At 71.0% G+C, this 57,037-nt stretch carries 50 protein-coding genes (2 of these 50 cut by a window edge); 25 read left to right on the top strand and 25 right to left on the bottom strand.

Features of this window, described 5'->3' with window-relative positions; all coding sequences use genetic code 11:
* The 4 genes in view from ACWD5F_RS02565 to ACWD5F_RS02550 are tightly spaced (at most 27 nt apart) and all read left to right on the top strand, a layout consistent with a single transcriptional unit that may run on beyond the window.
* A protein-coding gene (locus tag ACWD5F_RS02565) for an ROK family protein (RefSeq protein ID WP_451250332.1) crosses the window boundary here: on the top strand, positions 1-625 show its 3' portion. Its footprint begins 563 nt before the window's first position; the window shows 625 of its 1,188 coding nt (coding positions 564-1,188); the start codon falls outside the window, past its left edge; its stop codon occupies positions 623-625.
* Positions 626-652: 27 nt separating this feature from the next.
* Complete coding sequence (locus tag ACWD5F_RS02560) at positions 653-2,476, top strand: alpha-galactosidase D (protein ID WP_451250330.1); 1,824 nt, start codon at positions 653-655, stop codon at positions 2,474-2,476.
* Between the two features lie 20 nt (positions 2,477-2,496).
* On the top strand, positions 2,497-4,875 hold the full coding sequence (locus ACWD5F_RS02555) for a glycosyl hydrolase family 95 catalytic domain-containing protein (RefSeq protein ID WP_451250328.1): 2,379 nt from the start codon (positions 2,497-2,499) through the stop codon (positions 4,873-4,875).
* On the top strand, positions 4,872-6,101 hold the full coding sequence (locus ACWD5F_RS02550; RefSeq protein WP_451250326.1) for an SGNH/GDSL hydrolase family protein: 1,230 nt from the start codon (positions 4,872-4,874) through the stop codon (positions 6,099-6,101). Before ACWD5F_RS02555 ends, ACWD5F_RS02550 begins: the two co-directional genes overlap by 4 nt.
* Here ACWD5F_RS02550 and ACWD5F_RS02545 read toward each other — a convergent pair.
* The 5 genes from ACWD5F_RS02545 to ACWD5F_RS02525 form a co-directional block, all read right to left on the bottom strand.
* The gene (locus ACWD5F_RS02545) at positions 6,082-9,027 is read right to left on the bottom strand and encodes a helix-turn-helix transcriptional regulator (protein WP_451250324.1); all 2,946 of its coding nucleotides are present in this window, start codon (positions 9,025-9,027) and stop codon (positions 6,082-6,084) included. The genes ACWD5F_RS02550 and ACWD5F_RS02545 overlap by 20 nt on opposite strands.
* A 73-nt stretch (positions 9,028-9,100) precedes the next feature.
* Entirely contained in the window at positions 9,101-9,451 is a 351-nt protein-coding gene (locus tag ACWD5F_RS02540) for a UBP-type zinc finger domain-containing protein (RefSeq protein ID WP_401723780.1), read from the bottom strand.
* Positions 9,448-10,905, bottom strand: coding sequence for an ATP-binding protein (locus tag ACWD5F_RS02535; RefSeq protein ID WP_451250322.1), 1,458 nt, complete (start codon positions 10,903-10,905; stop codon positions 9,448-9,450). Before ACWD5F_RS02535 ends, ACWD5F_RS02540 begins: the two co-directional genes overlap by 4 nt.
* Positions 10,902-12,578, bottom strand: a complete 1,677-nt coding sequence (locus tag ACWD5F_RS02530) for an FAD-dependent oxidoreductase (protein ID WP_401723784.1) — start codon at positions 12,576-12,578, stop codon at positions 10,902-10,904. The genes ACWD5F_RS02535 and ACWD5F_RS02530 overlap by 4 nt, the downstream gene beginning before the upstream one ends.
* Before the next feature lie 132 nt (positions 12,579-12,710).
* Positions 12,711-13,064 (bottom strand): VOC family protein, encoded by a 354-nt coding sequence (locus ACWD5F_RS02525; protein WP_401723787.1) that lies wholly within the window; start codon positions 13,062-13,064, stop codon positions 12,711-12,713.
* A gap of 60 nt (positions 13,065-13,124) precedes the next feature.
* Here ACWD5F_RS02525 and ACWD5F_RS02520 point away from each other — a divergent pair, with 60 nt between their 5' ends.
* On the top strand, positions 13,125-13,997 hold the full coding sequence (locus ACWD5F_RS02520) for a universal stress protein (protein WP_451250319.1): 873 nt from the start codon (positions 13,125-13,127) through the stop codon (positions 13,995-13,997).
* Between the two features lie 34 nt (positions 13,998-14,031).
* On the opposite strand, the gene ACWD5F_RS02515 is transcribed toward ACWD5F_RS02520, so the two are convergent.
* The 3 genes from ACWD5F_RS02515 to ACWD5F_RS02505 all read right to left on the bottom strand — a co-directional run bounded on the left by ACWD5F_RS02515 (position 14,032) and on the right by ACWD5F_RS02505 (position 16,854).
* On the bottom strand, positions 14,032-15,267 hold the full coding sequence (locus ACWD5F_RS02515) for a DUF4032 domain-containing protein (protein WP_451250318.1): 1,236 nt from the start codon (positions 15,265-15,267) through the stop codon (positions 14,032-14,034).
* Positions 15,268-15,308: 41 nt separating this feature from the next.
* Positions 15,309-16,055 (bottom strand): MBL fold metallo-hydrolase, encoded by a 747-nt coding sequence (locus ACWD5F_RS02510; RefSeq protein WP_451250316.1) that lies wholly within the window; start codon positions 16,053-16,055, stop codon positions 15,309-15,311.
* Positions 16,056-16,227: 172 nt separating this feature from the next.
* On the bottom strand, positions 16,228-16,854 hold the full coding sequence (locus tag ACWD5F_RS02505; protein WP_451250314.1) for an alpha-ketoglutarate-dependent dioxygenase AlkB: 627 nt from the start codon (positions 16,852-16,854) through the stop codon (positions 16,228-16,230).
* A 172-nt stretch (positions 16,855-17,026) separates the two neighbouring features.
* On the opposite strand from ACWD5F_RS02505, the gene ACWD5F_RS02500 reads away from it, so the two are divergent.
* Both ACWD5F_RS02500 and ACWD5F_RS02495 read left to right on the top strand, forming a co-directional pair.
* Positions 17,027-17,653: a TetR/AcrR family transcriptional regulator gene (locus ACWD5F_RS02500; RefSeq protein WP_401723798.1), complete on the top strand. Its 627-nt coding sequence runs from the start codon at positions 17,027-17,029 to the stop codon at positions 17,651-17,653.
* Between the two features lie 86 nt (positions 17,654-17,739).
* Positions 17,740-19,413: an FAD-binding dehydrogenase gene (locus ACWD5F_RS02495; protein ID WP_451250312.1), complete on the top strand. Its 1,674-nt coding sequence runs from the start codon at positions 17,740-17,742 to the stop codon at positions 19,411-19,413.
* Positions 19,414-19,449: 36 nt separating this feature from the next.
* On the opposite strand, the gene ACWD5F_RS02490 is transcribed toward ACWD5F_RS02495, so the two are convergent.
* On the bottom strand, positions 19,450-19,800 hold the full coding sequence (locus ACWD5F_RS02490; RefSeq protein ID WP_451250310.1) for a DUF488 domain-containing protein: 351 nt from the start codon (positions 19,798-19,800) through the stop codon (positions 19,450-19,452).
* Positions 19,801-19,957: 157 nt separating this feature from the next.
* On the opposite strand from ACWD5F_RS02490, the gene ACWD5F_RS02485 reads away from it, so the two are divergent.
* Genes ACWD5F_RS02485 through ACWD5F_RS02470 form a run of 4 tightly spaced genes read left to right on the top strand, consistent with a single transcriptional unit; the run spans position 19,958 to position 24,741 of the window.
* A complete protein-coding gene (locus ACWD5F_RS02485) occupies positions 19,958-21,379 on the top strand; it encodes a M1 family metallopeptidase (protein WP_451250308.1) in 1,422 nt (473 codons plus the stop codon).
* 41 nt (positions 21,380-21,420) lie between these two features.
* Positions 21,421-22,188 (top strand): L,D-transpeptidase family protein, encoded by a 768-nt coding sequence (locus ACWD5F_RS02480; protein WP_451250306.1) that lies wholly within the window; start codon positions 21,421-21,423, stop codon positions 22,186-22,188.
* Positions 22,189-22,207: 19 nt separating this feature from the next.
* Positions 22,208-22,906 carry a response regulator transcription factor gene (locus tag ACWD5F_RS02475; RefSeq protein ID WP_451250304.1) on the top strand — a complete coding sequence of 233 codons (699 nt, stop codon included), beginning with the start codon at positions 22,208-22,210 and terminating at the stop codon, positions 22,904-22,906.
* Positions 22,903-24,741: a sensor histidine kinase gene (locus tag ACWD5F_RS02470; protein ID WP_451250302.1), complete on the top strand. Its 1,839-nt coding sequence runs from the start codon at positions 22,903-22,905 to the stop codon at positions 24,739-24,741. Before ACWD5F_RS02475 ends, ACWD5F_RS02470 begins: the two co-directional genes overlap by 4 nt.
* A gap of 7 nt (positions 24,742-24,748) precedes the next feature.
* On the opposite strand, the gene ACWD5F_RS02465 is transcribed toward ACWD5F_RS02470, so the two are convergent.
* Entirely contained in the window at positions 24,749-25,018 is a 270-nt protein-coding gene (locus tag ACWD5F_RS02465) for a WhiB family transcriptional regulator (RefSeq protein ID WP_401723817.1), read from the bottom strand.
* Between the two features lie 107 nt (positions 25,019-25,125).
* Entirely contained in the window at positions 25,126-26,346 is a 1,221-nt protein-coding gene (locus tag ACWD5F_RS02460) for a saccharopine dehydrogenase family protein (RefSeq protein WP_451250300.1), read from the bottom strand.
* 108 nt (positions 26,347-26,454) lie between these two features.
* On the opposite strand from ACWD5F_RS02460, the gene ACWD5F_RS02455 reads away from it, so the two are divergent.
* Both ACWD5F_RS02455 and ACWD5F_RS02450 read left to right on the top strand, forming a co-directional pair.
* Positions 26,455-27,159, top strand: coding sequence for a TetR/AcrR family transcriptional regulator (locus ACWD5F_RS02455; protein ID WP_451250298.1), 705 nt, complete (start codon positions 26,455-26,457; stop codon positions 27,157-27,159).
* 113 nt (positions 27,160-27,272) lie between these two features.
* Positions 27,273-28,589: an MFS transporter gene (locus ACWD5F_RS02450; protein WP_451250296.1), complete on the top strand. Its 1,317-nt coding sequence runs from the start codon at positions 27,273-27,275 to the stop codon at positions 28,587-28,589.
* A gap of 9 nt (positions 28,590-28,598) precedes the next feature.
* Here ACWD5F_RS02450 and ACWD5F_RS02445 read toward each other — a convergent pair whose 3' ends face one another.
* Positions 28,599-29,048, bottom strand: a complete 450-nt coding sequence (locus ACWD5F_RS02445; RefSeq protein WP_451250295.1) for a cyclic nucleotide-binding domain-containing protein — start codon at positions 29,046-29,048, stop codon at positions 28,599-28,601.
* A gap of 272 nt (positions 29,049-29,320) precedes the next feature.
* On the bottom strand, positions 29,321-29,551 hold the full coding sequence (locus ACWD5F_RS02440; RefSeq protein WP_401723835.1) for a hypothetical protein: 231 nt from the start codon (positions 29,549-29,551) through the stop codon (positions 29,321-29,323).
* Between the two features lie 349 nt (positions 29,552-29,900).
* Here ACWD5F_RS02440 and ACWD5F_RS02435 point away from each other — a divergent pair, with 349 nt between their 5' ends.
* The 3 genes from ACWD5F_RS02435 to ACWD5F_RS02425 all read left to right on the top strand — a co-directional run bounded on the left by ACWD5F_RS02435 (position 29,901) and on the right by ACWD5F_RS02425 (position 31,766).
* The gene (locus ACWD5F_RS02435) at positions 29,901-30,290 is read left to right on the top strand and encodes an ATP-binding protein (protein WP_401723837.1); all 390 of its coding nucleotides are present in this window, start codon (positions 29,901-29,903) and stop codon (positions 30,288-30,290) included.
* 126 nt (positions 30,291-30,416) lie between these two features.
* A complete protein-coding gene (locus ACWD5F_RS02430) occupies positions 30,417-31,283 on the top strand; it encodes an ANTAR domain-containing protein (RefSeq protein ID WP_451250293.1) in 867 nt (288 codons plus the stop codon).
* Between the two features lie 51 nt (positions 31,284-31,334).
* Complete coding sequence (locus ACWD5F_RS02425) at positions 31,335-31,766, top strand: hypothetical protein (RefSeq protein ID WP_451250291.1); 432 nt, start codon at positions 31,335-31,337, stop codon at positions 31,764-31,766.
* Between the two features lie 84 nt (positions 31,767-31,850).
* On the opposite strand, the gene ACWD5F_RS02420 is transcribed toward ACWD5F_RS02425, so the two are convergent.
* Both ACWD5F_RS02420 and ACWD5F_RS02415 read right to left on the bottom strand, forming a co-directional pair.
* Positions 31,851-34,100 (bottom strand): FUSC family protein, encoded by a 2,250-nt coding sequence (locus ACWD5F_RS02420; RefSeq protein WP_451250289.1) that lies wholly within the window; start codon positions 34,098-34,100, stop codon positions 31,851-31,853.
* Positions 34,101-34,192: 92 nt separating this feature from the next.
* Positions 34,193-35,569, bottom strand: a complete 1,377-nt coding sequence (locus ACWD5F_RS02415; protein WP_451250287.1) for an NAD(P)/FAD-dependent oxidoreductase — start codon at positions 35,567-35,569, stop codon at positions 34,193-34,195.
* A gap of 324 nt (positions 35,570-35,893) precedes the next feature.
* Between ACWD5F_RS02415 and ACWD5F_RS02410 the strand changes: the two genes are divergently transcribed.
* Both ACWD5F_RS02410 and ACWD5F_RS02405 read left to right on the top strand, forming a co-directional pair.
* Positions 35,894-36,496, top strand: a complete 603-nt coding sequence (locus ACWD5F_RS02410; RefSeq protein WP_401723849.1) for a hypothetical protein — start codon at positions 35,894-35,896, stop codon at positions 36,494-36,496.
* 43 nt (positions 36,497-36,539) lie between these two features.
* Positions 36,540-37,208 (top strand): fibronectin type III domain-containing protein, encoded by a 669-nt coding sequence (locus ACWD5F_RS02405; RefSeq protein ID WP_451250285.1) that lies wholly within the window; start codon positions 36,540-36,542, stop codon positions 37,206-37,208.
* A 29-nt stretch (positions 37,209-37,237) separates the two neighbouring features.
* On the opposite strand, the gene ACWD5F_RS02400 is transcribed toward ACWD5F_RS02405, so the two are convergent.
* The 7 genes from ACWD5F_RS02400 to ACWD5F_RS02370 form a co-directional block, all read right to left on the bottom strand.
* Positions 37,238-39,142: an AMP-dependent synthetase/ligase gene (locus tag ACWD5F_RS02400; RefSeq protein ID WP_401723854.1), complete on the bottom strand. Its 1,905-nt coding sequence runs from the start codon at positions 39,140-39,142 to the stop codon at positions 37,238-37,240.
* 144 nt (positions 39,143-39,286) lie between these two features.
* Entirely contained in the window at positions 39,287-40,369 is a 1,083-nt protein-coding gene (locus ACWD5F_RS02395; protein ID WP_451250283.1) for a glutamate--cysteine ligase 2, read from the bottom strand.
* A 72-nt stretch (positions 40,370-40,441) separates the two neighbouring features.
* A complete protein-coding gene (gene glgB, locus ACWD5F_RS02390; protein WP_451250281.1) occupies positions 40,442-42,649 on the bottom strand; it encodes a 1,4-alpha-glucan branching protein GlgB in 2,208 nt (735 codons plus the stop codon).
* A gap of 4 nt (positions 42,650-42,653) precedes the next feature.
* Positions 42,654-44,015: a maltokinase N-terminal cap-like domain-containing protein gene (locus ACWD5F_RS02385; protein ID WP_451250279.1), complete on the bottom strand. Its 1,362-nt coding sequence runs from the start codon at positions 44,013-44,015 to the stop codon at positions 42,654-42,656.
* Between the two features lie 51 nt (positions 44,016-44,066).
* Positions 44,067-45,785, bottom strand: coding sequence for a maltose alpha-D-glucosyltransferase (treS, locus tag ACWD5F_RS02380; RefSeq protein WP_451250277.1), 1,719 nt, complete (start codon positions 45,783-45,785; stop codon positions 44,067-44,069).
* Between the two features lie 26 nt (positions 45,786-45,811).
* Complete coding sequence (locus ACWD5F_RS02375; RefSeq protein ID WP_451250275.1) at positions 45,812-47,779, bottom strand: alpha-1,4-glucan--maltose-1-phosphate maltosyltransferase; 1,968 nt, start codon at positions 47,777-47,779, stop codon at positions 45,812-45,814.
* Positions 47,780-47,849: 70 nt separating this feature from the next.
* Positions 47,850-48,143, bottom strand: a complete 294-nt coding sequence (locus ACWD5F_RS02370) for a DUF5133 domain-containing protein (RefSeq protein ID WP_451250273.1) — start codon at positions 48,141-48,143, stop codon at positions 47,850-47,852.
* Between the two features lie 330 nt (positions 48,144-48,473).
* Between ACWD5F_RS02370 and ACWD5F_RS02365 the strand changes: the two genes are divergently transcribed.
* Positions 48,474-48,977 (top strand): pep a2, encoded by a 504-nt coding sequence (locus ACWD5F_RS02365; RefSeq protein WP_401724804.1) that lies wholly within the window; start codon positions 48,474-48,476, stop codon positions 48,975-48,977.
* On the top strand, positions 48,974-51,121 hold the full coding sequence (gene glgX / locus ACWD5F_RS02360; RefSeq protein ID WP_451250271.1) for a glycogen debranching protein GlgX: 2,148 nt from the start codon (positions 48,974-48,976) through the stop codon (positions 51,119-51,121). Before ACWD5F_RS02365 ends, glgX begins: the two co-directional genes overlap by 4 nt.
* 3 nt (positions 51,122-51,124) lie before the next feature.
* On the opposite strand, the gene ACWD5F_RS02355 is transcribed toward glgX, so the two are convergent.
* A complete protein-coding gene (locus tag ACWD5F_RS02355; protein WP_451250269.1) occupies positions 51,125-51,928 on the bottom strand; it encodes a VOC family protein in 804 nt (267 codons plus the stop codon).
* A 197-nt stretch (positions 51,929-52,125) separates the two neighbouring features.
* Between ACWD5F_RS02355 and ACWD5F_RS02350 the strand changes: the two genes are divergently transcribed.
* Positions 52,126-52,446, top strand: a complete 321-nt coding sequence (locus tag ACWD5F_RS02350) for an ANTAR domain-containing protein (protein WP_451250267.1) — start codon at positions 52,126-52,128, stop codon at positions 52,444-52,446.
* Between the two features lie 24 nt (positions 52,447-52,470).
* On the opposite strand, the gene ACWD5F_RS02345 is transcribed toward ACWD5F_RS02350, so the two are convergent.
* The gene (locus tag ACWD5F_RS02345) at positions 52,471-53,265 is read right to left on the bottom strand and encodes an RNA polymerase sigma factor SigF (protein WP_451250265.1); all 795 of its coding nucleotides are present in this window, start codon (positions 53,263-53,265) and stop codon (positions 52,471-52,473) included.
* A 275-nt stretch (positions 53,266-53,540) separates the two neighbouring features.
* Here ACWD5F_RS02345 and ACWD5F_RS02340 point away from each other — a divergent pair, with 275 nt between their 5' ends.
* The 4 genes from ACWD5F_RS02340 (at position 53,541) to ACWD5F_RS02325 (ending at position 56,383) form a co-directional block, all read left to right on the top strand.
* Entirely contained in the window at positions 53,541-53,993 is a 453-nt protein-coding gene (locus tag ACWD5F_RS02340; RefSeq protein ID WP_401724832.1) for a MarR family winged helix-turn-helix transcriptional regulator, read from the top strand.
* Entirely contained in the window at positions 53,990-54,850 is an 861-nt protein-coding gene (locus tag ACWD5F_RS02335; protein WP_451250263.1) for an ABC transporter ATP-binding protein, read from the top strand. The genes ACWD5F_RS02340 and ACWD5F_RS02335 overlap by 4 nt, the downstream gene beginning before the upstream one ends.
* Positions 54,810-55,670 (top strand): ABC transporter permease, encoded by an 861-nt coding sequence (locus ACWD5F_RS02330; RefSeq protein WP_451250261.1) that lies wholly within the window; start codon positions 54,810-54,812, stop codon positions 55,668-55,670. The genes ACWD5F_RS02335 and ACWD5F_RS02330 overlap by 41 nt, the downstream gene beginning before the upstream one ends.
* 191 nt (positions 55,671-55,861) lie before the next feature.
* Positions 55,862-56,383, top strand: coding sequence for a hypothetical protein (locus ACWD5F_RS02325; RefSeq protein ID WP_451250259.1), 522 nt, complete (start codon positions 55,862-55,864; stop codon positions 56,381-56,383).
* A 68-nt stretch (positions 56,384-56,451) separates the two neighbouring features.
* Here ACWD5F_RS02325 and hemC read toward each other — a convergent pair whose 3' ends face one another.
* A protein-coding gene (gene hemC / locus ACWD5F_RS02320) for a hydroxymethylbilane synthase (RefSeq protein WP_451250258.1) crosses the window boundary here: on the bottom strand, positions 56,452-57,037 show its 3' portion. 350 nt of this gene lie beyond the right edge of the window; the window shows 586 of its 936 coding nt (coding positions 351-936); its start codon lies off the right edge, out of view; it ends in the stop codon at positions 56,452-56,454.

Below are 57,037 nucleotides of genomic sequence, written 5' to 3'. Positions count from 1 at the left end.
GGTCACCGTGGACAACGATGTCCGTGCCCTGACCGTCGCCGAGCAGTGGTTCGGCGCCGGGGCCGGACTGTCCGACTTCGCCCTGGTGACCGTGGGCGCGGGCATCGGCTGCGGGATCGTGGTGCACGGCCGGGTGATCTCCGGCGCGTACGGCGTGGCCGGCGAGATCGGCCATGTGACCGTCGACCCGGCCGGACCGCCCTGCCACTGCGGCAACCGCGGCTGCGTCGAGGCGATCGCGGGGGACGCCGCGATCATCCGGCGGATCCGCGAGACCACGGGCCTCGATGTCGCCGACACCGCCGCGGCCGCGGCGCTGGCCCACCAGGGCGACGAGGGGGCCCGTGAGGCGTTCGCCAGGGCGGGGGAGGCGATCGGCCGGGGCATCGCCACCGTGGCCAACCTCCTCGGCCCCGAACGCGTGATCATCTCCGGCGAGGGACTCGCCGCCTACGACCTGTTCGCCGCGCAGATCCGCGAGGCGTTCACCGCCGCAGCGTTCGGCTCCGCCGCACAGTGCGACGTACAGACCCGCCCGCTCCCGTTCGAGGAGTGGGCACGAGGGGCAGCCGCCACCGCGATCCAGTCCTTCATCACCCCGCACGACCCCCGACAGAGCCGCTGATCCACCATCACCCTGGAGGTACGACCCATGCGGTCATCCTCGTACTCCTTCCTGCCCGCACGCGTCCTGAGAGCCGCGGTGGTCCTGGCCGTGGCCGCAGGAGCCGTCTCCGCCGCGCCCTCGGTCAGTGCCGGGACCACCGCGCCCGCGGCTCCGGCCGCGACCACCGCGACGTCCCTCGCCGCCAAGCCCTACATGGGCTGGACGAGTTGGAGCATGCAGTCGTCGAAGTACCCGGGTCTCAACCCGGACGGCGACTACAGCTACCTCACCGAGGCGAACGTCACCAAGCAGACCGACGCCATGGCGAGCAAGCTGAAGAAGTTCGGCTACGAGTACATCAACATCGACGCCGGCTGGTGGATGGACAAGACCTGGAAGTCCGGATACGACCAGTACGGACGCCAGAAGGCCGACCCGGTCCGCTTCCCCAGCGGCATGAAGGCCGTCGCCGACCGCATCCACTCCAAGGGCCTCAAGGCCGGCATCTACCTGCCCGCCGGCCTGGAGAAGGGCGCCTACGGCGACGGAAAGACGCCGATCTGGAACGCCGACGGCTGCACCACCGGCGACATCGTCTACAGCGACCTGCGCACCACCAACGGCTGGGACAGCGCGTACAAGATTGACTTCTCCAAGCCCTGCGCCCAGAAGTACATAGACTCCCAGGCGCAGTTGATCGCCGGCTGGGGCTACGACTTCCTCAAGCTCGACGGCGTGGGCCCCGGCTCCGGCAAGAGCGGTGACCAGTACAACAACGTCGCCGACGTGGCCGCCTGGAACAAGGCGATCGCCGACACCGGCCGTCCCATCCACCTCGAACTGTCCTGGTCCCTGGACATCGGGCACGCCGCCGACTGGAAGAAGAACTCCCAGGGCTGGCGCATCGACACGGACGTCGAGTGCTACTGCAACACGCTCGTCACCTGGGAGAACTCCGTCGACGACCGCTGGGACGACGCTCCCGGCTGGACCGACAAGGCGGGCCCCGGCGGCTGGAACGACCTCGACGCCCTGGACGTCGGCAACGGCGAGATGGACGGCCTGACCAAGGCCGAGCGACAGAGCTACGCCACCCTGTGGACCATCGCCAAGTCCCCGATCTACACCGGCGACGACCTCACCAAGCTCGACTCCTACGGTCTGTCCCTGCTGACCAACAAGGAAGTCATCGCCCTCAACCAGGGCAGCACCCCGCCGGCCCGCCCGATCACCCCGTCCGACCCGCAGCAGGTGTGGGCCGCGAAGAACGCCGACGGCAGCTACACCGTCGCGCTGTTCAACCTCGCCGACAAGCCCGCGTCCGTCTCCGTGAACTGGGCCTCCCTCGGCTTCACCGGCAAGGCCGCCGTCCGTGACCTGTGGAACCACGAGAACCTCGGCAGCTACAAGGACAAGGTCACCCAGGCCCTGCCCGCCCACGGTTCCCGCCTGTTCACCGTCACCCCGAACGGCAGCACGCTCGCCTACACCGGCTACGAGGCCGAGGCCGCGGCGAACACCCTGTCCGGCAACGCGGTCGTCGCCGACTGCTCCGCCTGCTCCGGTGGCAAGAAGGTCGGCAACCTCTACGTCGGCGGCAAGCTCACGGTCAACAACGTCGTCGTCGCCAAGGCCGGCACCTACCAGGTGAAGGTCGCCTACGTCAGCGGTGACGCCCGCTCGGTCAAGGTCTCCGCCAACACCGGCGGTGCCGTCAGCCACAAGTTCCCGTCGACCGGTGACTGGGGAACCGTCGGGACGGTCTACGTGCCGGTGACCCTCAAGGCCGGCTCCAACACGATCGTCTTCGACAGCGGCGACAGCTACGCGCCGGACATCGACCGCATCGACGTCCCCAAGTCGTCCTGACCGAGCCACCAGGAGCCGCAATGAACCCCGAACCCTCCCACCTGCTGCCCAGACGCGACCTGCTCGCCATCGCCGCCGCGACCGGCGCCCTGGCCGCCCTCCCCACCTTCACCGCCTCGGCCGCGCCGCAGCGGCCCGAGGCCTCGGCCGACGACAACTCGGCCTACGGCGCGAGCGGTTCGCTCAACACGCTGTGGTGGCAGGCCCCGGCCGGCGACACCTCGATGATCGAGCAGGGTCTGCCGGTCGGCAACGGCCGCCTCGGCGCCCTCGCGAGCAACGACCCGGGCCGTGAACTCCTTCTCGTCACCGACGCCACGATGTGGACCGGCGGCCTGAACGACACCCTCGACTCCGACGGCCAGTTCCCTTACGGCCGTGCGGACTTCGGGTCCCTGACCCTGCTCGCCCGGCTCACCGTCGACATCCCCGACCACGACCTGGGCGCCGTCTCCGGCTACCGCCGCACCCTCGACCTCGACCGGGGCGTGGTGGGCGCCTCCTACGTCCGCTCTGGCGTGACGTACAAGCGGGAGATCTTCTCCAGCCGTCCCGACGACGCGATCGTCCTCCACTTCAGCCAGAACGGCGGCGGTCGCTACACCGGCACGGTCACGCTGGAGGGGACGCACGGTGAGGCCGCGGCGACCTCCTTCGGCGGCAAGTTCGCCAACGGCCTGAAGTACGGCGCCGCCGTCACCGCCTACGGCAGCGGCGGCCGGGTCACCGTGACCGGGTCGCACGTCGAGTTCTCCGGGTGCAAGGACCTGACCGTCGTGGTCAGCGGCGGCAGCAACTACGCGCCGGACTCCGCGCACGGCTACCGCGACCCCAAGGTCGACCCGCAGAAGCTCGCCCGCACCAAGGTCAACGCCGCCGCCAAGCACTCGGCCGACACCCTGCTGCGCACCCATGTCGCCGACTACCGCGCGGTGTTCGGGAAGTTCGCCATCTCGCTGGGCACCTCGACCGCCGACCAGCGCGCGCTCGACACCTGGGAGCGGATCCAGCAGCGCTTCACGAGCGACGAGCCCGACCCCGAACTCGAAGCCGCCTACGTGCAGTTCGGCCGCTACCTCATGGTCGCCGGTTCGCGCGGCAGTCTGCCGATGGGTCTCCAGGGCTTGTGGCTGGACGGCAACGACCCGGACTGGATGGGCGACTACCACACCGACATCAACATCCAGATGAACTACTGGATGGCCGACCGCGCGGGCCTGTCCTCGTGCTTCGACGCGTTCACCGACTATTGCGTCGCCCAGCTGCCCGACTGGACCGACCTGACCCGCCGGCTCTTCAACGACCCGCGCAACCGCTACCGCAACTCCAGCGGCAAGAACGCCGGTTGGACCGTGGCCATCTCCACCAACCCCTACGGCGGAGGCGGTTGGTGGTGGCACCCGGCGGGCAACGCCTGGCTGTGCACCACCCTCTACGAGCACTACGAGTTCACCGGCTCGCGCTCCCACCTGGAGAAGATCTACCCGCTCCTCAAGGGCGCCTGCGAGTTCTGGGAGGCGCGGCTGCTGACCACGACCCTGCCGGGCAGCTCGAAGGAGGTGCTGATCGCCGACAGCGACTGGTCCCCCGAGCAGGGTCCGCTCGACGCCAAGGGGATCACCTACGCCCAGGAGCTGGTGTGGGCGCTGTTCGGCAACTACGCCGCCGCGTCGGCGGAGTTGAAGCGGGACAGCGGTTACGCGGGTAAGATCTCGGCCCTGCGCAGGAAGCTGTACCTGCCCGTGGTGAGCCCGAAGACGGGCTGGCTGGAGGAGTGGATGTCCCCGGACAACCTCGGTGAGACCACCCACCGCCACCTCTCCCCGCTCGTCGGCCTCTTCCCCGGCGACCGCATCCGCCCCGACGGCTCCACCCCCAAGGACATCGTCGACGGCGCCACCGCCCTGCTCACCGCGCGCGGCATGAACAGCTTCGGCTGGGCCAACGCCTGGCGCAGCCTGTGCTGGGCCCGCCTGAAGAACGCCGACAAGGCCTACCAGCTGGTCGTCAACAACCTCCGCCCGTCGGAGAACGGCACCAACGGAACAGCGTTCAACCTCTTCGACATCTACGAGGTGGAACAGGGCCGCGGCATCTTCCAGATCGAGGCCAACTTCGGTACCCCGTCGGCCGTGACCGAGATGCTCCTGTACTCCCGGCCGGGCCATCTGGAGCTGCTGCCGGCCCTGCCGGACGCGTGGGCCGAGTCAGGCTCGATCACCGGAGCCGGCGCCCGCGGCGGCTTCGTCGTGGACCTGCGCTGGAAGAACGGCAAGCCCACCGAGGCGAAGATCCGCAGTGTCGGCGGCCGCACGACGACCGTCGCCTACGGCGGCAAGACCCGCACGGTGACCGTCAAGCCGGGAGGATCCGTGACACTGAAGGACTTCGCGCGGTGATCGCCCGCACCGCGAGAGCCGGCCGGCTCGCCGCGCTCCTGCTGCTGGCCGGCGCCGTCCAGGCGGTGCCGGTGCAGCAGGCGTCCGCCGACCAGCCCGCGTTCTCCGCCGTGGGCGCTCCCGCCGACCGGCGGGACGTCGTCACCTGGGGCGCCAGCGCCGACCGGCTGGGCGACGGTGTCGCCGACCGGGCCTACCGGCTCGTCGTGCACACCAGCGTCGGGGGCAACGGCGCGCGGATCCGGCTCTCCAACGCCTTCGGGGACCGGCCGCTCACCTTCGACAGCGTCTACGCCGGCACCCAGAAGACCGGCGCCGAACTGGTCGCCGGCAGCAACCGGCCGGTGACCTTCGAGGGCGCGCGCTCGGTGACGGTCCCGGCCGGGGCCGTCGTCCTCAGCGACCCGCTGTCCGGCCGGCTCCCCGCCGCGACGAACCTCGTCGTCAGCATCCACAGCCCGGACGCGGCGGGGCCCGCGACCGGGCACGGGATGGCCATGCAGAACTCCTACGTCACCACCGGCGACCACACGGCGGAGACGGGCGCCGCCAACTGGACCGTGACGACCGGCTCCTGGTACTACCTCGACTCCGTCTCCGTACGACCGTCCTGGGGCACCTCGGCCGTCGTCACGCTCGGCGACTCCATCACCGACGGCTGGCAGTCCACCACCGACCTCAACCGCCGGTGGCCGGACTATCTGGCCCGGCGCCTGCAGAAGGCGGGCAGCAGGATCCAGGGGGTCGCCAACGAGGGCATCTCCGGCAACAAGGTGATCGCGGACGGCGCCGGGCAGAGCGCCCTGAACCGGCTGGAGCGCGATGTCCTGTCCCAGCCGGGCGTCCGCACGGTGTTCCTCTTCGAGGGCGTCAACGACATCAAGTCCCACTCGGGCGTCACCGCCCAGGACATGATCGCCGGCTACCAGGAGATCGCACGGCGCGCGCACGCCGCCGGGAAGTGCGTCGTCGGCGCGACGGTCGCCCCCTTCAAGGGCTGGCCGGAATGGGACCAGGCTGCGGAGGCGGTCCGTCAGGAGGTCAACGCCTACATCCGCGACAACTCCGACTTCGACAGTTACGTCGACTTCGACCACATCCTGCGCAGTCCCTACGACCAGGAGCGGATGCTGCCGTTCCTCGACGGCGGCGACCACATCCACCCCAACGACAAGGGGATGGCGGCGATGGCCGACGCGGTCGACCTCAAGGCGCTGGGCTGTTGATGAGGCCTTCGCGATAGGCGATCGCCACCGCCTCCGTGCGGCTCGCGGCGCTCAGTTTGGCGAGGATGTTGGACACGTGCACGCTGGCGGTCTTGCCGGTGATGAACAACTCCTCGCCGATCTGGCGGTTGCTGCGGCCGCGAGCGAGGAGCCGCAGGACGTCCTGCTCACGGGCGGTCAGCGGTGAGGTGCGGCCGCGGTCGGCCGGGGTCTCCCCGAGCCGGCCGCGCCGGACCAGGGCGTCGATCCGCTCCAACAGGGGCCGCGCGCCCAGCCGTTCGGCCACCACTCTCGCCTCGCGGGCCTGCACGGCCGCCTCGTCCCGCCGGTCCGCCGCGAGCAGCGCCTCGGCGAACCGCGCCTGACAGCGCGCCCGTTCGTACACGTCACCGAAGTCGAACGCGGTGACCGCCTTCTCCCACGCGGCCGCGTCGGGCCCGGACACCGCACGCGTCCACTCAGCCTCGGCACGGGCCAGCCACGCCAGGCCCTCGGGACCCTGCGGGGAGCCGTCCTCGCTGCGCAGGGCCATCGTGCGGGCCAGCTCGACCAGTTCGTCCGCGGTCTCCTTCCACCGCTGCGAGGCGTCACCGGACGACCGCAGCTCCACCGCCGCGTCGGCGACCGCGGTCAGCGCGAGGGTGGCGAACCGGACCGTGGCGTCGGGCAGGTTGCCCGCGCCGTCGCTGAGCGCGGCGACCGTCACCCGCATCCGCTCCACGGCCCCCTCCGCATCGCCGCGCAGCACGGCGGCCTCGGTCAGCGCGACGCCCGCGACCAGCGTGGCCATCCAGTCGAAGTGCCCCTCCAACAGCGCCTGGGCACGATCGGCGGCGCTCAGGTCACCCCGGGCCAGCGCCACGTACAGCGCGGGTCCGCCCGCGTACCCGCCGGCCATCGGCAGCACCTCGGCGTCCGCCTTCGCGGCCCGGGCGCACTCGTCCCAGTGCCCCAGCGTGTACAGCACGAGCAGATGCAGATACCGCATCTCCAGCGGATACGGCGACGACAGCAACCCTGCCCGCCGGGCCCGGTCCAGGCCCTCGGTCACCCAAGGCAGCGAGCCCTCCAGATCACCGGACTCGAAGGCGCCCACGGCGAGATTGAACAGGGCGCGCATCTCCACCGGCATGTTCCCCGCGCGCCGCGCCAGCTCCCGGGCCTCCTTGAGCCGCGCCCGGCCCTCCGGGGTACGCCGGCCACCGGCCTCAAGAACGGCCAGCGAGACGAGGAGGTCGGCCTGCGCGTCCGGCACCTGCAACTCCTCGGCCACGCTCAGGGCTTGGCGGGCCACCTTCAGCGCCGTCTCGTTCTCCCCGACCTGCCGGGCCGTCATCACATGCGTGGCCGCCGCCCACACCCAGGTCCGGGTCGGCGGATCGGCGGGGATCATGGCGAGCGCCTCGCTGCTGTAGCCGAACGCGGCCGTCAGGCTGTCGACGCCCAGCAGATTGCCGGCCAGCGTGTACCGCACCCGGGCGGCGAGTTCGGCTTCCGCGTCCTGGCCGATGCCCGCGAGCGCGGACCGGGTGAGGGACACCGCGCGGTGCGCCTGCCCGGCGTGCGCGGCCGCCGCCGAGGCACGCAGCGTGAGCGTGACCCGGTCGACGCCGTCGCCCGCGGGCCGGGCCGTGGGATCCACCACCGCCCACAGGTCGAGGGCGGTTTCGAGATGCCGTAGCACCTCCGCGGGCGCGCCCACCCGCTGGGCGTGGTCGGCGGCCTCCAGCGAGGCGGCCAGCGCCTCCGCCAGGTCGTGGCTCTCGCGGTAGTGGTGGGCGCGCTCCGCCGCGCTCTCGGCGGGGTGGCCCCGGCCGGCCAGCAGCCGGGCGAACGCGCCGTGCAGCCGCGACCGTTCGCCCGGCAGCAGATCGGCGTAGACCGCCTCCCGGGCGAGCGCGTGCCGGAAGGCGTACGTGTCCTCGGCGCCGGAGACCAGGAGCTGACGGCCGATCGCCTCGCGCAGCGCCGACTCCAGCTCGTCCTCCGGGAGCCCGACCGCGTCGCGCAGCAGGTCGTGCTCGACGCGCCGACCGGCGACGGCGGCGGTGCGCAGCACCTGCTGGGCGGTGTCGGAGAGCTGCTCGAAGCGGATGAGGAGGACGTCGGCCAGGCCGCTGGGCACTCCGTCCGCCGCCGTGTCCGTGGCCGCGACCAGCTCCTCCGCGTAGAAGGCGTTGCCCTCGGCGCGCTCGACGATCCCGCGGACCGTGGCCTCCGGCAGCGGGCGGTCCTCCAGCGCGTGCACCAGCCGGGCCACCTCCGCGTCGGCCATGGGCCGCAGTTCGAGGCGCTCGACCGCGGGCAGCCGCACCAACTCGGCCAGGAGCGGGCGCAGGGGATGACGGCGGTGCAGGTCGTCCGCGCGGTACGACGCGAACACCGCGAGCCGATGCGTGGGCGTACCGCCCGCCGAGCGTTGCAGGATCCCGCGGCTGAGCAGGAACCGCAGCAGGTCACGGGAGGACTGGTCGGCCCAGTGCAGGTCCTCCAGGACCAGCAGCAGCGGAGCGACGTCCGAGAGGTCGGCGAGGAGCCCCGCCATGCCCTCGAAGAGCTGGAGCCGGCTTCCCACGTCGCGCGCCGCGTCCGTCCCCGCGCCCAGCAGCCGGTCGACCACCGGATGCGCGGTCAGGACGCCCGCGAACCGCTCGTCGGCCGCGAGCACCCCGAGCACCTCGGTGAACGGCAGATAGGGCAGACCGACGTCACCGAGATCGACGCAGTGCCCGGTCAGCACCGTCATCCCGGCCCCGGCGGCCCGTACGGCGAGCTCGTCCAGCACGCGCGTCTTGCCCACACCGGCGTCCCCGGCGAGCAGCACGGCCTGGGCCTGGCCGCCGCGGGCTCGCTCGAGTACGCCGGCGAGTCGGGCGACCTCGTCGTCCCGGCCGATCAGGGGTGTGGTGAATACGGTCTGCGGCACGGATCCATCCTGGCACGCGCCACTGACAACGCGGCCGGTGAGCAGGGACGACGAGGGTGCGGGGCCCGTTGGGTCAACGCAGCGTCTGCGCCCAGTTCTCCGGCACCCGGCCCGCCGGACCCGGCGTCGGCTGGTCGATCGGATGGCTGACCGGGGGCGCCAGTTCGGGCCCGGACTCGTACAGTTCGGAACTCTCGAAGTCCCAGAACCAGACCTCGCCCGGCTCGAAGCTGCGGATCACCGGATGACCGGTCTCCCGGTAGTGCGCGGTGGCGTGCTTGGCGGGGGAGTCGTCGCAGCAGCCGATGTGGCCGCACTGTGCGCAGCGCCGCAGATGGAACCACCAGCCGCCGGCCGCGTCGCACTCGACACAGCCGTTGCCGCTCGGCGGGACGCTGGGGTCGATTCTGTTGTCGCTGCTCATGCGGGCTCCTCGGGCGTCTCGTCGTCCGCCGCGGTGAGCGGCAGGAAGACCTGGAAGCGGGTGTCGCCGGGCTCGGACTCGACCTGAAGGGTGCCGTGGTGCTTGTTCACGACGATCCGCCAGGAGATGTCCAGGCCGAGCCCCGTGCCCTCGCCCACCGGCTTGGTGGTGAAGAACGGGTCGAAGATACGGCCCTTGATCTCCTGCGGCACACCGGGTCCCGTGTCGCGGAACTCCACCAGCGCCCGGTCGTTAACCCGCGCCGTGCGCACCGTCAACGTGCCTTCCCCGCCGGCGCCGTTGATGGCCTGGACCGCGTTGTCGATCAGGTTGGTCCACACCTGGTTGAGCTCCGCCGGGTACGACGGGATCTTCGGCAGCGAACGGTCGTAGTCCTTGACGACCTTGATCTGCGGGCCGATCTTGCCGGACAGCATCAGCAGCGTGCTGTCCAGGAGTTCGTGCACGTCCGCGTCCTGGTAGGGGGCGCGGTCGAGCTGCGAGTACTGCTTGGCCGCGTTCACCAGGTTCGAGACACGGGTCGTGGAGTCCTCGATCTCGTCCATCAACAGCTCGGTCTCGACCGTGTAGTTGAGCCAGCCGATCGCCGCGGGCAGGATCTGCTCGTCGACCTCCGAGGCGACCTGGTCCAGCCAGTCGACGTCCAGACCGGCCTGCACGAAGGTCGGCGCGAGCCGCCAGCCGTCCGGGATGCCGTGGTCGTCCAGCCAGTCGCTGACGGTGTCCTCGCGGTCCGAGGCCTCCAGCGGGCTGAGCGTGGGCGCCTTGGCGACCAACTCGGCGGTGCGCTCCTGGACTTCGATGAGTCCGGCCAGGTCCTCGCGCGGATACGGGCCCGCCGAGATGACGCCGAGCTTGTGCCGCATCTTCGCGACCCGCTCCCGCAGGGTCGCGGTGGCGCGGACGGCCGCCGCCGCGGGGTTGTTCAGCTCGTGCGTGAGCCCCGCCGACAACGAGCCCAGCGCCAGCAGCCGTTCACGTTGCCCGATGGCCCGCTGCGCGCTCTTCGAACCGAAGAACAGTCCCTCCAGCAGATGCACCGCCATCGGGAACCATTCCTGCATGATGTTCGAGAACGTCTCCGCGGGCAGCACGAAGAACCGGGTCGGTTCCGTGACGTGCATGGAGTTCTGGTACACGTGCTGCACCCGGTCGCCGAGGTAGGCCTGCATGGCGCCGGCGTACACCCCGCGCTGCGAGGTGCGGCTGACCTCCACGTCGTCGCCGCCGACCCGGCTGTAGAGCACCACCGTGCCCTCGACCATCACGTAGAAGCAGGTGGCCGGGTCGCCCTGGACGTACACGGGCCCCGGCTCGAACAGCTCCACCCGCCCCTCGCTGCACAGCCGTCCGAGCTGTTCCGGGCTGAGCTTCTCGAACAGGAACAGGGTCCCTATCTCCTGCGGACTGCAGGGCACCAGTTTGCCGCTCACGACTGCTCCAGATACCGGTGGACGAGCATGACTGCCATGGCTCCCTCTCCGACGGCGGACGCGACACGCTTGGCGGACTCGGCGCGGGCGTCGCCCGCCACGAACACGCCGGGAACGTTGGTCTCCAGGTGGTACGGCGGCCGGTCCAGCTCCCAGTCGGCCGGCGGACGGCCGTCGGCGGTGAGGTCGGGGCCGGACAGGATGAACCCGTGCTCGTCGCGCAGCACCGTGCCGTCCAGCCAGTCGGTCAGCGGAGCAGCGCCGATGAACACGAACATCCACTGCGCGTCGACGAGTTCCGTGTGCCCGGTGTCGACGTCGCGCAGCGTGAGCTGCTCCAGGTGGTCGGTGCCGTGCGCCGACTCGACGACGGTACGCGCGCGTACCGAGATGTTCGGTGCCTCGTTGATCTGCTGGATCAGGTAGTACGACATCGACGCGGACAGGTCCTGCCCGCGCACCAGCAGGGTGACCGACTTGGCGCCCTTGGCGAGGTACATCGCCGCCTGCCCGGCCGAGTTGGCGCCGCCGACGATGTACACGTCGTGGCCCTGGCAGGAGGCCGCCTCGGTCAGCGCCGAGCCGTAGAACACCCCGCACCCGGTCAGGTCGTGGCAGCCCGGAGCCTGCAACTGCCGGTAGGACACCCCGGTCGCCAGGATCACGCTGTGCGCGGCGACCGCCGAGCCGTCGGAGAACCGGACCGTCCGCGCGGCGCCGTTGGCCTCCAGACCCGAGACCTCGCGCGCGGTGAGGATCTCCGCGCCGAACTTGCCCGCCTGCCGACGGGCCCGGTCGGTGAGCTGCGCCCCCGACACGCCGTCCGGGAAGCCCAGATAGTTCTCGATCCGGGAGCTCTGCCCGGCCTGTCCGCCGGTCGCTGACCGCTCCACCAGCACGGTCCGCAGCCCCTCCGAGGCCCCGTACACCGCCGCGCCGAGCCCGGCGGGCCCGCCGCCGATGACGACGAGGTCGTAGAAGTCGGCCGCCGGAGTCGTCGCCAGACCCACCTGCGCGGCCAGTTCGGGCGCCTCCGGCTCGATCAGGGGCGTGCCGTCCGGAGTGATGACCAGCGGCAGCCGCTGCCCGTCCTGCCCGGCCGCCTTCAGCAGCCGCTGCCCCTCGGGCTCGTCGGCGGAGTACCAGCGGTAGGGCACCTGGTTGCGGGCCAGGAACTCCCGCACGTCCGAGGAGCGCGCCGACCAGCGGTGGCCGACCACCTTGGTGCTGGGCACCGGCCGGAAGTCACTGCACCGCCACGACTCCAGCAGGTCGTCCAGGACCGGATAGAGCTTCTCCTCCGGCGGGTCCCACGGCTTGAGCAGATAGTGGTCGAGATCGACGACGTTGATCGCGTCGATCGCCGCGCTCGTGTCCGCGTACGCGGTCAGCAGCACCCGGCGCGCCCCCGGATACACGTCCAGGGCCTGTTCCAGGAACTCGATGCCGTTCATCTGCGGCATGCGGTAGTCGGCCAGGATCACGGCGACGAGATCCCCGCGCAGCTTCAGCTCGCGCAGGGCGTCCAGCGCGGACTCGCCGGACTCCGCGCGCACGATCCGGTACGACTCGCCGTAGCGCCGCCGCAGATCCCTGGCGACGGCTCGGGAGACCCCCGGGTCGTCGTCCACGGTCATGATGACGGTCCGCGCTGCGTCGGACGCCTGTGCCATACGTCTCCACCCCGAGTGGTCGGATCTGCGGCACGGCGAGCCCCGTCGTAGGAACAGTCACCGCACCGGCTCCCGCCCATCGTAAGTTCGATCGTCCCGCTTCGCTCCGGTATACCGACAGGCGGGACGTACTCAGCCCCTGCGCGAGGAGAGCACGCAGAACTCGTTGCCCTCCGGATCCGCCAGCACCACCCACGACTCCTCGCCCTGGCCGACGTCCGCGTGCCGCGCGCCGAGCGCCAGGAGACGGGCGACCTCGGCGTCCTGGTCGTCGGGGCGGAAGTCCAGATGGAGGCGGTTCTTGATCGTCTTGCGCTCCGGCACGGTGCCGAAGAGCAGTCCGGGCAGCCGGTCCTTCTCGGGCCGGATCTCGTACTCGCCGGGCTCCTCGCCCACCACGACCCAGCCCAGCGCCTCGGCCCACCAGCGGCCCAGGGCCACGGGGTCGACCGAGTCCACGATCACTTGTTCCCATTCCAGAGCCATATGGCCAGCGTAGTGAAGACTGGCCCCGACCGACTTGGCCACGACACAGGAGGCATCCCCATGACGCGCCCGATCACCGCAGGCGTCGACGGAACCGAGGAGAGCCTCGCGGCGCTGGCCTGGGCGGCCCGGGAGGCGGTCCGCCGGGGGCTGCCGCTGCGAGTGGTGCAGGCCTGGCGGTTCCAGCCGTACGAGGCGATCGACGCGGCGGACCAGGACACGCAGGCCGGCTGGGTGCGGGACGGGCTGGCCGAGGCCGTGCGGACCGTCACCTCGCGCCACGCCGATCTGGTGGTGAGCACCGACGTCCTGGAGGGGGACCCGGTCGACACGCTGGTGGCCGTGGCGGCGGAGGCCGAGCTGCTGGTGCTGGGCTCACGCGGACACGGCCCGGTCGTCGGCTTCCTGCTCGGCTCGGTGGGCCAGCAGGTGATCGCCGAGGCCACCCGCCCCGTCGTCCTGGTGCGGGCCGGGGACGAGGCGACCGGCGAGGCCGCGGGGCGCGAGATCGTCGTCGGCCAGCAGGGCGACCCGGAGGACAGCGCCGGGACCCTGCGGTTCGCGTTCGAGACCGCCGCCGCGCGCGGGGCCGCGGTACGCGCCGTACGGGCCTGGACGCTGCCGCCGGTGTTCGCCTACAGCCCCGGCTCGATGAAGCTCCTCGACGAGGCCGGCGGTCTGGAGCCGTACGAGAAGAAGGCCCTCGCCGCGGCGCTGGAGCCCTGGCGGGAGCGGTTCCCGGACGTGCCTGTGGTCGAGCACATCGAGATGGGCAGCGCGGGGCAGGTGCTGCTGTCGGTCGCGGCGCGGGCCCAGCTGATGGTGGTGGGCCGCCGTGCCCGCCGTACGGCCGTCGGCGCGCGCATCGGATCGGTGGCGCACGGCGTCCTGCACCACGCGGACTGCCCGGTGGCCGTCGTCCCGCACGCCTGAGCCGGGCCGGGGCGACCGGCACCCAGGGTCCCGGTCACTCAGGGGTGACCGGCACCAGGGTCTCGCGGGCCTTGGGCAGCACGTTCTTGATGTAGTCCTCGACCGCCGTGTCCAGCCCTATGTCGTGCTGCGCCCGCTCGGACAGGTACCAGCGGTGTTCGAGCAGCTCGTGGTAGATCTCCGCCGCGTCCATGGAGCCGCGCAGCTCCGGCGGCACCTCCCGCACGGTGGGCCGGAACACGTCCCGGACCCACCGGTGGGCGAGGACCTCGGGGCGCGCGGCGAGGGGGTCGCCCGGGTCGAAGTCGTCCTGGGAGGCCATCCAGCTCTCCAGGTCGCTCAGCAGCCGGCGGGCCTGGTTCTCCTCGGTGTCCAGGCCGGTCAGCCGCAGCAGCTGCCGCTGGTGGTGACCGGCGTCGACGACCTTGGGCACGAAGGTGACGGTGTCGCCGTTCGAGGAGTGCTGGATCTGCATCTCGGCCACGTCGAAACCGAGCTCGTTGAGCCGGCGTATCCGGCGTTCTATGAAGTGGTACTTGCCCGCCGGATACACGGAGGTGCGGGTCAGCTCCTCCCACAGCCCCTGGTAGCGGGCGCAGATCTCCATGCCGAACTCGATCGGGTCGACGGAGGGGTGCAGCGCCCCGGAGGCCTCCAGGTCGAGCAGCTCGCCGCTGATGTTCACGCGCGCGAGGTCGAGGTCGTACTCCCGCTGCCCGTCGCTCAGTTGGGTGTGCAGGTCGCCGGTCTCGGCGTCCACGAGGTAGGCGGCGTAGGCGCCCGCGTCGCGACGGAAGAGCGTGTTGGACAGCGAGCAGTCGCCCCAGGCGAACCCGGCGAGGTGCAGGCGGACCAGCAGCACGGCGAGGGCGTCCATGAGGCGGTGCATCGTGGCCGGACGCATGGTCGTCTCGAACATCGAGCGGTACGGCTGGGAGCCGCGAAGGTGACGGGTGACCAGCACCGACTCCAACGGGGCGCCCTCGCCGTCGGTGCGGCCGGTGACCACGGCCAGCGGGTCGACGGCGGGGATGGCGAGGCGGTCCAGGTCGCGCAGCAGCTCGTACTCGCGCAGGGCAGGGCGTTCGGCGAGCTCCTTGACGGCGACGACCTCGTCACCTGCGCGCGCGTAGCGCACGACGTGGCGGGAGATGCCGCGGGGGAGCGGGACCAGGTACTCGTCGGGCCACTGCTCCAGGGGCAGCTGCCACGGCAGGGCCAGCAGGAGCGCGGGATGCTCCGGGTTGGTCGCGCTGATCTGCAGTGCCATGGCGCGTGTGTCCTTGCCTCGCGGGTGATCGTCACCTCACCTTAGAGCGCGCGCTCCCGGGCCTGAAGTGCCGTTTCGCCCACCGGTCCGCGGTGCTCGGGACCGTGCCCGGGCAGCAGGAGGTCACCGTCGAGGCCGGCCAGGACGTCCAGCGAGGCGACGGCCCGGGCACGCTCGTGGTGGAACATGTCGGGCAGGAGTTGCGGACCCTGGACGCGCGAGGTGGGGTGGCCGGTGACCAGGGCGTCGCCGGAGATCACCACCCCCGCTTCCGGGAGGTGGAAGGCCGCGTGGCCGTCTGTGTGGCCGGGCGTGTACACCGGCACGGGCCGGCCCGGCAGGTCCAGAGGGCCCGCGGTGGGGAACGCCTCCGGTTCGGCGACGGGTACATGGGCCGTGCCGCCGGACCGCATCGCGTGCAGCGCCCACGGCACGACTCCGGGCCGCCAGCTGTTCTTCAGCACCTGTCCGACGCCCACCTGGTGCAGGAACTCCCGCCGGGCGTGCGGGACTTCGGCCTCGTGCAGGTACACCGGGATGTCGTAGGCGGCGCGCAGGTACTCGGCCGACCCGATGTGGTCGTTGTGCGCGTGCGTGATCAGCACCGCCGTGACCGCCTCCGGCGCGGCGCCCACCGCCGTGAGGGAGGCCAGAAGCTGCTCCCGGTCCCCGGGGTAGCCGGTGTCGACGAGGGTGACCTGGTCCCCCTCGGTGAGGATCACCCAGTTCGTGTTGGAGCCGTGCACGAGATGCACGCCCTCGGCGACTTGTCGCACGTCCGCCCGCATGATCGCCCCGCGTCCCGATAGCCGTTTCTGCCGGTCACCACCAGCAAAGCAGACCGGAGCGGTCGCGGAACCGTCGGGTCCACGCCATCCCGCGCGCGGGACGCGAGCTGCCTCCGGCACCGTCCGCCGGAGGCAGCCCCGGCCGTGCGTCCGAAGCGGCCGCCTCTCCGCCTCAGCGCACGCCGTGCGGGCGGAACTGCACGCTGATGCGCGGTCCCGCGGCCCGGGTGCTCTTCGGTACGCAGTGCTCCCACGTGCGCTGGCAGGAGCCGCCCATCACGATCAGGTCCCCGTGTCCCAGCGGCCGGCGCACCGACTCGCCCCCGCGCACCGGACGCAGCAGGAGATCGCGGGGCGCGCCCACGGAGAGGATCGCGACCATGGTGTCCTCGCGCGCACCCCGCCCGATCCGGTCCCCGTGCCAGGCCACGCTGTCCCGCCCGTCGCGGTAGTGGCACAGCCCGGCCGTGGTGAACGGCTCCCGCAGCTCGTCGGCGTAGTGCGCGCTCAGGGTGTCGCGTGCCTCGTCCAGCACAGGGTGCGGGAGGGCGTCGTCCCGGCCGTAGAACGCCAGCAGTCTCGGTACGTCGACGACCTGGTCGTACATCGTGCGGCGCTCCGCGCGCCAGGGCACCTCGGCGGCCAGCTGTTCGAACAGCGTGTCCGATCCGCTCAGCCAGCCGGGCAGCACGTCGATCCAGGCGCCCAGACCCAGCCGCGTCCGACGGATCCCGTCGAGGGAGCCGAGCCGCAACCGGTCCGCCTGGTCGAAGAGGGAGCCCTGGAGGTGCGTGGTCATGGATCCAGCGTACCTCCTAATCGAAAATGTGTTCCCATGCGTTTCCGTCCGCTTCTCGGCTGTCCCTGATGCGGGGCCGCGAATCGGGTTCGCGACTCGGGCCCACTGTCGTCCAGGCCTTTCGATGCATTCATGTATCGGATACATTCGCGTATCGAACGGAGGTCCGGACATGACAACCGAGGACACGGCCCCGCGCGTCACCAGGCGCCGGATCCGCACGCGCGCCAATCTCCTCGACGCCGCGTTCGCCGTCTTCGCCGCCAAGGGGTTCGGGCGCGTCTCCATCGAGGAGGTCTGCGAGGCCGCGGGCTACAGCAGAGGCGCCTTCTACTCGAACTTCGCCACCCTGGACGAGCTGTTCTTCGCGCTCTATCAGGAGCGCGCCGACCTCATCGCGGACCAGGTGTCCGGGGCGCTCGCCCTGGATGGTCCCGACCTCGACGTGCCGGCCGCTGTCGACCGGGTCACCGAGGTGCTGCTGCTTGACCGTGACTGGCTGCTCGTGAAGACGGACTTCCTCGTGCACGCCGCGCGCGACCCGGACGTCGCGAGGACCCTGCTGGAACACCGCGCGAGACTGCGCGGGGCGATCCGCGACCGGCTCGCCCGGGCCCGCGGCCACGCCCGACTGCCCGCCGTGCTCGGCGACCTGGACAGCGCCGCGCACGCCGTGGTCGCCGCGTACGACGGAGTCACCACCCAACTGCTGCTGGACAAGGACATCGAGCGTGCGCGCGCCTGGCTCGGCCAACTGCTCACCGCGCTGCTGACCGACAGCGGCGACACCGCCGTATGAATCCGCAGTAGACAGCACCGCCGCAGACATCAATGCCGTACACATCACCGCCGTGCACATCACCGCAAGAAGAAGGGACGGTCGCCATGGATGCCGACGTCATCGTCGTCGGAGCGGGCCTCGCGGGCCTGGTCGCCGCGCACGAACTCACCAGCCGGGGGCGGCGGGTGGCGCTGGTCGACCAGGAGAACGCCGCCAACCTCGGCGGTCAGGCCTTCTGGTCGTTCGGCGGACTCTTCCTCGTCGACTCCCCGCAGCAGCGCCGCCTCGGCATCAAGGACTCCTTCGAACTGGCCTGGAACGACTGGCAGGGCAGCGCCGGGTTCGACCGGCAGGACGACGAGGACTCCTGGGCGGTGCGCTGGGCGCGCGCGTACGTCGAGTTCGCGGCGGGGGAGAAGCGGACCTGGCTGGAGGGGCACGGCATCAAGCTGCTGCCGACCGTCGGCTGGGCCGAGCGCGGCGATCTGCGCGCCGACGGACACGGCAACTCCGTACCCCGCTTCCACATCGCCTGGGGGACCGGCACGGGCGTCGTGGAGCCGTTCGTCGAGTACGCCAAGCAGGCCAGGCGCGACGGCCTGCTGACCTTCCACCACCGGCACCGCGTCGACGCCCTGATCGTCGAGGACGGCACAGCACGCGGCGTGCGCGGCACGGTCCTCGCCGACGACGACTCACCTCGTGGCGTGCCTTCCAACCGCGACCGCGTCGGCGACTTCGAACTCACCGCCCAGGCCGTCGTCGTCACCTCCGGCGGCATCGGCGCCGACCACGACATCGTCCGCCGCTACTGGCCCGAGCGCCTGGGCACCCCGCCCGCCGAGATGGTCACCGGCGTGCCCGCCTACGTCGACGGCCGGATGCTCGACATCAGCGCCGAGGCGGGCGTACGCCTGGTCAACCGCGACCGCATGTGGCACTACACCGAGGGCATCCAGAACTGGGACCCGATCTGGCCGGGCCACGGCATCCGTATCCTGCCGGGCCCGTCGTCCATGTGGTTCGACGCACTCGGTCGCCGGCTGCCCGACCCCTGCCTGCCCGGCTACGACACCCTCAACACGCTCAAGTACCTGCGCACCACCGAGGACATCGCGGGCTACGACCACTCCTGGTTCGTCCTCACACAGAAGATCATCGAGAAGGAGTTCGCGCTCTCCGGCTCCGAGCAGAACCCCGACATCACCGCCAAGGACAAGGGCGCCGTCCTGCGCGACCGGCTGCTCGGCAAGGGCGCCCCGGGTCCGGTGGACGCGTTCCTGCGCAAGGGTGCCGACTTCGTGACCGCCCCGACCCTCGAGCAGCTCGTCGGGAAGATGAACGACCTCACGGACAAGCCGCTGCTCGACGCGGACCGGCTGCGCCGCCAGATCGAGGCCCGCGACCTCCAGCTGGCCAACCCCTACAGCAAGGACTCCCAGGTCCAGGGCATCCGCAACGCCCGCCGCTACATCGGCGATCGCCTCGGCCGCGTCGCCACCCCGCACCGCATCCTCGACCCCGCGGCCGGCCCGCTCATCGGCGTCAAGCTCCACGTCCTGACCCGCAAGACCCTCGGCGGCATCCAGACCGACCTCGACTCCCGCGCGCTGGGCGCCGACGGCACACCGATCGAGGGCCTGTACGCGGCCGGTGAGGTGGCCGGCTTCGGTGGTGGCGGCGTGCACGGCTACAACGCCCTTGAGGGCACCTTCCTCGGCGGCTGCCTCTTCTCGGGCCGCGCGGCGGGGCGTGCCGCGGCACAGCAGACCGGCTGACGGCGGCGTCCGGCCCGTCTCCTCGCGCCAGGCCGCTCAGTCCTGGAGGAGGCGGGCCAACACGGCCGCGTGGCTCTGCTCGGGTGCCTTCGCGGAGGTGAGCAGCGTGACGGGTCCCTTGGCCGCCGACTCCCGCACGCGGTCGAGGAGTTCGGCCGCCTCGGAGGCCGCCAGCTCCGCCTCGTACCGGCGCGCGAACTCCTCGTAGGACCCCTCGCCCGCGTGGTACCAGCGGCGCAGTTCGGTCGACGGGGTGAGGGCCTTGGGCCACTCGTCGACGGCCGCCGCCTCCTTGGACAGGCCGCGCGGCCACAGCCGGTCGACCAGGACGCGGACGCCGTCCTGCGGCTCGGGCGATTCGTAGACGCGACGCACACGAACGCTCACGGCCGGGCCTCTCTCCGGGGACGGGTTGCTGCCCACGGTAGTTCGGGGAGGCCGGGTGACGCTTCGTGACTTGACCTGAAGGAGGGGGAAACCGTACGAGGTGCCCCTCTAGCCTGGGGCCGTTTGATCACCAGCCACCCCCCTTCAAGGAGCGCATGTGGAACCCCGCCGGAAAGGCACCAGACGTACCGCCGTCCTCCGCCGTGAGGCCGTCGTCGTGACCGTCCCCGTCGCCGTCGCGGCCCTGCTCGCCGCCGCCGGACCCGCGGCAGCCGGCACCACCGGCGGATCCGGCGTCGGCGACCCGTACTTCCCGCTCGCCGGGAACGGCGGCTACCACGTCGAGCACTACGGACTCACCCTCGGTTACGACACCACGAGCCGACACCTGACCGGCACCGCGGTCCTCACCGCCCGGGCCACTCAGAAGCTCACCCGCTTCGACCTCGACTTCACGGGCCTCAAGATCACCGCCCTCAGCGTCGACCATGTCAAGGCCGGCTTCCGGCGCAGTGGGCAGGAACTCGTCGTCACCCCGCGCCACGCCCTGCACAAGGGCCAGAAGTTCCGCGTCACCGTCGCCTACAAGGGCACCCCGAAGCCGGTCACCGACCCCGACGGCTCGCCCGACGGCTGGATCCCCACTGACGACGGCGCCTTCGTCGCGGGCGAACCCCAGGGCGCGATGACCTGGTTCCCGGCGAACAACCACCCCAAGGACAAGTCCTCGTACGACATCACGATCACGGTCCCCAAGGGGCGCACCGCGGTCTCCAACGGCGTGCTCCTCGGGCAGCACACCGCGCACGGGAAGACGACGTTCCGCTGGCGGCAGCGCGAACCCATGGCCGCCTATCTCGCGACGGCCACCGTCGGGAAGTTCCAGGTCGAGCAGTACCGGACCCGGGACGGCATCCAGGTCTACAACGCGGTCGACGCGCGCGAGGCCGCCGCCGCGGCCCCCGTGCTCAAGAAGCTGCCGTCCGTGCTGGAGTGGGAGAGCAAGCTGTTCGGGCCCTACCCCTACCGCGCGGCCGGATCGATCGTCGACCACGCGCCCGACGTCGGGTACGCCCTGGAGACGCAGTCGCGTCCCGTGTACGACTCGGCGCCCGACCTGAGCACCCTCGTGCACGAGAACGCCCACCAGTGGTTCGGCGACTCCGTCTCGCTGACCACCTGGAAGGACATCTGGCTCAACGAGGGCTTCGCGACCTACGCGGAGTGGCTCTACAGCGAGCAGCACGGCGGCGACAGCGCGCAGAAGTCCTTCGACAAGCTCTACGCGCGCCCGGCGAGCGACGGCTTGTGGGAGTTCCCGCCCGGCAACCCGGGCAGCGGCGCCAACATCTTCGGCACGCCGGTCTACGCCCGTGGCGCGATGACCCTGCACGAACTGCGCACGGCCGTCGGCGACCCGGCGTTCTTCCGGATCCTGCGGGCCTGGGCGGCCGAGCACCACGACGGGAACGGAACGACCGCGCAGTTCGTTCGACTCGCGGAGCGGGTGTCCGGAAAGGACCTGAACGGGCTGTTCCACACCTGGCTCTACACGGCGGGCAAGCCGAACAAGCCCTAGAACCTGACGAGTTCCTGATAAGTCTGGGTCAAGGTCGAGTCATGATCACGCGCAGACCTCACGTCGCCCTGCTGGCCGCGTCCCTGCTTCTGACGGGATGCGGCAGCGGTGCCGTGGCGTCGCCGGGCCAACCGGCCGGCGCCGCGGCGGAGCGCGGAGCGCCCGCCTCCACGACGACGACCCCCACCTCGCCCTCGCCGGCCATGTCCGCCGAGGCCGCCCGGCTCGAACTGCCGGGCCTCGGGCCCAAGACACTGGCCCAGGTCCCCTCCAGTGCCCGACAGGCCGTCGTGGTCACCGGCCGGGGCAAGAACTCGTCGACGTCCGAGGTCGTCCTGTACGAGCGCACCTCCACCGGCTGGCAGCCCGGCGAGAGCTGGCCCGCGCACAACGCGCTCAAGGGCTGGAGCGACCACCACATGGGCGGCGACCTGCGCTCACCGATCGGTGTGTTCGGACTCACAGACGCCGGCGGCCTGCTCCGCGACCCCGGCACCAAGCTGACGTACGACCAGGGCTACGGCTTCCAGTCGCCCGGTACGGGCTTCGAGGGCGAGCCGCTGGAGGGCTCCTTCGACTATGTGATCGCCATCAACTACAACCGGCAGCCCGGTACTTCACCCTTGGACTGGACCCGGCCGCTCGGCGCGGGCCGTGGTGGCGGGATATGGCTCCACGTCGACCACGGGGGCCCCACGCACGGGTGCGTGAGCATCGCCGAGAAGCACATGGAGCAGCTGCTCCGGACGCTCGACCCGCGCCTCCACCCCGTCGTCGTCATGGGGGACGCCGCGTCCCTCGCCCGCTGAAGCGCTTAGGATCCGCCGGGTGTGCGCACATGTGCTGGTCGCCGAGGACGACGAGATGCAGGCCGAGCTCATCCGCCGCTCCCTGCTGGCGGAGGGCCACACCGCCACCGTCGTGCACGACGGCGCGGCGGCGCTGGACGCCGCCCGCAGGCTGAAGCCCGACCTCGTCGTCCTGGACCTGATGCTCCCGGTGATCGACGGCTTCGGCGTGTGCCGGGTGCTGCGCGGCGGCGACGCCGAGATACCGGTGCTGATGCTCACCGCGCGCTCCGAGGAGGACGACGTCCTGCTCGGCCTGGAGCTGGGCGCCGACGACTACATGACCAAGCCGTACAGCCCGCGCGAGCTGATGGCCCGGATCCGTACGGTGCTGCGGCGCAGCGGGCGCGCCGACGGCGTACGGGAGGAGCCCGTCGTCCGCGCCGCCGGGCTGACGGTGGATCCGGTGCGGCACGAGGTGCGCTGTGACGGGGTGCCGGTGGAGTGCACCCCGGCCGAGTTCCAGGTGCTGCTGGCCATGGCGGGGGAGCCGGACCGGGTCTTCTCCCGACGGCAGTTGCTCCAGGTCACCCGCGGGCTCGACCGGGCGTCCACGGAACGGGCCGTCGACGTCCACATCATGAACCTGCGCAAGAAGATCGAGGCCGATCCGCGGCGGCCCGTACGGCTGCTGACCGTGTTCGGGGTGGGCTACAAGCTCAGCGGCGGCCGGGCGTGAAGCGCCGGATACCGCTGCGCAAGCGGCTGCTGGTACGGCTGTTGCTCACCTCGGCCCTGATCGCCGTGTGCTCGGTGGCCGCGACCGCCTGGCTCGCGGTGACGACCACCACCAGCGCGCTCAAGGAGGAACAGGGGCAGGATCTCGCCGCCGACACCAAGATCCTCGCGCAGCTCAGCGGCTACGCCGCGACCCACCGCGACTGGTCCGGAGTCCAGAAGACCGTCACCGCCCTGGCCGCCAGGACCGGCCGGCGCATCGCGGTGACCACCACGGACCGCACGCTGGTCGCCGACTCCGCGCCCCGCCGCACCTCCCTGCCGCCCCGGCCCGCCGCCACCATCGACCCCCTGCACACCGACACCTACAGCGAGTCCGGGGCCCAGCTCAGCGGGATCGATCCCCGCGCGGTGGGCCCGTACCGGCTGACGGCGGGCGAACGCAAGGAGGTGGACCTGATGATGCAGAAACTGCGGGGCTGCTACCAGCGGTTCGGCCTCGGCCAGGTGAAGATCGTGCGGGCCCCGAGCGGGCGTTCCGTCCTTCTCAACGAGGACGGAACGAGTGCCGGGATCCCCTATCAGACCGATTGCGGTTACGGGTACGACGAACCGACCAAGACGGAGAGCAGGGCCCTGTCCGCGCTCCAGCAGCGCGCCGGGTCCTGCGTGAAGGACAAGGGAGTCGGCGGCGTCGAACCCCTGTTCCTCTACCTGGACCCCACCCGCGACACCGTCCCGGGCCACTTCGTCACCTCCAAGTACGCCCGGCCCGCCGGCGCCGGAGCGGACACCGACCGCATCGTGCAGAACTGCATCGACAGCGCACGACGTGCCCAGCTCGACCCCTACGTCGCCCCCGTGGCCGACCTGTTCCTCGGCATCGGCGACCAGACCGTGCCCCGCTTCGACATGTCCCCGGCCAACAAGGCGAAGATCGTCGGCGTGGCCGGTCTCGTCCTCGCCGTCACCGTCGCCATGACGGCGCTGGTCGCCACCCGGCTGGTCCGCCCCCTGCGCGCGCTCACGACAGCGGCCCAGCAGCCGCCGGAGCAGCACGTCCGTGTCCCGGTGACCACCCGCGACGAGACCGGCATCCTGGCCGAGGCGTTCAACGACCTGACCGAACGGCGGGAGCGGATAGAGGTGCAGCGCAAGGCGATGGTCAGCGACATCGCCCACGAACTGCGCAGCCCGCTCACCAACATCCGCGGCTGGCTGGAGGTCACCCGCGACGGCGTCGTCGCCCCGGACCCCGCCCTGCTCTCCTCCCTGCACGACGAGGCGATGGTCCTCCAGCGGATCATCGACGACCTCCAGGACCTGGCGGCCGCCGACGCCGGCACCCTGCGGCTGCACCGCGAGCCGGTGCGCGCCGACGAACTGCTCGACCAGGTCGCCGCCGCCCACCGCATCGGAGCCGACGCGGCCAAGGTCACCCTGCGCACCGAGACCGACGGCGAGCCCTGGCTCGACGCCGACCCGGTGCGGATGCGGCAGGCGCTCGGCAACCTGGTCTCCAACGCCGTACGGCACACACCGCCGGACGGCACCGTCACGCTGGCCGCCCGGCGCGTGGGCGACCAGGTCGTGTTCACCGTCCGGGACACCGGCTCGGGCATCGCGGCGGACGATCTCCCGCACGTCTTCGACCGGTTCTGGCGCGCCGAGAAGTCCCGCAGCCGCCGCACCGGCGGCAGCGGCCTGGGCCTCGCGATCGTCCGCCACCTGGTCGCCGCGCACGACGGCACGGTCGAGGCGGCGAGCGAACCCGGCGCGGGCGCGGAGTTCACCCTGCGGGTGCCGATCGCGTCCGCGCCCGCACCGGACAGCTGAGCCGGGGCTACCCGCGCTTCAGCCGTGCCTCTTCACGCCGTCGGCGCAGTTGCAGCGCGCGCCGCTCCGTCTCGTCGGTGCCGCCCCAGACGCCGAGGCACTCCCCGGTGTCCAGGGCCCAGCGCAGACACCGCGCCCGCACCGGACAGCGTCCGCAGACCTCCTTCGCCTGTTCCGTCTGCAAGAGGGCCGGGCCGGAGGTGCCGATCGGGAAGAAGAGGTCGGGGTCCTCGTATCGGCATGCGGCCTGGTCTCGCCAGTCGTCCGTCAAGTCCATCAAAGTCACCTGCGATCGAAGTCGTCCGTGCCCTCGCGGATGGCTTACTCGCTTCCGGGTGACCTGTCGATGCGCAAGTGAAACCAAGGACTTCGGGGTGACGCGGATCACTGCTCGCGGATGCCCCAGGGAGAGCCGTACGCGGTCAGCAGATCGAGGTAGGGGCGGGCCGGGAACGCCTCCGGGCCGAGCACGCCGGTGCCGGACCAGGCGCCGGTGGCGAGGAGTTCGAGTGCGACCACCGGATTGACGGCGGTCTGCCACACCACGGCCTGGCTGCCGTACTCCGCCATGGACCACTGGTTGTCGACCACGTGGTAGAGGTACACCTCGCGCGGTCGGCCGTCCTTCGTGCCGCGCACCCAGGTGCCCGCGCACGTCTTGCCGCGCATACGGTCGCCCAGCGTCGCGGGGTCGGGCAGACAGGCGGCCACGACGTCACGGGGCGACACGGCGACCGGCCCGGCGGCACTCGGCACGGTGACCGGGTCGGTGCGGTCGAGGCCCAGCAGGTGCAGGGTCTTGAGCGTCTCGATGAACTCCTCGCCCAGGCCGTACTTGAAGGTGACCCGCTTCGCGTCGACCCAGCGCGGCACGAGCAGCACCTCCTCGTGCTCCACGTTCACGCACTCGACCGGGCCGATGCCCTCGGGGAAGTCGAAGACCTCGGGCTCGCTGAACGGCTCCGTGGTGTACCAGCCGCGGTCGGACTCGTAGACCACGGGCGGGTTGAGGCACTCCTCGATCGTCGTCCAGATGCTGAAGGAGGGGGCGAAGTCGTAGCCGTCCACGGTGAGGTTCGCGCCGTCGCGGACGCCGATCTCCTCGATCTCGTCGAAGAGTTCGTCGGCCGCGTAGCGGGCGAAGACGTCCGACAGACCCGGCTCCACCCCGATGCCGACCAGCGCCAGCGCGCCCGCCTTCTCCCACTCCTGGGCCTGCGCGAACTGTGCGTCGCCGAGCTTCTCCCCGCACTCCTCGTAGGGGCGCTCGGGGTGCGGGTGGGACAGGGACATCGCCATGTCGAGGTAGGTGGCGTCGGCGGCGCGGGCCGCCCGGAACAGGGGCAGCACGAAGCGCGGGTCGGTCGCATTGAGGAGCACGTCGCACGCGTGCCGGCGCAGCAGCTCCGTGACCGCCGCCTCGTCGTTCGCGTCGACGCGCTCGGCCAGGAACCGGGTCTCACCGTCGCCGAGGGCCGCGACCGCCGCCTCGGCACGGGCCAGTTCGTAGTCGGCGACGACCATCGCCTCGAAGAACGGACGCCGGGCCGCGATCCGGGTGACGGCGGTGCCGACGCCTCCGGCGCCGACGAGCAGTACACGCATGACAGATCTCCCTGTGATGGGGGTCGATGAACCGGGGCCCTGCCGCGGATACAACTCCTCCGGCTCGCTTAAGGTCAATGGCGTTGGCATAAGGAAGTGCGGTGCGCGATGCCCAAGCCCGTGGTCCCCGAGGAGCGGCGGCGCAGACGCCGGCCCACCAAGAGCGGCACCGTGCTGTCGGAGGCGCTGATCGTGGAGACGGCGCTGCGGATGCTGCGCGAGCACGGCAGCGCGGGGCTCACCGCCCGCCGCCTCGGCCTCGCCCTCGACGCCGACCCGAGCACGCTCTACCGGTACTTCCGGGGCATGGACGACCTGACCCTGGCCATCGGCGACGCGCTGCTCGGCCAGGCCCTCGACGGCTGGCGCCCGACGGGGGAGTGGCGGGCGGACCTGCGCGCCGTCGGCCTGCGCATCCACGCCGCCTACCTCGCCCACCCGCAGGCGGCCCTGCTCACCACCAACCGCGTCACCGGCCGCGCCCACGAACTCGCCGCCGACGAGGCGGTCCTGGACGTCCTGCGCACCGCCGGATTCCCGCTCCCCGACACCGTGCGCATCTACCACGCCTTCATCGACCAGACCCTGGCCTTCGCCGCCCTCGACGCGGCCTCCCTCACCCTCCCGAGCGCGGCCCTGCGCGCCGACGAGGACATGTGGCGCTCCACCTACGCCCACCTGCCCCGCACCACCCACCCCCGCATCGCCGAGGCGGCCCCCTTGCTGGCCCGGCGGATGGTGACCAGCGCGTATCCGACGGCACTGGAGATGTTGTTGGACAGCGCGGCGGCGCGGTTGGAGTCACTGCGCTGACGCACGGCTCCGGATCCCGAATTCCGCAATGCGAGACCACACGTTCCGGAGCCCCTCCCGTGCTGCGATAGTGATCCCGGCCCCGAAAGATGTATCGAGCAACCAGGAACTCCGTGGACACCAGCGAGAGCAGCACCGAGCCGCAGCCATCCGCCCAGCCGCAGTCATCCGCACCCGTCGAGGCGAGCCCGCCGCGGGTCGGCTGGCGGCGGTGGGCGATGGACACCCGGCCGCTGCGCATCCCGGCCTACCGCCGGCTGTGGTCCTCGACGATCGTCACGGCGGTCGGCAGCCAGCTCACCGCGGTCGCGGTGCCCAAGCAGGTCTACGACATCACCGGTTCCTCGGCGTGGGTCGGCGCCGCGAGCCTGGCCGGACTGCTGCCGCTGATCGTGTTCGCGCTGTGGGGCGGTGCGGTGGCCGACACCATGGACCGCCGCAAGCTGCTCCTGATCACCAACATCGGTATCGCCGTCACCTCGCTGCTGTTCTGGCTCCAGGCCGTCACCGGGCTCGACTCCGTGGTCGTCCTGATGCTGCTGCTCGCGATGCAGCAGGCGTTCTGGGGCCTGAACGCGCCCGCCCGCAACGCCTCCATCGCCCGGCTCGTCCCCGAGGAACAGCTCCCCGCCGCCAACGCCCTCGGCTCGACCGTCATGCAGACCGGCCAGGTGGTCGGCCCGCTGCTCGCCGGTGTCCTGATCCCCGTCATCGGCCTGGCCGAGCTGTATCTGATCGACGCGCTCGCGCTGTGCGTGACGGTGTGGGCGGTCTACCAACTGCCCAAGCTGCCGCCGCTGGTGGGCTCGGCGACGCGGCGCGCGGGAGTGCGCGAGATCGTCGAAGGCTTCCGCTACCTCTCCCTGCACAAGGTGCTGCTGCTCTCCTTCCTGGCCGACATCATCGCCATGGTCTTCGGCATGCCCCGCGCCCTGTTCCCCCAGCTCGCCGCCCAGACCTACGGCTCCTACGGCGAAGGGCTCGCCCTCGGCCTGCTGTTCGCCGCGATCCCCATCGGCGCGGTGCTCGGCGGCCTCTTCTCGGGCACGTTCTCGCGGGCCCGCCGGCACGGCTGGATGGTGATCGGCGCGGTCGTCGCCTGGGGCGTCGCGATCGCCGGATTCGGACTCAGCGCCAACCTGTGGGTCGGCGCGGCCTTCCTGGCCGTGGCCGGGCTCGCCGACATGGTCTCGATGGTCTTCCGCGGAGCGATCCTGCTGTCGGCGGCCACCGACGAGATGCGCGGCCGTATGCAGGGCGTCTTCACGGTGGTCGTCGCGGGCGGCCCGCGCCTCGCCGACGTCCTGCACGGCACCGCGGGCTCGGCCTTCGGCGCCCGCACGGCGGTCGTGGGCGGCGGACTCCTGGTCGTGGTGGTGATGCTGGGCCTGGCCGCGGCGGTGCCGGCCCTGCGCCGGTACCGGATCTGACCGAGGTCCCTACAGGGCCCGCCGATGGTTCGCGTACTCCATCAGCTTCCCCCGTGTCGTCTCCAGCCGGTGCGCGAGGATCTCGGCGACTCCGCGTACCAGCGCCATCCCGAGTGCGGGATCCTCGGCGCACAGGCGCAGCACCGCGTCCGCGTCGAACTCGTGGGCGCGTACGGGGCTGAACGCGACCGCGCCGAAGTCCCACTCGTGGGGTGGGAACAGCCAGGACCAGCCGAGCAGATCGCCGGCACCGAGGCTCGCCACGGTGACCGTTTGCAGCGAGTTGACCCGCTGGTCGAGCGAGACCGCGCCGGAGCGGATCACCCAGAAACGGTCGGCCCGGCCGCCCGCCTCGAAGATGCGGTGGTCCTCCGGGAAGGAGACCTCCCGCGCGAGGGTCATGAGGCGGTGGCGCTGGGGCGGGGGAAGGGCGGTCAGCAGTTTCGTCGCTTTGGTCATGACGCGGAGCTCCTCGCCGGCCATCGGATTCCGGTGCTTTCCCTATGCCCATTTCAGCCGCTACGGCCGTCCGGGGCACCTCGGCGGACGGGAGTTCCGATGGGCGGTCCGCGGGAGGGCATGAAAAAGCCCTGGCTGGACGGGGGAGGCCAGCCAGGGCCGTCAAGCAGTGGTGCGGAGGACGGTACGGTCCACCCCGTCACCACGTATGAATGAACGGTAAACCATATGCGAGGCTTTCGCGTAGCAAAAACCCGGTCACGTGACCGGTTTCACTCTGCCACGCCGATCCCGGCTTGTCGCCCCGGAGTCAGAACTTCGTCCAGCACCCGCAGCACCGCCTCGAAAGCCACCGTTCGTACGGCCGCCTCGCGCGCCGCGTCCGGATCGGTCGCCCGTAGCTCCTCGCTCCGCACCCACCACGTCGACCGCTCCTGTTCCGCGCAGGCCCGAGCCCGCTGCAGGCGCCGCAACAGCTCGCCCGAATCCACGACATCAGTCATGGGGTGCGCCTACCCGGCTTTCGTGGGGGCATGACCGGAACTCGCGCATTCCGCAGACAGGTTTGGCGCCCCCCTTACAGGTCAGCCGCATAGATGAGTACCCGCGGTGCTCGAGCGGCGGGAACCGCGGGTGCGGCAGGTCCGGCCTTGTCGCCGAGGAAGCGCAAGGCCGGTTCTTCACCGATCAGGGAGCCAGGCGATGTGCGAGGAGCACAGCATCGAATTCCCCCAATTCGCCCAGGAGTGGCGGGAGATGGAGCCATGGCCGAATCCAGCGGCCGGTGGGCGCGCGACGCCAGTAACAGTGGGCCGAGCCGTCGCCTCAGGGTCTGAGGCGACGGTGGCGTGGATGCCGGTCGATCCGGTGGTCCGGCCCGCGCAGGCCCGCAGGGCGGTCGAGCGGGCGGTCGCGGCGCGGTGCCGGGCTACCCGGACGCGCTGCGACAAGGACGCCCTGGGCGACGCCCTGCTCGTCGTCTCGGAGTTGACGACCAACGCGATCCGGCACGGCGGCGGTGTCACGGGCTTCCGCGTCGACGTCGTCGAACCCGGCGTACGCGTCTCGGTGTGCGACCGCAGTGACGAACTGCCCGTCGCCGGCGACCCGTTCGACCCGGCCGGACGCCGACGGGTCGGCGGCCGTGGCTGGCCGATCGTGTGCAGGCTGGCCCGTGACGTGCGGGTGTCCGAACTGCCCGCGGGCGGCAAGTGCATCACCGCGGTGGTGGCTCTCACCTGAAGGTAACCGTCGCCCTGTGTACGCCCGTTCGACGGGGGAAGACGCTGGCAAGCGGCAGGTGCCCGTATGCGGTCCGAACACGCACACGGGCACTTGTGTGTGAGGGCGACGGGAGGCGAGGGAGTCATGGCAGAGGCGGATCGCCGGGGGGCGGACGAGGAGCGGGAACGCGCGGAGGTGGAGCGGCTGCGGGCGGAGGCCCGTGAGCTGCGGGCCCGGGCCCGCGCCCACCCGCTGATATCCCAGGCGCAGGGCATTCTCCAGGAGCGCTACCGACTGCCCGACGGCGACAGCGCGTTCGGGCTCCTGCAGCGGGCCTCGCAGCGCTTCAACGTCAAACTCCGGTCCCTGGCCGACGTGGTGCTCACCGCCCCGCGACCGGACGACCTGGACACCCTGTGGTTCCCGCGGCGCGTCCGGTCCTCGGAGCCCGTGCTGAACTTCCCGGCGTCGTACCGCCCCGAGCCCGGCAACCGTGGCGCCGTCCTGAGCGCTGTGCTGAGCCAGACGCTCGCCGTGGTCGACACCTCCATGGGCAACGTCCAGGTCGCCGACCGGGTCAGGGGCGGACTGCGGTTGGAGAAGCACACCGGGCTCACCGACGACTTCGTCGACTTCTTCGCGTACGTCGGTGACGAGGGCACCTCCTGCGCGGCCGCCGCGCGCGACCTCGTCCAGGTCACCGTCGAGGACGTGTCGACGGACCCCGTGTTCACCGAGGCGGCCCGGGAGCAGATCCTCGCGGCGGGCAGCCTGGGCTGCCACAGCGTGCCGCTGACGACCATGTCGGGCCTGTGCCTCGGTATGGTCTCCGCGCACACCGACCACACCCTGCGCCGACTGACGCAGACGCAGCTCAAGACGCTGGAGGTGATGGGTGCCGAGGCCGGCCGGTGGCTCTCCTGGCACGACCGGACGGTGGTCCTGGACGCCCTGGAGTATCTGCATGCCCTCGGCCGCAGGGGGCGCGGCACCCGGATCCGGCGGTCGTGACGCGGGCCGGACCGTACGCATGACACTCCGGGGACCGGGCACCCGAGGCCCATGAGCGAATCCGAGTTTCCACCGGAAGACCGGGCCGTCGACATGTACCTCGGCATTCTGCGCACCCGGATGGACACGGATGACTACCGGCTGTTGCTGGATGTCGTCGAACCGGTCCTCAAGGCGATCGACGAGCGGCGCCTGCCCGCCCTGGACTTCGCGATCGGCGAGGAGGGCGCACACGGCGTGTCCCAGGAGATCCGGGACGAGGCGGCCCTGGTCGTCGCCGCCGCGGTCACCGGCAGGATGGACAACGAGGTCGTCGAGATCGACCTCGACGAGACCGGCCCGATCCGGGTGGTCACCGACGCGGACACCGCCGCGGACCCGGTACGGCTGGGCGAGATCGCCGACTACATCCGCGACCGGCACCGGGAGAACGAGGAACTGCGCGGCATCGCCGAGGTCAGCGGCCTGCCCACCGACTTCTGAGCCCCCGACTTCTGAGGCAGTGATTTTTGAGGCCGTGCTTTTTGAGGCTCTGGCTTCTGAGATCCCGACCTCCGAGATCCCGCTTCACTTCGTGGCCTTCTTCACCTGTGCCGCCACCGGCACCTTCAGCGGCCGGGCCAGTCCCGTCACGGCCTCGTCGAGGCGTTGCAGATGCCTCAGCACGCGGTCGGTGACCCGCCCGTAGCGCGAGACGCCCGGCCGGTCGGACTCCAGCAGCGCGGCGATGCTCGGACCGGTCTCGACCTCGGCCTCGGCGTGCTCGTCCGCCACGTGCGCGGCGATCGCCCCGATGTTGCGCAGGATGCGGTCACCCGCCCGCCGCAGCCGGGGATCCGCGGCGATGGACGGGTTGCCGGGCAGGAGCTCGGCCGTGGCGGCGAGCGAACGCGCGTGGTACGCGCAGGTCTCCAGCAGCGCGACGACATAGCGCGCGGTGTCGCGCCGGGCCCGCAGCGGCGTCACCGGATGGGTGAGCGGCTGGGTCGCGGCGCGCAGATCCGCCAGCGCCTGGTCCAGATCGCGGGCCATGTCGAGCAGATCGATCGCGGGCCCGCCGCTGAGCTGGTCGACGGCGGCCTCGGTGACATCGGAGAGCCGGTCGAGGACGGTACCGAGCAGGTCGTTGGTACGGCGGTCCGTGTGCACCGGCAGGACGAACGCGGCCGCGATGATCCCGCAGGCCGCGCCCAGCGCCGTCTCCTCCACGCGCAGGATCAGCACCGACAGGCTGTAGGTGTGCAGCAGGGTGTACAGCAGCCCCAGGGCCGCGGTGACGAAGAACGACATCAGCGTGTACGACAGCGGCGCGGTGTAGAACATCGCGAACACGAACAGCAGCACCAGCGCGAACGCCGTCCAGGTGTGATGGCCGACCAGGCCCGCCAGGAGCAGTCCCGCCACGACGCCGAGCACGGTGCCCAGCAGCCGCCGGTAGCCCTTGACCAGGATCTCGCCGGTGGACGCGGTGTTGATGAACACGATCCAGCAGGTCAGCACCGCCCAGTACCAGCGCTGGCTGGAGAGGAACTCGCCGCCCACGATCGCCAGCGACGACCCGACCGCCACCTGCACGGCCGCCCGCGTGGTGGGCCGCCGCAGCCCCGTCGGCTCGTCCTCGGGCTCTTCCTCACCCGCGTCGATCGCCAGGTCCTCGGCGTCCAGCTCCTCGCGCGAACGCGTCGTCGACGGGGTGTCGTCCGACTCGTCCTGCGGCCCGTCCAGCGCGATCCGCAGCCCCAGCACCGCGCGGGCGGCCTCGCCGATGCCCCGGAACACGTCCTGGACGGCGGTCGGCGCCTTGGGCAGGTTCTCCTCGTCGCGGTAGCCGAGCAGCCGGTTGCGCACATGCGCCAGGCCCGTCCCCGAACCCCCGGACACCGGTCGCAGGACCAACAGGCGCAGCGCCTCCAGATCCCGGCGCAGGACGGCGGTCGCCTCGTCGCCCACCGGCAACCGGCCGCCCGGCGGCGGCACCGGGGCGCCCGGCAGATGCAGGGTCAGCGTGTCCGCGCGCTCGGCACTGCGCGCGGTGAGCAGCAGCAGACCCAGACGCTCGGCGGCGATCTCCGCGTCCGCGATACGCCGCTGCACGAGCCGCGCGACGGCTTCGTCGGCGGTGCCCTGCTCCAGCCGGCCCTGGATCATCATCGCCGTCTCGTGCAGCCGCGCCGTGCCCTCACGCAGGTGCTCCAGGGCCGTCTCGGCGTCGTCGGGACCGGCGTCGAGGAGCTCCAGCTGCGCGGACACGAGCTGGGCGAGCCGGGCGCGGAAGGCGTCCCGCAGCCGCCCCAGGATGCCCTCGGGCGTCTCCGGTACGAGCACGAAACGCACCAGGGCGCTGGCGGCGAAGGCGATCCCGACCACCCCGTACAGCTGGGGCAGGGTCGAGAGGGTGGCGCCGACGAACAGGGACAGGAAGTAGGTCTGAAAGCCGATCAGACCCAGCGCGGTGCCCCGGTCCCCGTACCGGCGGCCGTAGACGGCGCAGAAGATGAGCACCACGAAGAAGACGTCACCGCCGACCACGCGTGAGTGCAGCACCGCGGCCAGGGTCAGCGAGGCGAATGCCACCGGCAGACCCAGGGCGAGGGTCACCGCCTGCTGGGCGCGCTCCTTCTCGCGGATGGCGAAGGTGGCGACCATCGCCGCGATGGCGCCGCCCACCAGGTGCGACACGTCGGCGCGCAGGAGCCCCAGTACGGCGAGGGTGAGGGCGATGGCAGCCACGGTCCGCAGACCCGCGGTCAGTCGCAGCAGTCCGGGATCGGATGCCGCGGCGAGATCGCGCGACCGCGCCCGGAGCGTTGCTGCCACTGCCCTCACGCCGCCGTACTCACTCCCGTCCCCGTCTCACGTCAAGATCCCGTCCCAGCATGGCACGCCGGGACGGGAGCGTCCGCACCGCGTCAGGCCTTGTCGGGATCCGTCCCCTCGACCTGCTCCCGCACCTGCTCGGGCGTCAGATAGGAGTTGGTGTACTCGAAGTCCTTCAGCGTGGCGGGCTTGCGGGACTGGAAACCGGTGCGGACGAAATCGTCGCCCGCGACCGCGTTGAGCACCCAGTTCGTCATCACCCGGGTCTTGGCGACGCCCGTGCGCAGCGCCGACCAGTGGTAACCGCGGGCCACGGCCTGGGCGGGCAGACCGCGCAGTTCGATGCCGAGCGGCTTCGAGACGGCGTCCTTGCCGCCGAGGTCGACGACCAGGCCGAGGTCCCGGTGGACGTACGGGGTCAGCGGTTTGTTGCGCAGGGTCGCCATGACGTTGTCGGCGACGTGCCTGCCCTGCCGCATGGCGTGCTGGGCGGTGGGCGGGCAGATCGCGCTGTCGTCGTCCTTGGCCTTGTCGGGCACCGCGGCGGAGTCGCCGAGCGCGAAGACGCCGTCCTGGCCCGGCAGGTTCATCTCCGCGGCGACCGCGAGGCGGCCGCGGACCGTCTCGGCGCCGAGGGTGGCGATGAGCGGGCTCGCGACGACACCGGCGGTCCAGATCAGGGTGCGGGTGGGCACCACCCGGCCGTCGGTGAAGGTGACCTCCTCGGGACCCGCCTTCGCGATGGAGACACCCAGCGAGATGTCGATGCCGCGCTTGCGCAGGATCGTCTGGGCGCTGGTGCCGAGCTTGTCGCCCAGTTCGGGCATCAGCTTCGGGGCGATGTCGATCAGGTGCCACTTGATGAGCGCCGGGTCGATGCGCGGGTAGCGCTTGACCGCGGCGTGGGTGAGCTTCTGCAGACAGGCCGCCGTCTCCGTGCCGGCGTATCCGCCGCCCACGACCACGAACTGCAGCCGCGAGGCCCGCTCGGCCGGGTCGTCGCTCGCGTCGGCCAGGTCGAGCTGGGAGATGACGTGGTCGCGGACGTAGGCGGCTTCCGCGAGGGTCTTCATCCCGTACGCGTGCTCGGTGAGTCCGGGGATGTCGAAGGTGCGGGTGATGCTGCCGGGTGTCAGCACGATGTAGTCGTAGGGCTCGTTGACGATCTCGTCGGTGATGGTGCGGATGACGCAGACCTTGGACTTGAGGTCCACGCCGATCGCTCCGCCCGGAATGATCCGGGTGCGGTACTTCTTGCTGCGCCGCAACGAGACGGCGATCGACTGGGGCGTCAGCACCCCGGAGGCGACCTGGGGCAGCAGGGGCAGGTAGAGCTGGTAGGAGAACGGCGTCACCAGGGTGACGTCGGCCTCGTCGGGCGCGAGCTTCCGCTCAAGTCGGCGTACGCACTCCACGCCGGCGAAGCCTGCGCCGACCACCAGGATCCTGGGTCGTGTCACGGTGTTCATCCCTTTCTGCGGCTCCAGGCGGTCTGCATCGGACGCCCTTCGCATGCCCGTGGATCGCTGCTTCGCACCACATCGATCCCACCGTGTCCCCAGCCGTTCCGCCAGTTGGGCGCGGCAGGCAGACGAACGCGTCGAGCACAACCATGCCCGCCCGGCCGCCGAAACGCACCGGATGGGAGGTGAAAGATCAGGGCCGCGCGATCTCTTGACGGTCTGTTGGTCTGGTCCTACCGTCCCCCTCACTTGTTCAAATCAGGGACCAATGTTCATGTACATGAATTGCACGTGAATGGCGGTCACCCCCCACACTCCTCGGGAGGCAGGATGCTCACACGCCTGCGCGCACTCGTCGTCACCACGATCGTGGGCGCCACGTCACTGCTCGCCGCCCCACACGCCCTGGCCGAAGTGGAGCCGGGCGGCTGGGTGTCCGTCTCGCCCAGCTACACCGAGCAGGAACGCGGCTGCGGACAGATCAGCGGCCTGACGTTCCAGCTCACCTGCTCCACGGCCAGCGGCGACCAGCGGGCTGAACGACGCTACGCCACCTACACCGGTGGCACGCGTCAGTTCGAGGGCTCGTTCCGCATCACCAGCCTCAGCGGTACCCGGATCAGCCTCAAGCAGACCTTCAACGAATCCGCCGCCGGGCCCTACTTCATGCTCGCCGTCGAACGTGGCGGCCGGCTCTACGCGGTGCACGGCGGCGCCACGCTCTCCAACGCCGGCACCGTCGGCGCCACCGTCCGGGTCAACACCGTCCACCAGGTCGGAAGCCAGCACCGCACCTACATCAACGGCTCCCTCGCGCACACCTACGCCAGCCCCGGCGGCAGCTTCTACGACAAGTTCGGTGCCTACCGCACCGACAGCGGCAACGGACCGGCCACCGTGGTGTGGAGCAACGTCCACTTCTGGCGGAAGTAGCCGACGCCGGATGCGTGTCCTGACACGCCTTGCAGTGCCGACAGTGCTGCTCCTGGCACTGTCGGCCTGCTCGGCATCCCAGCAGGCAAAGCCGGAGCGGCCGTTGCGGGCGGCCCTGACCACACCCACCGACGTCGACCTCACGTGGCGGGACGAGCGCGCCGCGGTCGCGGGCCATGCGCTGGAGTACGCCACCGCCCCGCAGGGCCCCTACACCGTGCTCCAGTACCTGGACCACGGGGTGACGACCTATCGGCACCCCGACCTGATGCCCGACACGACCTTCTACTACCGGCTGCGGACCTACCGCGGACCCGCGTCCACCCCGGTGGCCGTCGACCTCCCCGCCGGCGACTGGACGGCCGACGAGGAGAACGCCGACCACGACTGGCTGCCGGCCCGCACCCGGCCCGGGCACCAGGGCGCAGGGCGCGCCCTGCCCGCCGGGGCGCCGACGGACCTGCGCGCCGTCGTCAAGGAGGCCAACGGCATCCTGTTCACCTGGACCGACAACTCCGCCGACGAGGACGGCTTCCTGCTGGAGATCCGCAGACAGGGCAGCAAGGCGTACGCGCCCGTCGCCGTGCTCGACCCGGACATCAACTCCACCGGCCTGGTCACCCTGCCCGAGGAGAAGCACGCCTCCTACCGGATCCGCGCCTTCGCCTACGGCGAGCGGTCCAACGTCGTCCACCTGACCACGGGGGAGTAGCGCTCGCCCGACCGGTGCTCGACCCCTGCTCAGCGGAAGACGTTGTCCGCGTCGTCCCAGCCCGACAGTTCGTCCGGCACGTTCTGCCGCGGGGCACGCGAGCGTGCCTGGTACATGGCGTCGATCTCGAACGCGTACCGCTCCACGATCGCGTCCCTGCGCAGCTTCATGGACGGCGTCAGCAGCCCGTTGGCGTGGTCGAACTGCACCGGCAGCACCCGGAAGACCCGGATCGACTCCGAGCGCGACACGCTGCTGTTGGCGGCGGCCACCGCCCGTCCGATCTCCTCCCGCAGCGCGTTCTCCTCGCGGGCCTCCCGGCTAGGCGTGTCGCTCTGCAACGACAGTGAACCGCGCCAGTACGCCAGGAACTCCGGGTCCAGGGTGATCAGGGCGCCGACGCACGGCCGGTTGTCGCCGACCACCACCGCCTGATGGACCAGCGGATGCACCCTCAGCCGCTGTTCGAGAGCCGCCGGGGCGACGCTCTTGCCGCTGCTGGTGATGATGATGTCCTTCTTGCGACCGGTGATCGTCAGATACCCGTCGGTGTCCAGCCAGCCGAGGTCCCCGGTGGCCAGCCAGCCGCCCCGCAGCGCGGCCCGCGTGGTCGGCTCGTCGTTGATGTAGCCCTGGAACACCGACGGACCGCGCACCAGGATCTCGCCGTCCTCGGCCAGCATGACGTCCATGCCCGGCAGCGCCTGCCCGACCGTCCCGGACTTCTCCCGGCCCAGCGGCTGCATGGACACCGCGCCACTGGTCTCGGTCAGCCCGTACCCGTCGTGCACATAGATGCCGATGCCCTCGTAGAACAGGGAGAGTTCGCGGTTCAAGGGCGAACCGCCGGACGTCGCCCGCCCCACTCTGCCGCCCAGCACGGCCCGGAGTCTGCGGTACACCGTCCGTTCGTACAGCGCGTGTTGCAGCCGCAGGTCGAGGCCGGGACCCGAACCGCCGCTGAGCCGCTGGCGCTCCAGCGCCGCGGCGTAGTCCCGCGCCGTGTCGGCCGCCCGCTCGAACAGGACACCGCGGCCCGCCTGTTGGGACGTGCGCAGGAAGTTCTTGTAGATCTTCTCGAAGACCGACGGTACGGCGTAGAAGTACGTCGGCCGGAACGAGCGCAGCGCCGACACCAGCGCCTCGCCGCTCAGCTCCGGCTCGTGGCCCATGAGCAGGCCGCCGCGGATGCACAGGCTCTGGATCATGAGGCCGTAGACATGGGAGAACGGCAGGAAGGCCAGCACGGAGCCCTGTTCGCCGGGCGCCGCCGCCGTGTGCCCCCAGCCGGCCAGCAGCGTGTCGCACGGGCTCGCCAGATTGCGGTGACTGAGCGCGCAGCCCATGGGGTGCCCGCTGGTGCCGGAGGTGTAGGCGACGACCGCGGTCGAGTCCGGCAGCACGATGCGGCGCAGCGAGTCGACCGTGGCGATCGGGATGAACTCGCCCCGCTGGACCAGCTCGTCCAGCGCCCCCGCGTCCAACTGCCAGACGTGGCGCAGCTGTCCGAGCGACCCGCACACCGAGCCGACCGTCATCACCGCCTGCTCGTCCTCCACGAGCACGGCCACGCAGCCGGCGTCCCGCAGGATCCACTCCACCTGGTCGCGCGAGGAGGTCGGATAGATCGGGACCACCTCGGCACCGACGGCCCACAGCGCGTAGCTGAGCACCGTCCACTCGTACCGGGTGCGCGCCATGATCGCCACGCGATGACCGGGCGAGATGCCGGACGCGATGAGACCCTTCGCCAAGTCGACCACCTCGTCCCGCACTTCCACGGCTGTCACCTCCTCCCACACGGTCGAGGAGGGGCTGGAGCGACGGGCGAGCAGGGGAAGCGTGGGGTTGTGGACCGCGGTGTCGAAGATGCTGTCGGCGAGTCCGCCGCTGTGGGACGAGACGGTTGAGGGAGCGAGGGCGAAGTCGCGCATTGCGCTGCTCCTGACGTGTACGGGGTGTGACTCCGCCGAGTATGAACTGTGTCGGCGGTGCTCGAATCTAGCCCAGGTAGGAGCGTTCGTCGCCGGGAACGGCCAAGTAGACGCGTTCGTGATCTCAGTCGTCCGGTACAGGCCTCAATGTCCCTGTGTACGGCGCACGCACTCGGCGACCACGTCCCGCAGACTCCCGGTCCGCGCCATGACGTCGCGCTGCACCCGGGCACCGTTTCCCCGCTCCAACGACTCCGCGACGCCGGCCCGGGCGCGGTCGAGGTCACCGGTGTCCGCGAGCGCGTCCGAGACATGGTCCAGCAGGGCCTGGAGCACGGTCCGCGCGGGCAGCCGCCGCATGGTCCCGGGGTGCAGCAACTCGCCCTCCAGACCTGCCCGTGCGGCCTGCCAGGCGGCCAGCCGGAGCAGGCTCACACTCTGTACGAGCGGCTCGCCCTCCGCCCGCCACTCGCGCGCCGCCGTCTCCACCAGGCCGCGGATCAGCGTCGCGATCAGGACGGCCGTGTCGGCGTGCAGGCACACGTCCGCGACCCGCACCTCGACCGTCGGGTAGGTCGCGGACAGCCGGGCGTCGAAGTAGATCATCCCGTCGTCCAGGATCACGCCCGTGGAGACCATGTCGGCGACCCGCCGGTGGTACCGCTCGGCCGAACCGAAGACCTCGGTGGGCCCCGCGGACGGCCACCGCTGCCACACCCGGCTGCGGTAGCTGCTGTAACTGGTGTCCTTGCCCTGCCAGAACGGGGAGTTGGCGCTCAGCGCGGACAGCACCGACAGCCAGGGGCGGATCCGGTCGAGGACCGCCACACCCTCCTCGTCGGACTCCACGGACACATGCACATGGCAGCCGCACACGAGCTGCTCCTGGGTGGCGATGCCGTACTGCTCCGCCATCCACTGGTAGCGCCGGCCGACGCCGACCGAAGGGCTCACGGACAGCGGCGAGGTCGCGAGCGCGGCGACGGTGCAGCCGATCTCCCCGGCGTGCTGTGCCGCGTCCTTGCGGCAGCGGACGATCTCCGCGCCGAGTTCCGCCATGTCCGCCCGGGGCTGGGTGGCGAACTCGACCATCTGGGTGTGCAGTTCCTCCTCGAAGACCTCGCTGTCCAGGTCCGCGCGCGCGAGCACCGCGGCCGCCAAGGCCTTCGGCTCACCCGTTTCCGGGTCGACCAGGAGGATTTCCTCCTCCACTCCGACTGTGCGCACGTGGGTGCCCGCCCTTCTGTGGTGTACGTCCCGACTGCCCCGAAAGGACGTTCGGACACCTGGGCGGGGGTTTCACCTGGGCAGAGGCGCCAGCCAGACCGTGGCCAGCGGGGGCAGAGTGAGCAGGAGGTGTCCGTCGTCCGTCTTGACCGGGTCGGGGTTGGTGACGTCACTGCCGCCGTACCGGGCCCGATCGGTGTTGAGGATCTCCTGCCAGACGGGGATGTCGTCCGGGACGGCGAAGCGGTAGTCGTGGCGGACGACGGGGGAGAGGTTGGAGACGGCGAGGAGGGGAGCGCCCTCGGCGTCGTGGCGAAGGAAGGCGAAGACATTGTCCTCGGCCGCGTCCCCGGCGACCCATCGGAAGCCCTCGGGGTCGGTGTCGCGCTGCCAGAGTGCGGCCGTGTCGCGATACGCGGTGTTGAGATCACGGACCAGGTCCCTCACCCCGGCATGGTCGGCCACCGCCCCGTACGCCGGGTCCAGGAGCCACCAGTCGGGTCCGTAGGCCTCGGACCATTCGGAGCCCTGGGCGAACTCCTGGCCCATGAAGAGGAGTTGTTTGCCGGGGTGGGCCCACATGAAGGCGAGGTAGGCGCGGAGGTTGGCGCGCTGCTGCCACCAGTCGCCGGGCATCTTGGAGACCAGCGAGCCCTTGCCGTGCACGACTTCGTCGTGGGAGATGGGCAGGACGTAGTTCTCGCTGTAGGCGTACACCATCGAGAACGTCATCTCGTTGTGGTGGAACTTGCGGTGCACCGGTTCGTGGGCCATGTAGTCCAGCGAGTCGTGCATCCAGCCCATGTTCCACTTCAGCCCGAACCCCAGACCACCGGTGTCGGTCGGCCGGGTCACCCCGCCCCACGCGGTCGACTCCTCCGCGATGGTCACCACGCCCGGCGCCCGCCGGTACACGGTCGCGTTCATCTCCTGGAGGAACGCCATCGCGTCCAGGTCCTCCCGCCCACCGTGCACATTGGGCTCCCACTGCCCCGAGTCGCGCGAGTAGTCGAGGTAGAGCATGGAGGCGACCGCGTCGACCCGCAGCCCGTCGATGTGGAACTCCTGGCACCAGTACACGGCGTTCGCCACCAGGAAGTTGCGCACCTCGACGCGTCCGAAGTCGAATTCGTACGTCCCCCAGTCCGGGTGCTCCGCCCGCCGCCAGTCACCGGGCTCGTACAGCGGCTCCCCGTCGAAGCGCGCCAACGCCCAGTCGTCCTTGGGGAAATGGGCCGGCACCCAGTCCATGATCACGCCGACGCCGGCCCGGTGCAGGGAGTCGATCAGGTGGCGCAGATCGTCGGGGGTGCCAAGGCGTGAGGTCGGCGCGTAGAAGCCGGTGACCTGGTAGCCCCAGGAGGGGCCGTAGGGGTGTTCGGCGAGGGGCATCAGCTCGACGTGCGTGAAGCCGAGGTCCTTGACGTACGCGGGGAGTTCCTCGGCTAGCTGACGGTACGTCAGTCCCGGTCGCCAGGACGGGAGATGGACCTCGTAGACCGAGAACGGCGCCTCGTGCACGGGGATGTCGGCCCGGTGCGCCATCCAGTCCGCGTCGTCCCACTCGTAGTGCGCGGCCGTGACCACGGACGCCGTCGCGGGCGGCACCTCCGTCGCGCGCGCCATCGGGTCGGCCTTGAGGAACCGGTCGCCGTGCCGGGACGTGATCTCGAACTTGTAGCGCGCGCCCTCGCCGATCCCGGGCACGAACAGCTCCCAGATCCCGGCCGACCCGAGGGACCGCATCGGCAGCGCCGTCCCGTCCCAGAAGGTGAAGTCCCCCGCGACCCGCACCCCTTGGGCGTTCGGCGCCCATACGGTGAACCGGGTCCCGGTCACCCCCGCATGGTTCATCGGCTCGGCACCGAGCGCCTTCCACAGCTCCTCGTGCCGGCCCTCGGCGATCAGATGCAGGTCCAACTCGCCCAACGCGGGCAGGAAACGGTACGGATCCTCCGTCTCGTGCTCCCCCTCCGCGTACGTCACCACCAGCGTGTACGAGGGGATCGCGTCGAGCGGCAGTACACCGGAGAAGAGGCCGTCGCCCTCCGAGGCCAGCTTCGTGCGCTTCCCGTCGACGACGACGCTCACGGCACGGGCGTAGGGACGCAGCGCCCGGAACGCGATGCCTCCCGGCACCGGGTGTGCGCCGAGCACGCCGTGCGGGTCGTGATGGGTGCCGGAGAGCAGGCGTTCGCGCTCGCCGGGGGCCGGCGGCGGTGCGGGCGTCGGCGTGAGCGGGCCGGACGGCTCGGGGAGTGACGTGTCACGCAGGGCCACGGCTTCAGCCTCCTCTTACGGCGAGACGCTCGATCGCCGCCATGGGTACGGGGAGCCAGTCGGGGCGGTGCCGGGCCTCGTAGAGGACTTCGTACACCGCCCGGTCGGTCTCGTAGGCGCGCAGCAGCCCGTGCTTCTTGCGCGGGTCCCAGCCCGCCCGGGCCGCGTAGCCCGCGCAGAAGGCCTCCCGGCAGCGGCGCGCCCACTCCGGGCGCCAGGGGCGGCGCTGGCGGGCGGCGTAGTCGAAGGAGCGCAGCATGCCGGCGATGTCCCGCACGGGGGAGTGGGGGCTGCGCCGCTCGGCGAGCGGACGGGACGGTTCGCCCTCGAAGTCGATGACGAACCAGTCCCGGCCGGCCCGCAGCACCTGGCCCAAATGCAGGTCGCCGTGGATGCGTTGGGGCGGTGGTCCGGGATCGCAGGCGGCGAGCGCGCCGAACGCGGTCCGCAGACCGGGCACATAGGGCCGGAGCGCGGGCACGCTGTGCGCGGCCGAGTCCAGGCGCTCGGTCATCGCGGTCGCGGTCCGCTCGGCCTCCCCGTGCTCGGCGGCCGGGAACGCCGACGCGAGCGCGAGATGGACGTCCGCCGTGGCCTGCCCCAACTCGTGCGCCTGGGCGGTGAAGTCGTCGCCCGAGGCGAGAGCCTGGAGCGCGAGCGTCCAGCCGTCGGACGCGTCCCGAAGGAACGGCTGGAGCACCCCGAGCGTCGCCTCGCGCGGATGCGTGGTCCTGATCCACGCCACGGGCGCCGGCACCCGCCCGCAGCCCTGCGCGGCCAGCGCGCCCGGCACCTCCAGGTCGGGATTGACACCCGGCTGGATCCGCCGGAACACCTTCAGGATGAACGAATCGCCGTACACCAGCGAGGAGTTGGACTGCTCGGCCTCCAGCACACGCGGCACGAGTCCGGCGGGCACCCGCACCGACGGGTCGGCCTCGAACCGCAGCGGGCCCGCCGTACCGGGGTGCCGCAGCCGCTCCAGGAGGAGTTGCGCCGAGCGCGGGTCCTGGAGGGCGTCATACACCGTCAGCCCCGCCAGTGGACCCACCTCGGCACGGCCGATCAGGGCCCGGCCGAGGCGGGGCGAGAGGTGTTCCCGTACGCCGAGCAGGAGTTGGTAGCAGTCACCGCCCGCCGTGCCACCGGCGGGCGCGGGCACGTCCGAGTGGCCGGCGTGGATCAGCAGGTGCAGACACCCCGGGAACAGCTCGGTCATGGACAGCAGGGCGAGGTCCGTGACGGGCCTGTCCTTGCCCGCGAACCAGCGCTGCCTGGGCAGCCATTCCCGCAGCAGCCCGGCGAGCGAGGCCATGGTCCCGGTGACGACGGTGCGTCTCGGGCGGGGCGTTGCGGTCTTCTGCATGGTGACGCGTCCTTTCCTCGGCACGGGGTCCTTGGCGCAGGGGGGCAGGGTTCAGGGGCGTCGGGCGACGCGGGATGCCGCCCGGGACAGCCGGAACCAGTAGAAGCCGTGCCCGCCGAGCGTCAGCAGATACGGCAGCTCGCCGATGGCCGGGAAACGTACCCCACCGATCAGCTCGACGGGATGGAGTCCGTCGTAGACGCGCAGATCGAGTTCGGTGGGCTGGGCGAACCGGGAGAAGTTGTTCACGCACAGGACCAGGTCGTCCTGGTACTCGCGCAGGAAGGCCAGGACGGCGGGGTTGGAGGACGGCAGCTCGGTGAACGTCCCCAGACCGAAGGCGGGGTTCTGCTTGCGGATCTCGATCATCCGTCGGGTCCAGTGCAGGAGCGAGGAGGGCGACGACATCGACGCCTCGACGTTGGTCACTTGGTAGCCGTAGACGGGATCCATGATCGTCGGCAGGGACAGTCGGCCGGGGTCGCAGGACGAGAAGCCCGCGTTGCGGTCGGGTGTCCACTGCATCGGCGTGCGGACCGCGTCACGGTCGCCGAGCCAGATGTTGTCGCCCATGCCGATCTCGTCGCCGTAGTAGAGGATCGGCGAGCCGGGCAGGGACAGCAGCAGAGCGGTGAACAGCTCGATCTGGTTGCGGTCGTTGTCGAGAAGAGGCGCGAGCCGCCGACGGATGCCGATGTTGGCGCGCATGCGGGGGTCTTTCGCGTATTCGGCCCACATGTAGTCGCGTTCTTCGTCCGTGACCATTTCGAGGGTCAGCTCGTCGTGGTTGCGCAGGAAGATGCCCCATTGGCAATTGGACGGAATGGCTGGGGTTTTCGCGAGGATCTCGGAGACGGGGTAGCGGGATTCGCGGCGGACGGCCATGAAGATGCGGGGCATGACCGGGAAGTGGAAGGCCATGTGGCACTCGTCGCCGCCACCGTCGTAGTCCCCGAAGTAGTCGACGACGTCCTCGGGCCACTGGTTCGCCTCGGCCAGCAGGACCGTGTCCGGATACATCAGGTCGATCTCGCGGCGTACGCGCTTGAGGAATCCGTGCGAGGCGGGCAGGTTCTCGCAGTTGGTGCCCTCCGCCGCGTAGAGGTAGGGGACGGCGTCGAGTCGGAAGCCGTCGATGCCGAGGTCGAGCCAGAAGCGGAGGGCGGCCAGGATCTCCTCCTGCACGGCCGGGTTCTCGTAGTTGAGGTCCGGCTGGTGGGAGAAGAAGCGGTGGAAGAAGTACTGCTTGCGGACCGGGTCGAAGGTCCAGTTGGAGGCTTCGGTGTCGACGAAGATGATCCGCGCGTCGGCGTACTGCTTGTCGTCGTCGGCCCACATGTAGTAATCGCCGTAAGGGCCTTCGGGGTTGGCGCGGGATTCCTGGAACCACGGGTGCTGGTCGCTGGTGTGGTTCATGACGAAGTCGATGATGACGCGCATCCCGCGCTGGTGGGAGGCGTCTACGAACTCGACGAAGTCGGCGAGGTCACCGAACTCCGGCAGTACAGCCGTGTAGTCGGAGACGTCGTAACCGCCGTCCCGCAGCGGGGACTTGAAGAACGGGGGCAGCCAGATGCAGTCGATGCCCAGCCACTGGAGGTAGTCCAGTTTGGCGGTGAGTCCCTTGAGGTCGCCGACTCCGTCGCCGTTGCTGTCCTGGAAGGAGCGCACCAGGACCTCGTAGAAGACCGCGCGCTTGAACCAATCCGGGTCCCGGTCCTTGGCGGGCGTGTCCTCAAAGGTATCCGGAACAGGCTGGTTGACAGTCATGACGCTCTGACCCTCCGATCGATGGCTCATGTGGACGACGACTGGACGTGGAGGACGTGCGCCGGGGCCCTTCCGGGTTCGAGGCGCACATAGTTTGTCCTGCCCCAGTGATAGGTCTCACCCGTCAGTTCGTCGCGCACGGACATGAATGCGTTCCAGTCCAGGCCGAGTTGTGGCATGTCCAACGAGACCGTGGCCTCCTGGGTGTGGTGGGGGTCGAGGTTGACGACCACCACAACCGTGTCCTCGTCGGTGGTCTTGCTGTACGCGATGATCGCCTCGTTGTCCGTGGGATGGAACCGAAGATTCCTGAGTTGTCGCAGGGCCCGATGACTCCGCCTGATCGTGTTGAGTCGGGTGATCAGAGGGGCGAGGGTACGTCCCTCGCGGGCCGCGGCTGTCCAGTCGCGGGGCTTGAGCTGGTACTTCTCCGAGTCGAGGTACTCCTCACTGCCCGCCCGCAACGGCACCCGCTCACACAGCTCGTACCCGCTGTAGACCCCCCACGCCGGGGCCAGCGTCGCGGCCAGCACCGCCCGCAATTCGAACGCCGGACGCCCGCCCTCTTGCAGGAACTCGTGCAGGATGTCCGGGGTGTTGACGAAGAAATTCGGCCGCATGTAGGCGGCCGTCTCCGTGGACAGTTCGGTCAGATACTCCGTCAGCTCTGCCTTCGTGTTGCGCCAGGTGAAGTACGTGTACGACTGCTGGAAACCGGTCTGCGCGAGCGTGCGCATCATCGCCGGCCGGGTGAACGCCTCCGCCAGGAAGATCACATCCGGGTCCGAGGCGTTGATCTCACCGATCACCCGCTCCCAGAACATCACCGGCTTGGTGTGCGGATTGTCCACCCGGAAGATCCGCACACCATGGCTCATCCACAGCCTGAGCACGCGCAGGGTCTCCGCGACCAGGCCGTCGAGGTCGGCGTCGAAGGCGATCGGGTAGATGTCCTGGTACTTCTTGGGCGGGTTCTCCGCGTACGCGATCGTCCCGTCCGGCCGGTGGTGGAACCACTCGGGGTGTTTCTGCACCCAGGGGTGGTCGGGGGAGCACTGCAGGGCGAAGTCCAGGGCGATCTCCAGGCCCAGGCGGTTCGCTTCCTGCACGAACCAGGCGAAGTCCTCGATCGTGCCCAACTGCGGGTTGACGGCGTCGTGCCCGCCCTCCGGCGAACCGATCGCCCACGGCACCCCCACGTCCTCCGGACCGGCGGAGAGGGTGTTGTTGCGGCCCTTGCGGAACGTCGTCCCGATCGGATGGATGGGCGGGAGGTAGAGCACGTCGAAGCCCATCGCGGCGATCGCCGACAGACGGCGGGCCGCGGTGCGGAACGTGCCGTGGGGCTGCTCGGGCGTGCCCTCGGAGCGCGGGAAGAACTCGTACCAGGCGCCGTACAGGGCCCGCTCCCGCTCCACCAGCAACGGCAGCGGGTCGGAGGCGGTGACGAACTCCCGCAGCGGATGCCCGGCCAGGACCGCGTCCACCTCCGGCGTCAACCCCGCCGCCAACCGGGCCTCGACCGGGAGCGAGTCGTCGAGCAAGGTCTTCGCCGCCGCCAGCACCGTCGTCCGCGCCGCTCCTTCGGGGACTCCGGCGGCCGCCCGCTCGAACAGGGCGGCGCCCTCCTCCAGGACCAGGCGGGTGTCGATGCCGGCCGGGATCTTGATGCGGGCGTGGTGCCGCCAGGTGGAGACCGGGTCGCTCCACGCCTCGACCTGATAGGTCCAGTGGCCGACGGCGGCAGGTGTCACCTCGGCGGCCCAGCGGTCCGAGCCCGGGGTCAGTTCGCGCATCGGCGTCCACGGGCCGGTACGGCCGTCCGGGTCGGTGAGGACGACGTTGGCGGCCACGGCGTCGTGACCCTCGCGGAACACGGTCGCCGAGACCTGGAACGACTCGCCGGCCACCGCCTTCGCCGGGCGCCTGCCGTACTCGACGACCGGTCGGACGTCGCGTACCGGGATGCGGCCGATGGCCGGGATCGGGCTCATGGGTGTCACCTCCGCCGTGCTCGGGCCGGGCCCGAGGCCCGGCGGGGATGAAAGATGCGCCGGTGGGCGGCTACCGCCCCGCGGGGGACGGCAGGTCCGCGGCCGGGGGGCCGGGTCGGGCGGCCATGCTCACGCGCAGGTCCTGGTCACGGAGGTAGGCCACCAGTGTCGTGCGCAGATAGCGCTCCGCGGCCTCCGCGGCCTCGCGGGCGCAGCGCTTGCCCAGCAGCACGCACAGGGTGTAGCCCGCGTCCTCGAAGGTGGCCCGTACGGTGCGGTCGGCGGGGGACGCGAGCATCGCGCGCTCCCAGATCCGGTACCGCCGCAGTTGCCGGGCGACTTCGGCTTTGGCCGGTAGCAGCATGGCGCCGTTCACCTTCCCGGCTCGATCGCGCGTAGCCCGACCGTCGGGCGGCGACCGCGCGCGGACACGCGCGGGCCCGTTGCGGGCATCGAGGTCTTCACACATGGTGCACGCGTGACGACTCAGCGTCTTGTTGGACCTTCAACTAACGAAGATGTGGCTCGTATGTGGCCATGTGCGCTCTCAGGAGTTCGCTCGTGTTGCACGAATGGCGTAGCTCTCCCACTCTTGAGGTGGCTCAGGAGCGATCAATGCTCACCCTTCGTGTTCGGGGCCCGTCCCGCGGGGACGGTGCGGAGCCGCAGCTTCGCCGGTGAGGAGCTAACGACGATGAAGACCGCAGTCCCCTGCTACTACCACCTCGATGTGGAAGTCGGCCCGGAGCGGGTCGGACAGGTTCGGCGCATTCTGGCCGCGCACTTGCGGCTCTGGGATCTGGAGACGTTGGTGGAGCCCGTCTGCCGTGGTGCCGAGCTGTTGCTGAAGGCCATCGACGAGCACGCGAGCGACAAGAACACCTCGATCGAGATGTGGTGGAACGGCCAGCATCTGATCACGGCCATCGGCGACCACGACAGTGAGCTGCGCCCGGACCAGGAACTGCGGTCCTGTCTGCGGCGCATCGCCGCGATGAGCGACGGGTGGGGCTGCTGCGCCACGGACGCCGGCAGCAGGGTCATCTGGTTCTCGCAGCGGGCCCGCGCCGGCGGGCGCGTCCCCCTGGTGCCGACGGCCCCGTCGCCGAGCCTGCGCGCGGTGCGCCAACTGCCGCGCGAGGTGCCCGCCGAGGCCCTGGCCCCGCCGTCGAGCGGTCCTCTGGAAGCCGCCCGGTGACCCGGAGGAACCGTCGCACGGCAGGGGCGCCCGTCTGGAGCGGGCGCCCCTGCCCGTTGGGCGCCGAGTTCGACGGCAAGGGCACCAACTTCGCGCTGTTCAGCGAGGTCGCCGAGCGCGTCGAGCTGGTCCTCGTGGAAGACGACGGCACCGAGCGCCGCGTCGAGATCACCGAGACCGACGGCTTCGTCTGGCACTGCTACCTGCCCGGCGTCGGCCCGGGCCAGCGCTACGGCTACCGCGTCCACGGCCCCTGGGACCCGGAGTCGGGCCACCGCTGCAATCCGGCGAAGCTGCTCCTCGACCCGTACACCAGGGCGGTGGACGGCCAGATCGACAGCCACGCCTCTCTCTTCGAGCGCACGGCGGACGGCCCCTCGCCGGCCGACAGCGCCGGGCACACCATGCTCGGCGTGGTCACCGACCCGGCCTTCGACTGGGGCGACGACCGCCCGCCGGGCCGTTCCTACGCGGAGACGGTGATCTACGAGGCCCACGTCCGCGGCCTCACCCGCACCCACCCCGAGGTCCCCGCCGAACTGCGCGGCACCTACGCCGGATTGGCGCACCCCGCGATCGTCGAGCACCTCACCTCGCTCGGCGTGACCGCGGTGGAGCTGATGCCGGTCCACCAGTACGTGCAGGACGGCGTCCTCAAGGACCGCGGCCTGTCCAACTACTGGGGCTACAACACCATCGGCTTCTTCGCCCCGCACAACGCCTATGCCGCACAAGGCGGTCGGGGCGGACAGGTCACCGAGTTCAAGTCGATGGTGAAGGCGCTGCACGCGGCCGGCCTCGAAGTGATCCTGGACGTCGTCTACAACCACACCGCCGAGGGCAACGAGAAGGGCCCCACCCTCTCCTTCCGGGGCATCGACAACGCCTCGTACTACCGCCTGGTGGACGGCGACTGGGGCCACTACTACGACACCACCGGCACCGGCAACAGCCTGCTCATGCGGCACCCGTACGTGCTCCAGCTGATCATGGACTCGCTGCGCTACTGGGTCACCGAGATGCATGTCGACGGCTTCCGTTTCGACCTCGCGGCCACGCTGGCCCGGCAGTTCCACGAGGTGGACCGGCTCTCCGCGTTCTTCGACCTCATCCAGCAGGACCCCGTGATCAGCCGCGTCAAGCTGATCGCCGAGCCCTGGGACGTGGGGGAGGGCGGCTACCAGGTCGGCAACTTCCCGCAGCTGTGGTCGGAGTGGAACGGCAAGTACCGGGACACCGTGCGGGACTTCTGGCGCGCCGAACCGCACACGCTCGGCGAGTTCGCCTCCCGGCTGACCGGCTCCTCCGACCTGTACCAGCACAGCCGGCGCCGCCCGCGGGCCAGCGTCAACTTCGTCACCGCGCACGACGGTTTCACCCTGCGCGACCTCGTCTCGTACAACGACAAGCACAACGAGGCCAACGGCGAGGGCAATCGGGACGGTGAGAGCGACAACCGCTCCTGGAACTGCGGTGTCGAGGGCGAGAGCGACGACCCGGGCGTCCTCGACCTGCGCGCCCGCCAGCAGCGCAACCTGCTGGCCACCCTGCTGCTCTCGCAGGGCATCCCGATGCTCTGCCACGGCGACGAACTGGGCCGCACCCAGCGCGGCAACAACAACGCCTACTGCCAGGACAGCGAAGTCTCCTGGATCGACTGGCGGTTGACCGACGAGCAGCGCGACCTCGCCGACTTCACGCGGTACGTCATCGGCCTGCGCGCCGCCCACCCCGTACTGCGCCGGCGCCGGTTCTTCCGCGGCGAGACCGCCACGCATCCCGATCAGCCGCTGCCCGACCTGGTGTGGCTGGCACCGGACGGGCGCGAGATGACGGAGGAGGACTGGCAGCGCCCCGACGCGCACTCCGTCGGCGTCTTCCTCAACGGCGACGCCATCGCCGAACCCGACCCGACCGGTCGGCCGGTCGTCGACGACTCCTTCCTGCTCCTGCTCAACAGCCACTGGGAGCCGGTGGAGTTCCTGCTGCCCGATGTGAGTTACGGCGAGCGCTGGACGACCCTCGTCGACACCGCCGAGGCCCAGGGCGAGCCCGACGAGGCGGAGCACAAGGCGGGCACGGAGATGACCGTCGAGGCGCGCAGCCTGGTGCTGCTGACCCGGCCCTCCCGCACGGCCGGCTGAGGGTCAGCGCTCGCGGCGCGAGGTCACCGTGAACAGCGCGCCGTCGGGGTCACGCAGCACGGCCTCGTCGCTCCCCTTGGACAGCACGCTGCCGCCGTGGAGTTCGGCCGCGCGGACGCACGCCCCGACGTCCGCGACCACGAAGTGGACCTGCCAGTGGGGCCGGAGCGTGGGGTCGGGGGCCGCGCCCAGGGCGCCGGAGTCGATGCGGGCCACGATCGTGTCCTCGCTGCGCAGCACGACCTCGCCGCCCTCGTACTGGACCTCGACGCCGCCGGGCCGACCGGACGCCCAGTCGAAGACCTCGCCGTAGAAGATCGCCGCGGCGAAGGCGTCCCGCGTGTGCAGCCGGATGAAGGTCGGGGCCGCCCGGCGCCATCTCTCCCAGTGCGCGACGAGCTGTCCCTCCCAGATGCCGAAGGTCGCGCCGTCGCGGTCGGCCAGCAGCGCCGCCCGCCCGGGCGTGAAGGAGATCGGCCCGACCGCGGCCGTTCCGCCGCGTTCCTTCACCTTCGCCACGGCCTCGTCCGCGTCCCGGGCGGCGAAGTACGGCGTCCAGGCCACCGCCATCTGCCACATGGTCGCGACGGCGGCGACCCCGGCGACGGGCGTGCCGTCCGCCAGCGCGATCCGGAAGCGGTCGCCGAGGCTCGCGGTCCGCCATCGCCAGCCCAGGACGGCTCCGTAGAACCTCTCGGTGGCGTCCAGATCGCGGCTGGTCAGGCTCACCCAGCAGGGGGCACCGAACACGGACTGGGTGGAGGTGGTCCTCGGTTCGGCGTCGGGGCGGGTCGTGTCGTGGTTCATGGCACTCGCGTCCTGGTCTCGTCGGCCGGCACACACCGGTCCGCTCACCAGTGTCCGGCCGGAAGGGGTCCGGGCGCCTGCCGAGTACCCCGGCCGAGCGTGTCGAGCCGTGCGCCCGCCGGGTGGCACGCGGCCGGGCGAGTGACGACGATAGGGGGAACGGAAACAGTGCCCGAGGCGACCATCGGGAGGCGACGATGTCCACGGACGGGGACCCGGACCGCATCTTCGCGCTGCAGGAGGAGGTCCACCAGCTCAAGGAGGCCGTCTCCTCGCACGCCGTCGTCGACCAGGCGATCGGCATGGTGGTCGCCCTCGGCCGGGTCACTCCGGACGAGGGGTGGGAGATCCTCAAGGAGGTCTCCCAGCACACCAACATCAAACTGCGCAGCGTGGCCGAGCTGATTCTCGTCTGGGGCCGCAGCGGAGCCATGCCCCCGGAGATCCGCGCCGAGCTGGAGGACGCCCTGGACCGGTACGGCCCGACCCAGATCCCCGGCGCCCCGACCGGGCGGTGAGGGGCCGGGGGCGGTCGGCCCGCTTCAGCCGGCCCGGGTGAGCACCTCCTCGCGGACCTGCGCGCAGCAGCCGGTCAGCAGGCGGGAGACATGCATCTGCGAGATGCCCAGCTGCTGTGCGATGTGCTTCTGGGTCATGCCCCGGAAGAAGCGCAGATACAGGATGGTCCGCTCGCGCTCGGGCAGCGCCCGCAGACACGGCTCCACGGTCACGCGGTCCACGACGGTGTCGTAGGCCGAGTCGGGTCCGCCGAGCGCGTCGCCCAGGGTGTAGCTGTCGCTGCCGGGCATCTCCGCGTCCAGTGACAGCGCGGAGTAGCAGTCGATGGCCTCCATCCCGGTCCGCACCTCGGCCTCGGTCAGCCGCGCCCGCTCGGCGATCTCGGCGACGGTCGGGGACCGGCCCGGGATGGTCTGCGCCAGTTCCTTCATGGCCTTCCGCACCCGATTGCGCAGGTCCTGGACCCGGCGCGGCACGTGCAGCGTCCAGGTGTGGTCGCGGAAGTGCCGCTTGACCTCGCCGGTGATCGTGGGCACCGCATAGGCCTCGAAAGCGTGGCCGCGGGCCGGGTCGTAGTGGTCGACGGCCTTGACCAGGCCCAGCGCGGCGACCTGGCGGAGGTCCTCCATGGACTCGCCGCGCCCCCTGAACCGGACGGCGATCCGCTCGGCCATGGGCAACCAGGCCCGGACCAGCTCGTCCCGCAGCGCGTTGCGGTCGGGTCCCTCGGGCATGCCCGTGAGTCGTTCGAAGGCCGCGGCGGTGTCCGGGGCGTCGTCGTGCGGGTGGGGTTTCGTTCTGCCGGTGGCGCTACGCATGGCGCGCACTTCCCTCAGCCGGTGCCGGATGGACGGACACCGTGGGAGGCGCGTACTCGCGGCTCCAGGAGGACACCCGGGGCCCGACCGGCGGGCTCCCACGGACGTGCCTCCTGTCCGAAGCACTGAGATGCGGATTCCCGTATTCCGGGTGTTCGAAACAATTCGGACATCGGTGCGGTGATCCGCCGACCCGCGTGCTTGACCATCCCTTGGGTTCATTACCTCTGCTACAGAGGTAATCTCCGGATGTGGAATCCGACGCGAAGCCCGACCTGGAACCGGAGAACTCCCCGGACGAGTTGATGGACGCCCTCATCGGTGTCCAGCGGCTCCTCCGTCGCCGTCTGCGCTCGCAGATCGCCCCGCAACTGCGCGGCGCCGAGGTGGAACTGCTGCGCCTGGTCGTCAACCAGCCCGGCATCGGCATCTCCGACGCCGCCAAAGACCTGTACCTGGCCAGCAACTCGGTGTCGACTCTGGTCAACCAGCTGTCCCGGCAGGGCTATCTGGTCCGCGAGACCGACCCCGCCGACCGGCGCGCCGCCCGCCTGCTGCCGACCCCCGCCGCCCACGCGCGGCTCGACGCGTGGCGCAAACGGCGCGCCGAACTCGTACGCGGCGGACTGGCCGGCCTCGACGAGGCGCACCGGGAGGCGCTGCACGCGGCGATTCCCGCCCTGCGCGCACTGGCCGACAACCTGCACGAGGAGGCCGAGGAGTCATGACACCGAATGCTGCCGACGCCCGGCACGACGCCGTGACCTGCACCGGACTGACCTACACCTTCGGCGAGACCAAGGCCGTGGCCGGGCTCGACCTGTCGGTGGGGGAGGGCGAGGTCTTCGGACTGCTCGGCCCCAACGGCGCCGGAAAGACCACGGCGATCAGATGCATCACCACCCTGCTGCCGGTCCCCGCCGGCATGGTCCACGTGTTCGGCAACGACGCGTCCGGCGACCGCATGGCCGTACGCCGACTGCTGGGATACGTACCGCAGCAGCTGTCCGCCGACGCCGGACTCACCGGCCGGGAGAACGTCTCGCTGTTCGCCCGCGTCTTCGACGTGCCCCGCAGGGAGCGCGCCGCGCGCGTCGAACAGGCGCTGTCCGCCGTCGACCTCACCGAGGCCGCCGGCCGGCTCGCCAGTACCTACTCCGGCGGCATGGTGCGCCGGCTCGAACTCGCCCAGGCCCTGGTCAGCGCGCCCCGGCTGCTGATCCTCGACGAGCCGACCATCGGCCTGGACCCGATCGCCCGCACCGGCGTGTGGGAGCACATCAACGCCGTACGCGCCGCCACCGGCATGACCGTGCTGGTGACCACCCACTACATGGACGAGGCCGACCAGTACTGCGACCGGGTCGGCCTCATGCACCGCGGCCGTATCCGGGCCCTCGGCACGCCCACCCAGCTCAGGGAAGGGCTGGGTGAGCGCCGACGTGCCGAGGGCGCGCCGGCCGACGCCCCGCTGCCCACCCTGGAGGACGTCTTCCGCGAGGTCGCGGGCAGCGGACTCGACGACCAGTCAGGAGGATTCCGCGATGTCCGAAGCACCCGCCGCACCGCGAACCGTGTCGGCTGACCGCCTCGACCCCGACGGCATCAACCTGCTGCTGCGCCCGCCCGAGCCGCGCTCCGGCTGGCGGCTGCTGCCCGCCCGCGTGTGGGCGATGTGCGCCGTCGAACTGCAGAAGCTCAGCCACGACCGCACCGAGCTCTACACCCGCGCGGTCCAGCCCGCCCTGTGGCTGCTGATCTTCGGTCAGACCTTCACCCGCATCAAGGCGATCCCCACCCCCGGCATCCCCTACATCGACTACCTGGCGCCCGGCATCATCGCCCAGTCCGCGATGTTCATCGCCATCTTCTACGGCATCCAGATCATCTGGGAGCGGGACGCGGGCATCCTCAACAAGCTGCTCGTGACCCCGACTCCGCGCTCGGCGCTGATCACCGGCAAGGCCTTCGCGGCCGGCGTGAAGTCGCTGATCCAGGCCGTCGTCGTCATCGTCATCGCCGCGATCCTCGGGGTGTCCCTCACCTGGAACCCGCTCAAACTGCTCGGCGTCGGGGCCGTCGTGATCCTCGGATCGGCCTTCTTCTCCTGCCTGTCGATGACCATCGCCGGCATCGTCCTCAGCCGCGACCGGCTGATGGGCTTCGGACAGGCCATCACCATGCCGCTGTTCTTCGGCTCCAACGCCCTCTACCCCGTCTCGGTGATGCCCGGCTGGCTCCAGGTGGTCAGCAAGATCAACCCGCTGAGCTACGAAGTCGACGCCCTGCGCGGGCTGCTGCTCGGCACGCCCGCCCATCTCGCGCTCGACTTCGGAGTGCTCGCCGTGGCCGCCGCGCTGGGCATCGCCGCGGCCTCCTCGCTCCTCGGCCGGCTGGCCCGCTGATCATGGCCGAGGACGTGATGTGCGGCACGCGCCCGCATGTGTGCGCCGGGGCGCGTGTGCCGATTCTGCCTGCGCACGGCTTGATCGCTGATCAAAGGGGGTGAATAGGCTGGCCACAGCGCATTCTGCTCATTTGACAGTGCGCTGAGCACACAGATAGGAAGCAGCTCTCTGAGGTGGAGAGGTGGACCGTGCACGAGCCGAACGTGGTCGGTGACTGGCAGGAGTACGACGAGCACGCCGGTCTGCGTGTCCGCGTCCACCGACTGGAAGCGGCCGAGCCGCCGCGCGGCCGGGACGACGCGGCCGCCGGGCTGACGTACTTCAGCGTCCGCGTGACCGTCGAGAACCGCGGCAGCCGGCACTACGGCATCCACCTCGAGGACGGCCAGATCGACGTACGCATCGGGGCCGACGGCGAGGCCGCGTTCATCGACTGGCGCAACTCGCAGTTCATCGAGGGCTTCGACGTCTACCCGCTGCGCCGTGCCACCGCCGTGCTCTACGCGGCCGGTCCCGAGGCCTCTCTCGGTCAGGTGGACGTGCAGATCCAGCTGCGGGTCGACGAGGAGTGGACCGACCGCCGGCTGTGGGCGGGCGGCATCGGCCTCGACGACGGATCCCCGTGCGCGCACACGGGCGCCGGACGCGAGGGCCTGGCCCACCAGGTGAGCAACTTCCTGCGGGGCCAGGCGGAAGAGGGCACCGCCTGAGGCGGTGAACGGAGAAGGGCACCGCTCGACGCGGTGCCCTTGCGGTACTCAGCGGGGGACGACGGCGCTCAGTGCGGGATGCCGTCGATGATCTCGCGGGCGCCTTGACGCAGCAGGGCCACGGCCACCGACGTGCCCAGGGTCGCCGGGTCGAGGCGACCGGCCCACTCGTGGGCGTTGAGGCGGGTCTTGCCGTCCGGGGTGAACACACAGGCCCGCAGGGACAGTTCGTCCCCGTGGTCCACGCGCGCGTAGCCGGCGATCGGGCTGTTGCAGTGCCCCTGGAGGACGTGCAGGAACATCCGCTCCGCCGTGGCCTCGCGATGTGTGTCCGGATCGCCCAGGCCGCTGACGGCGTCGATGAGTTCGCTGTCGCCCTCCCGGCACTGGAGCGCCAGGATGCCCGCGCCGATCGGCGGCATCATCGTCTCGGTCGACAGCACCTCGGTGATCACGTCCTCGCGGCCGATGCGTTCCAGGCCAGCCACGGCGAGGATCGCCGCGTCCGCCTCGCCGGCCGCCAGTTTCGCAAGGCGTCGGTTCGCGTTGCCGCGGAAGGGCACGCACTCCAGGTGCGGGTGGGTGGCCAGGAGTTGGGCGATCCGGCGCACCGAGGAGGTGCCGATCCGCGTCCCCTCCGGGAGTTCGTCGAGG

This window comes from Streptomyces sp. NPDC002499 (genome assembly GCF_053595415.1).
The sequence above is the reverse complement of the archived record's forward strand: the minus strand, read 5'-3'. Positions and strand labels throughout refer to the sequence as shown.

Coding starts and splice junctions, on each gene's coding strand:
- ACWD5F_RS02375 (WP_451250275.1), bottom strand. CDS start 47,779: ATGAGCCCGATCCCGGCCATCGGCCGCATCCCGGTACGCGACGTCCGA.
- ACWD5F_RS02510 (WP_451250316.1), bottom strand. CDS start 16,055: ATGCGGGCGGACGTGCGACAAGTCGCCGAGGGCGTGCATCTCGTGCAC.
- ACWD5F_RS02365 (WP_401724804.1), top strand. CDS start 48,474: ATGAAGACCGCAGTCCCCTGCTACTACCACCTCGATGTGGAAGTCGGC.
- ACWD5F_RS02445 (WP_451250295.1), bottom strand. CDS start 29,048: ATGACCAAAGCGACGAAACTGCTGACCGCCCTTCCCCCGCCCCAGCGC.
- ACWD5F_RS02520 (WP_451250319.1), top strand. CDS start 13,125: ATGACGCGCCCGATCACCGCAGGCGTCGACGGAACCGAGGAGAGCCTC.
- ACWD5F_RS02435 (WP_401723837.1), top strand. CDS start 29,901: ATGCCGGTCGATCCGGTGGTCCGGCCCGCGCAGGCCCGCAGGGCGGTC.
- treS (WP_451250277.1), bottom strand. CDS start 45,785: ATGACTGTCAACCAGCCTGTTCCGGATACCTTTGAGGACACGCCCGCC.
- ACWD5F_RS02330 (WP_451250261.1), top strand. CDS start 54,810: ATGTCCGAAGCACCCGCCGCACCGCGAACCGTGTCGGCTGACCGCCTC.
- ACWD5F_RS02540 (WP_401723780.1), bottom strand. CDS start 9,451: ATGAGCAGCGACAACAGAATCGACCCCAGCGTCCCGCCGAGCGGCAAC.
- ACWD5F_RS02530 (WP_401723784.1), bottom strand. CDS start 12,578: ATGGCACAGGCGTCCGACGCAGCGCGGACCGTCATCATGACCGTGGAC.
- ACWD5F_RS02505 (WP_451250314.1), bottom strand. CDS start 16,854: ATGACCACGCACCTCCAGGGCTCCCTCTTCGACCAGGCGGACCGGTTG.
- ACWD5F_RS02415 (WP_451250287.1), bottom strand. CDS start 35,569: ATGAACACCGTGACACGACCCAGGATCCTGGTGGTCGGCGCAGGCTTC.
- ACWD5F_RS02400 (WP_401723854.1), bottom strand. CDS start 39,142: ATGCGCGACTTCGCCCTCGCTCCCTCAACCGTCTCGTCCCACAGCGGC.
- ACWD5F_RS02355 (WP_451250269.1), bottom strand. CDS start 51,928: ATGAACCACGACACGACCCGCCCCGACGCCGAACCGAGGACCACCTCC.
- ACWD5F_RS02425 (WP_451250291.1), top strand. CDS start 31,335: ATGAGCGAATCCGAGTTTCCACCGGAAGACCGGGCCGTCGACATGTAC.
- ACWD5F_RS02495 (WP_451250312.1), top strand. CDS start 17,740: ATGGATGCCGACGTCATCGTCGTCGGAGCGGGCCTCGCGGGCCTGGTC.
- ACWD5F_RS02515 (WP_451250318.1), bottom strand. CDS start 15,267: ATGGCACTGCAGATCAGCGCGACCAACCCGGAGCATCCCGCGCTCCTG.
- ACWD5F_RS02370 (WP_451250273.1), bottom strand. CDS start 48,143: ATGCTGCTACCGGCCAAAGCCGAAGTCGCCCGGCAACTGCGGCGGTAC.
- ACWD5F_RS02525 (WP_401723787.1), bottom strand. CDS start 13,064: ATGGCTCTGGAATGGGAACAAGTGATCGTGGACTCGGTCGACCCCGTG.
- ACWD5F_RS02335 (WP_451250263.1), top strand. CDS start 53,990: ATGACACCGAATGCTGCCGACGCCCGGCACGACGCCGTGACCTGCACC.
- ACWD5F_RS02440 (WP_401723835.1), bottom strand. CDS start 29,551: ATGACTGATGTCGTGGATTCGGGCGAGCTGTTGCGGCGCCTGCAGCGG.
- ACWD5F_RS02480 (WP_451250306.1), top strand. CDS start 21,421: ATGATCACGCGCAGACCTCACGTCGCCCTGCTGGCCGCGTCCCTGCTT.
- ACWD5F_RS02430 (WP_451250293.1), top strand. CDS start 30,417: ATGGCAGAGGCGGATCGCCGGGGGGCGGACGAGGAGCGGGAACGCGCG.
- ACWD5F_RS02410 (WP_401723849.1), top strand. CDS start 35,894: ATGCTCACACGCCTGCGCGCACTCGTCGTCACCACGATCGTGGGCGCC.
- ACWD5F_RS02455 (WP_451250298.1), top strand. CDS start 26,455: ATGCCCAAGCCCGTGGTCCCCGAGGAGCGGCGGCGCAGACGCCGGCCC.
- ACWD5F_RS02500 (WP_401723798.1), top strand. CDS start 17,027: ATGACAACCGAGGACACGGCCCCGCGCGTCACCAGGCGCCGGATCCGC.
- ACWD5F_RS02465 (WP_401723817.1), bottom strand. CDS start 25,018: ATGGACTTGACGGACGACTGGCGAGACCAGGCCGCATGCCGATACGAG.
- ACWD5F_RS02345 (WP_451250265.1), bottom strand. CDS start 53,265: ATGCGTAGCGCCACCGGCAGAACGAAACCCCACCCGCACGACGACGCC.
- ACWD5F_RS02460 (WP_451250300.1), bottom strand. CDS start 26,346: ATGCGTGTACTGCTCGTCGGCGCCGGAGGCGTCGGCACCGCCGTCACC.
- ACWD5F_RS02555 (WP_451250328.1), top strand. CDS start 2,497: ATGAACCCCGAACCCTCCCACCTGCTGCCCAGACGCGACCTGCTCGCC.
- ACWD5F_RS02350 (WP_451250267.1), top strand. CDS start 52,126: ATGTCCACGGACGGGGACCCGGACCGCATCTTCGCGCTGCAGGAGGAG.
- ACWD5F_RS02560 (WP_451250330.1), top strand. CDS start 653: ATGCGGTCATCCTCGTACTCCTTCCTGCCCGCACGCGTCCTGAGAGCC.
- ACWD5F_RS02385 (WP_451250279.1), bottom strand. CDS start 44,015: ATGCAGAAGACCGCAACGCCCCGCCCGAGACGCACCGTCGTCACCGGG.